Source organism: Bacillus sp. 220_BSPC, assembly GCF_001054655.1.
GTDB lineage: Bacteria > Bacillota > Bacilli > Bacillales > DSM-1321 > Peribacillus > Peribacillus frigoritolerans.
This window is the reverse complement of record NZ_JVPL01000300.1, coordinates 1-57,671: the sequence shown is the minus strand read 5'-3', so window position 1 is coordinate 57,671 and position 57,671 is coordinate 1. Positions and strand designations below refer to the sequence as shown.

The following is a 57,671-nucleotide window of genomic DNA, read 5'->3' as shown; positions in this document are numbered from 1 at the left end:
GGTGCAAGTCTTGTAATGAACCGGTCAGCAAGGACTTCCACATCAACAATGCGCTGATACATGGTAGCTATATCTGCAACACGGGTCTGAATCCAGTTCTGTTCACTGATCTTTTCAGTGAAATCTTTTTCTTTTTGATTATAGATTTCAAGCGATTCCGCCATATCATTGAACGATTTCGCTATTTCCCCAATTTCATCAGTGGTCCGCACCGGGATTCTTGGTATGACCGACAAATTTTTATAATCGATATTTTCGATGACCTTCGTAATTGATTGCAGATCTTTCGATGTACTGCGGATCATCCAAACAACCGTTACGGAGATGACCAAAATGCTGAGAATAACCGCAAAAATTACAAATCCGATCATATCTTCATAGGTTTGTTTCGAATTACTTAAAGTATCTTTCATGACACCTTCTTGGTAATCCTTAAATTCATCCATCGTACTGATGACTTTCGTTCGCTTTTCCCTTTGGTCATCCATCAGGCTTGAAAGATTATCCGAAGAGTTTTCCGATTTTATCTTTTGGATGATTTCAGCCTCCGTTATGGAGTAAGAAGCATATTGGGTCTCGAACTCTTTCAATAATTGCTTCGCTTTCGCCTGATTTAACGAACCTGATAACCCGGCAATTTTTGATTCAATCAAATTATGATTCTCATTGATGATTTCGAGGCTCTCTGCTCTTTCTTCTTTATTTGCATCATTAGCTGCAAACAAAATCTCACGGTCCGACCTAGAAAAAAGCTGACGGATTTCCATCGAAGCTTGAACTTTTTCATAGCGATTTTCAACTATTTCAGTCATGCTGCTCTTTAAATTGTTTAGCGTAAACATCATGAATGAAAGTAAAATAGCCAAGAAAAGCAAGATCAAACCAAATCCCAACATTTGCTTTTTCTTAAAACCCATTTTTTTCCGCCCACCTTCAATACTTATTTATACCAGCCCGAAATAACGGCTTGCAAAATACTAGAACTCACCTTATATTCTTTGAAATGATATATAGATAGTTTCATTGCTCAAAATCAATTTTAACATTTTCCAGGCTAAAATGGTTACCCACACTATCATTTTACATGAATTCCTTTTCCAATTAAGCAACAGTCTGCCTTACCATTGTCATAAACACCCAAATATATGGTTCGTACATAATAAAAGCCGAAAGTTTTCACTTTCGGCTTTTGGTTTGATCCTGTTTATTTAATCTTCTTCACTTCAACATATAAAACATGGTGGCCGTCCATTTCCTTTACAGTAAATTCATATCCGGCGTATTCAATTCTATCCCCGACAGCAATTTCAAATCTGCCTGTCAGGAACCATCCTCCCAATGTATCGATATCTTCCTCCGGCAAATCGATCGCAAGGGTATCATTAACATCTTCAACCAATGTTTTAGCATCGAATACATAATGCCCTTCATCAATTTTTTGAATGAGCGGACGTTCATCCTGGTCAAATTCATCACGGATTTCCCCGACGATTTCTTCAAGGATGTCTTCAACCGTTACAAGACCAGCTGTTCCGCCATATTCATCGGTCAAAACTGCCATATGGATCCTTTCCTTCTGCATTTTAAGCAGCAGATCATGAATGGCGATCGTTTCAAGAACACGGATGATGGGTGTTACAAAGGAATCCACCGTCAAAGCCGTTACATTATCTTCTGTAATCGTCGCTGTATAAAGTCGCTTGATATTGACCATTCCCACGACATTATCTTTATCACCGTCTATGACCGGATACCTTGTGTATTGTTCTTCTTGAATCAGTTCAACAACTTCCAATAATGGCATGCCTTTTTCGATAACGGTCATTTCCGTACGCGGAACCATGATTTCATTGGCAATACGCTCATCAAATTCAAATATCTGATTGACATATTTGTATTCCGATTGGTTGATCTCACCGCTTTTATAGCTTTCCGATAAAATGATGCGCAGCTCTTCTTCAGAATGGGCCATTTCGGACTCGGACGCAGGCTTTAATCCGAACATGCCCGTCAGCAGACGTGCAGAACCATTCAGTAACCAAATGAATGGGTACAAAATGCGGTAAAAGAGAATTAACGGCTTTGCAAATAGCAACGTTACCTCTTCTGCCTTTTGAATCGCAACCGTTTTCGGTGCGAGTTCGCCGACTACAACATGAAGGAATGTCACGGAACCGAACGCGATCAGGAACGAGATGATGTGACTTACAGATGCCTCTAATCCCCATTTAGTGAACAATGGTTTTAAGATCGCCTCGACAGTCGGTTCACCCAACACCCCTAAACCTAAGGCGGTTACTGTAATCCCCAATTGACAGGCAGATAAGTACTCATCGATATGCGATGTCACTTTCTTGGCTGCGAGGGCATTTCTATGCCCTTCTTCAATTAATTGATTGATCCGGGAACTTCTGACTTTCACGATTGCAAATTCCGATGCAACGAAAAATGCGGTTAATGCTATTAATGCAGCTACTGCCAATAATTTTATAAAAATCTCCAATATGTGCGGGTTCGCCATATAGTTCCAATCCCACTGACCTTCGGATTAGACATGTACGGCTTAATCCCAAGCACCTCCTGTATAAATGGTTATTTTCGTTTAATAAGCGATTTTTTCCTTATAACATGAACCAAAACCATTTAGCCTTAATATGCACCTTTGTGCATAAAACTATAGAGCTAAATTTTAATCATACGAGCAACACTAGTAATGATTGGATCAAGGCCATGCTTTCACGGGATATCTGTTTTTTTAGAAGAAGCTCACTTTTTCCGTCCTTTTCAATCAAGCTGATGAATTCCTGAAGTTCTTCGTTCAGGCCATCCATTTTATTCTTGAGCTGAAGACCTTTTTCCTCAATTGCTGATGCGGCTTCCTTATCCTTTTTAAGTATTTCTTTAATATCTTCCAATGTAAGGTTTTCTCTTTTGTATCCTTCGATACGGCGGAGCCTTTCAAGTTCACCGACTGAATAATAACGGTAATTAGAGGCGGAACGTTCTGCTTTAAGCAAGCCAAGATTCGTATAATAATCTACGGTTCGTTTCGTAACATTCGCCATTTCCGCCAACTCGCCAATTTTTAAAGTCTCGTTCCCAACATAGCCCCTCCTAACCGTCACGTTATGGTTTAGACACATCTAAGATATGTCTATTCTTCCTGACGTTTTATTCTATTCCATAATCGTACATTATTTTAATTGAAATGAAAAATATTTATTATCCTCTTTACCCTTCATTGGAAAAATAAAAACCGATTAATTGAATAATCGGTTCAGACTGTAGACAAACGATTGCCTGCATTTTTTGAGAGTGTATAAAATATGAAGGCTGATTGGAACGTAAGGCACTCGCTTTCCGCGGGCGGTCCGCCTCTGCTTGCGCCTGCGGGGTCTCCCTTGGACACGCTTTTCCCTCAGGGATCTCGAACATCCGCACCAATCAACTTTATCTAAAAATTAAGATGGAACCATTTTTGTCCATAAACTCAAACCGATTAATGGTTTAATTTATCATTTACTCCACGGGGTTTTATTTTTTTGTTTTAACTGAGAATTGATTGCTCAGTATCTTAGGACCGCATTGGCATAGGGAAGAATGCTTCAGCTTTTTTATTGGTGTTCCGCATGTTTCACAAACTTTTGCTACCATTTATACTGTCCTCCTCACTTTAATTTCATGATAAATATATTATACTACTTTTATAATAATAATCAATACTAAATTAAAATTATTATAAATAAGGATAACTTTTGTTTTATTGACCTTTCTCTTCACAAGGGATTAAAATAAGGATAAAATATAACAAAACACATCAGGAAGGTTGGTTTTCTATGACGAGTGAAATTCGCTCCATTCCCCGTCCCTTAGTACGTACGAATCAATGGGTCATTTTCTTAAGCGTAGCCACCGCCTTATTAACGGGTCAATTATGGATATTAGCCATTCCTTTAACAGCGGGACTTTTGGGTCTTCTCTTTAATTTCAATCCAGTGATGCGTCTTGCAAAGCTCTTTCTTAAAAAGAAACCGTCCGATTATATTCCTGAAGATCATTCACAGCAGCAATTCAACCAGGCCATAGCAGTCGTTTGCTTAGGACTTGGATTCACTTCTTTTTTGCTTGGATGGAATGTTACCGGATATATATTCACCTTGATGGTCGGAATGGCTTCACTCATAGCCATTCTTGGATTCTGCATCGGCTGCTTCATCCTTTATCAATGGAAGCAATATTCCTATCGCCGATCTCAACGCCAATAGCACACATAAATGGGACTGACATACGTCAGTCCCATTTATTATTCGGCTGTACGTAAGGAATTACTCTTTTTGACCCAGATGGCTGCCAATGCAATCAGCAAAATCAATAGTGCTTGCGGCACCAGCGTTTCCATTGTTGGATAAAGACCTATCGTTTCTATAAACGGGAAGGCGCTGATCGTATTTGTCTGTATCACTTGCGATACCTGAAGTGAATGGATGGATACTCCAAGAATCTTGAAAGCCAAGGCATATATGAGTATCGTTGCCACTTTAAAAAATAGGGTCATCGGTAATTTCACACTGTACCGCAGCATGACGAAGCCAACTGCCGTTAATAAAAGGATTGCAAGGAAAATCCCGCTCAGCAGCTGCTTTAATTCCATATAAGGAGCCATTCCCGCATAAAAGATAATCGTCTCGGCACCTTCACGGAATATGGATAGAAAACTGATTAAAGCGAAAGAGATGATGCTTCCCGTCGCTATGGCTTTGTTCATTTGCTTGTCGATATACCGGTTCCATGCATGTACATTCGATTTACTATGAAGCCAAAGACCAATTGTCAACATCATTGATACGGCTATTATCCCAGTGATTCCCTCAATATATTCCCGGCTTGACGCAGCCGTGATCTGTGAGAAGACAATATTGATTATGACCGCCAATATGGAACTGGCAGCTAAACCCGCACCAACCCCTGTCCAAATCCATTTTTGTTTGTCCGCTTGCCCGATTTTCTTTAGGAAAGACAATAATGTAGCTACAATCAAGAGTGCTTCCAACCCTTCCCGTAAAAGGATCAAAGCGGCATCCCATGTTGTATAACCTGTATCATCAATTAAAGGGAGTAATCTAGTGTTTAAATCGGATACGATTCCCTTCGCTTCCTCCGACTTTACCTTTTTCGATTGCAATAGGCTGATTGCGGTCGGGACTTTCGTTTCCATATCGCCGTAAAGCTTGCTGTCCCTTGTGGAGACCTCCCCTTCGACATTAGGCCAAATTGTTAAGATTTCATTTAGCTTATCAATGGCGGAATCGATGTCATCCTTTTCAATATCCGTTGCACTTCCTTGTAAAAGTTGCGTTACATCCCCAAGTGAATAGATATTCTTCTGGCTTCCTTCTTCCACTTTACCAGCTAGGAAATCCTCGATTAGTCCCTTTAATTCAGTTAGGTTATTTTGGGCCTTTTCCGAATCAGGGGGGTCTTGAGTAATCGCTATCCGAACAAATGCCATTTTTGTTTCAAATTCGCCATATGCAGCAACACTTTTCTCCCTGACAATGACCTCTGCACCGGTCCATTGATTCAGGAGGTCGGTATATAGAACTTTAGCTTGATCAAAGTCACCTTCAGTTATCAAAGCGTTCAACTCATCTATTAAAGGAAGTATCGCTTCTAACCGTTCCTTATAGTCCGTTTTATCAACAGGGTTTTCAGCGGTATCATAAATAACAAGAGTACTTGATAATGCCGATAATCGCTTCTTGATTTCATCTGTGGAGACCTGGTCCCTCACAGCACTTTTTACCGCGGATAGCTTGTCGTCGACTTTCCTTGCACCCTCGCTGTCCGTTTTTATCGTTTTCCAATCTTTCTCGAATAGATCGATATTTTTCGATACTTCCTCAAGGTCTCCGGATTTCACCTTCATTAGACTATCGCCAATATAAACAAAAAGCTGATCATGGTTTTCACCCGCCGAAACCATCCTTATATTAGTCGAAAGAAATAAAAGGCTGACTATTATAACCCATATCCCAGTCTTCCATCTAGAAACGGCCATACTGGTCCCTCCTTATTCATGAACTAAAATCGCCAACCGGATAATATCCATGCTGGCGATTTTCACGTCATCATTTGAAATTTACATTTTATCCAAAAAGGGAATCCCCAATATAGCCACCCTTTTTCGCACCTGGTAAACAAGCGAACATGGCACTTCCCCTGTGAACGATATATTCGTTGAGTTTATCATTTTTCGCTAGTCTCTCTTGTATGGGTATGAATTGTTTACTTGGGTTTCGCTGAAAACAAATGAATAGCAAGCCGGCATTGAAGCTCCCTGTTTTCGGATCCATTCCATCTGCATATGAATAGGAGCGCCGCAATATCTTTGCTTTTCCGTCCCCCCTGGAGAGACTCATATGCGAATCTTCTGGAATGATCCGATTTCCACTTGGATCTTTAGCTTCAAGATCCACGGTATCGAACTCATTCTTCATTCCTAGTGGAGCTCCACTGTCACGATGACGGCCAAATGTATTTTCTTGCTCTTTCAAGATTGTCCGGTCCCAAACTTCAATGTACATCTGGATTCGGCGCACCACCATATAACTGCCTCCAACAAGCCAGTCAGGACCATCCCCCGCCCTCACCCAAACATGCTCATTCATTTCATTATTATCATTCGTATCCGGATTGACCGTCCCATCCTTAAACCCGAAAAGGTTCCGCGGTGTCGTTTTTTGTGAATCGGCTTGCTTAGTACGTTGAAAACCTGTTTGTGCCCAATGAATGATCGTTTTCCCTCTTCCGATCCTCACCAAGTTCCGAACGGCATGAAAAGCCACTTGAAGATCATCTGCACATGCTTGGATACAAATATCCCCACCGCACCATTCATCATCTAACGCATCTAAAGGGAATTTGGGCAGGTCCTTTAATTCAGGAGGCCTTTTCGATTTCAAACCAAATCGATCTTTACCCTCTTTTGAAAACAGGCTCGGTCCCACTCCAAAAGTGATCGTTAAATTGGAAGGTGATAATTCTTTCGCTTCACCCGTATCCTTTGGGGGCATATTCGTATTAAGTGACGCTTCACCAATCAATTTCCCCGCTGTCATCTGAGCCGCAGCTTCTGTCCAATCCTTGAATAACTGGATTAAGTCGGACCTTTTATCCGTGGTTACTTGCAATGATGCGAAGTAAAGGTTATCTTGCGCTTCGGTGGTGATACCGGCTTGGTACGCTCCATAAAAAGGAACAATATCCTTGGTTTGACCCTTCGCCCTTTGTTCAGAAAGTGTCAGCAGCCCGCCAAATCCAGATGCTCCTATCACGACTCCGATTCCACCGACTCCTGCCGTTTTCAACATGTTTCGTCGACTTACCTTTTTTGTAAAAAGTCCGGTTTCATCTTTCGGCGTATGTTCCTTCAATTAAGATTCCTCCGTTACAATCCCTATTTGCGAAAGTGGTTCGGCCAATGCATCAATTGCTTGACTTAACTCTTTGACTTCAGCTTCCTTTAAATCCGTATATGAAATATAGCCATTCCCTTCCTTATGCTTTTCAAGCAAGCCGTATACATCGTCAAAACGTTGTTGGATTTCCGCAGCTAGCTTCGCATCCTTTTCTTTCAGCGCTGGAGTAAGCAGATCATAGATTTTTTCTGCACCTTCAACATTTGCCACGAAATCATACAGGTCGGTATGGGAGTATCGGTCCTCTTCTCCTGTCACTTTACTCGTGGAAACTTCATTCAATAAATCCACGGCACCCGTGATCAACAAATCGGGCGTTACCTCAACCGTTTCAACTTTGGCTCGAAGCAAATTGACATCATTCATTAATTGATCTGCATACTTTTCGTATCCGTTCGTTGTATTTTCTTGCCATAACCCCATTTCAATCCTATGGTAACCGCCCCACTCTTCATCTTTGACATCCCCTTCACGAGCATCGATTTTGGGGTCAAGATCACCAAATACTTCAGCGATGGGTTCCGCTCTCTCATAATGCATGCGGGCTGGTGCGTATAATTCCTTCGCCTTTTCTATATCACCGGCAGATACGGCCGTAGTGAATTTTTCCGTTGCGTTTACGAACTCTTCTATTTCACCAATGGCATATTCCCGGTACTCACTAGATACATCATCAAGCTTACTCGCACTCACTTCTTTGGCATTATCACCTGCCTGTTCAGTTCCTTCCTTTTCCTGCGCACAGCCAAATAATAGGCTGGTTGATAGTAAGACCGCTAATGACGCATGTGCTTTCTTCATTTTGTATTCTCCCTTTGATATGATTTGTAGATTTATATTAGCAGATAATGAGAATCATTATCAATATATATTTTTAATGGAAATGTGACATTATTCATTCTCTTTGAAAAGAATCCACGCTATCCCTTTTGCTTTCGCAGGATAAGTAGCTCCCAGCTGGCTAAAAATAAAAAAAGCAGCCTACATTTCAGCTACCTTTCACGCTCACTCATTAACTTGTTATTTTCTTTATCCATGATTTTTGTGATTTCCTCAACAAATTGATTGATCAATATTAGCTCTTGCTCATTATAAGCTGAGCATAATTCTTTTGTGGCCATAGAAAGCGATTGATAGTGCGATTTAATCTGTTCCTGCCTTTCCGGTATCGGCATAATCATGACCTTTCTTCCGTCCAATTGATCTCGTTCCCTTTTAACATAACCCGACTTCTCAAGGCGATTGATCAGTGCCGTAACCGAACCCGTGCTCAATCCTGTAATTTTGGATAATTCACCGGCGGTAATCGGTCCTGTTTCATTCAATATTTCAGCACTCTTTAAGTCCGTATGGGACACCCCTATTTTCTGGGCCATATTTTGTTGAAATAACACGGATCTCATTCCATACCGCTGCAATCTGTGTGTTAAACTCTCTAACAGAGCTGAATTCACCCTATTATCGCTTGACATAAAATGCCACCCCTTTTACACTTGAATTTATCTTGATTATCAAGATAAATGTTTTGTTTCATCTTAACGTTACCCTTCAACCATGTAAAGGAAATTCATGAGCTGGTTGATATGAAGGAGGAAAATAAATGAACGTTCAAAAAAAACAAAAATTCATTGTTGCCGGTTTATTGCTGGGTATCTTGATGTCAGCAATGGATAATACGATTGTTGCGACTGCTATGGGAACGATCGTTTCTGATTTAGGTGGATTTGATAAGTTTGTATGGGTGACATCTGCCTATATGGTCGCCACGATGGCAAGTATGCCGATTTTCGGGAAGCTTTCGGACATGTATGGAAGAAAGAGGTTTTTTATTTTCGGACTTATAGTCTTTTTGATTGGTTCCGCATTATGCGGCATGGCTCAGAGCATCGTGCAGTTAAGTATCTTCCGTGCAATCCAAGGGATCGGCGGAGGCGCCCTGATGCCTATAGCCTTTACGATCATTTTTGATATTTTCCCACCTGAAAAACGGGGAAAATTAACTGGCCTTTTCGGTGCTGTATTTGGGGCATCAAGCGTATTGGGACCACTTTTAGGTGCCTATATTACCGAATACTCCAGCTGGCACTGGATTTTCTACGTCAATGTTCCGATTGGGATCATTTCTTTATTTTTCATCTGGAATTATTACAAGGAGTCACCCAACACCCGAGAGCAAAAAATTGATTGGGGTGGCGCAGCAACTCTCGTCATTTCCGTTATCAGCTTAATGTTCGCTCTCGAACTGGGCGGAGAGTATGGCTGGAGTTCCTCTCCCATCATAGGCCTGTTTGCCAGTTTTGTGGTTTTCTTCGTTTCATTTTTCTTTTTCGAAAAAAGAGCAAAAGATCCAATCATTTCATTATGGCTGTTTAAAAGGCGATTATTTGCCACTTCTCAGATTTTAGCCATTCTTTATGGCGGTACATTCATTATATTAACCGTCTATATCCCGATTTTCGTGCAGGCAGTTTACGGTGGTTCCGCAACAAATGCAGGACTGATCCTAACTCCCATGATGCTTGGTTCTGTATTCGGCAGTGCAATTGGCGGGATATTCAATACAAAGACAAGCTTTCGTAACTTAATGACGGTTTCCGTCATCTGTTATTTTGCAGGAATGCTTTTATTAGGGACCATCACCCCTGATACCAGCAGGACTTTATTAACTTTGTACATGATTTTGACTGGATTTGGCATGGGCTTTTCCTTCTCCCTCTTGCCTATAGCATCCATCCACAACTTGGAACCTAGATACCGGGGGTCGGCCAACTCAACAAACTCCTTCCTTCGTTCTTTTGGGATGACACTCGGTGTAACGATTTATGGAGCGATTCAGAACAATGTATTCACAAGTAAAATGACGGATGCGTTTAAAGGAATGCAAGGAAGTCCGGATACAGCCGGATTGATGGAGGATCCACGCCAGCTCTTCCAATCGGATGCACGTGCCGAGATTCCGGATTTTATCCTGGATAAAATCGTTCATGCGATGTCCGATTCGATATCATTGATATTCACCTTGGCTCTCATTCCGATCGGTCTTGCAGCCATCACTGTGTTCTTTATGGGAAAAACAAGGGTGGAAACACCTTCGAAAAAGGAATCCTTTCAATAAACAAGAAGCGCTGCACTTCCAGCGCTTCTTGTATTTTCATCTCCCTTCTATAAAGGAGGTGATGATTGCCGAAAAATCATTCGACTACTAAAATATAAGTAACACATTCACATACCGAGGTGAGAAGTTTGAAAATCGTATGTTTTGGAGACAGTTTAACCAGAGGCATTTCTTATGTTAGAGGGCGCCTTCGCATCATTAAAGAAAATTATCCAAACTCTTTAGCTAAGCTAACAGAATCTTTGCCATTCGTCGAAGTATTGAATAAAGGGGTTTTCAATGATAACTCCGACCTGTTGGTTAGCCGGATCGAGAAAGACGTCATGTCGGAAAATCCCGATATCGTATTAATAGAAGTCGGTGGAAACGACTGTAACTTCCATTGGGACGAAGTGGCCAAGAATCCAGATGGTGACCATGAGCCCATCGTTCCAATCGAACGCTACCTGGAAAATATCACACAACTTGTCAAGCAGGTTCAGGACAAGCATATTACCCCTTTCCTTTTAACTCTTCCGCCACTGGATCCTGCCAGGTATTACAGATCCATCGCCGATAAGTTCGGTCATTCAATCGGGCATTTCGTTTCCCATGTCGGCGGTATTGAACATTGGCATGGGATGTATAATCGCCAATTGAAAAGCCTTGCAGAGGAACTAAAGGTGCCTTTGATCGACGTCCGTTCCTATATTAAATCCTCCGGTGACTTGGGTCCCTTGATTAGCGATGATGGCATCCACCTCACTTCAGAAGGATACCAGCAAATGAGCCTGGCCATTTTCAGTGATTTGCGGAAGCATATGGAAGTTGATAGGTTTACTCAGCCATAAAACGGTAAAAAGGCAAAGCATGGCGCTTTGCCTTTTTGGGTTTTACAGACTTTTCACTTCCACGTTTTCCGGAAGCTTGAAAGGGTTTTCGGTATTGATCCGGTCATAAAACATCATCCCGTTCAAATGATCTAGCTCATGTTGAAACACGATTGCAGCAAAGCCCTTCAGCCGCATTTCTATTTCCTCACCATTACCGTCCAAAGCTTTGATTTTAACCCGTTCATAACGCGGTACATATCCTTTAATATCACGGTCGACAGAAAGGCAGCCTTCACTTTGCGGTAAATAGATCATTGTGGCGGAATGGCTGATGATTTTCGGATTCACAAGGGCATATTCAAACAGCTTCCCCTTTTCGTCGGGAAAATACATGACGAACATGCGTTTATTCAAGCCTATCTGATTGGCAGATAACCCAACTCCTTCACGCAAGTTGAACTTCTTTTGGAGTTTTGGATCCTGACTGTTTTTCAGGTATTGCATCATGCATTCCAGCGTTTCACGATCTTCATCCGAAATCGGCAGGCTAACTTCATCCGTTACCTGACGCAGAATGGGATCCCCTTCTCTAACGATATCCTTCATCGTAATCATATAGTCTTTTATAAATTTACTCATAGAACTTCACACTCTTCTACCATTTTATTTTTTCATGACTTAGACCATTTCACTTTAGCATTTCGCATTTAAAAAGTCTAATATGCCGGTTAGATTAAATATTTCTAAATTCCGGACTCTTTAAACTCTCATATATAAGTGTTATTTCTTACCTTTAACATTATTTACCTTTAATTTAAGGTACAAAGACCTATAGATTACATGTTTAAAAATTTTATACTGAATATATATTCTTAAAGGAGATGAAAAATTGAACTCGAACTCTAAATTAGTTTCGAAATTGCTGCCGTTCCTTACGGCTCTCATTGTGATAATTGCTGGAATCAGTTGGTATGCTGTTACTCAGTCAAAGGATATGGTCATTCCTTTTTCATCCGTGGAAAAAACGATTAAAGCCCAAAATGGAGCTCTTGTCACCATTGAAGAAAAAAGAAATGGCACTCTTCACATCTCCACACCAGATGGAGAATACGTTTCCAGTATTCCTCCCAACAGTCAAATGATCAATAAACTTGTCGAAACTTATAACGTTCAATATTCTTTTTCATCAACTAATAAATCAGCATTATGGATTTTAGGCGGGTTAATGGCGGCTCTCGTCACAACCGGTGTCATTATACAGAAAAAATCAAAGGGCGGATTGCGGATCGGCAGCAAAAAACAAAGCCTTTCCACCCCAAAACCCCTGCCAGAGATAACTTTGGATGATGTAGGCGGTTTGCAATCCGAAATCAAACAGGAAATCCTTCAGACACTTACTACACTAAAGGAACCTGAACGTTCAGCTAAAATTGGAATTAAGCCGCCTCAAGGCATTTTATTATACGGCCCTCCTGGAACGGGGAAAACGCTGCTTGCACAGGCAATTGCAAAAGAGCTTGGTGCAAACTTCTTCTCAACGAGCGGTTCAGCCTTCAACGAAATGTTTGTTGGAGTCGGTGCAGCCCGAGTCCGCAGCCTTTTCCAAAATGCACGTAAGCAATCGCCAGCTGTCATTTTCATCGATGAAGTGGACGCATTGGCTGGTAAAAGGAAACCTCATGGCGGGGAAGAAGGCGAAAAAACGTTAACCGAACTGCTTGTCCAATTGGATGGAGGCCATCCAAATGAAGGCATTTTATTCATTGCAGCGACCAACCGGAAAGATATGCTCGATGAGGCATTTCTACGTCCTGGCAGGATTGATTTCTCTTTCCAAGTCCCACTTCCGGATACACAAGGAAGAAAGGAAATCATCGATATCCATACGAAGGGAAAGCGTCTAGCGACAGATGTCCTGGCTTCCCTGGATGAGTTGGCTGAAAGTACATCCGGTTTCTCCGGCGCTGACTTAAGCTCCCTTTTCGATACTGCCTCACGTCATGCCCTGAGGAATGAACAGGATATGATTCGTAAACAGGATCTTGATTACGCCATTGACCGTACGATTCTTGGAGCGACATCACGTACCTTGAATGACGCGGATACGAAGCGGCGTGTGGCCATCCATGAAAGTGGACATGCCCTTATTGCTGCTTTGACAAAGCCTGGTTCCGTTAGAAAGGCGACCATCATTCCGCGTGGGGAAGCCCTTGGATATGTAGCGCCAATACCAAAAGAACTTCATCTGGCAACAGCCAGTGAATTGCTTGATCAAGTCAAAATGATCTTGGCAGGCGGCGTGGCGGAAAGAATGTATTTAGGGGAACATAGCATCGGTGTAGGCGGAGATGTACAGCAGGCAAAACATCTGCTGGAACAAATGGTCGATACCGGAATGCTTCAAGATGGATTCACCCTCACCTTCAATAAAGGTGAGAAGGAGCAAAAGATGCAGGAATTATTCACGAAAGCGATTCAGGAAACGGAAATGTTGATTGACTCGAATCGCCTACAGTATGAAGAGCTCGTTGAAGAGTTATTGAAAAAAGAGACACTTGAGGGAACTGAAGTTCAGCGTATCGTTGACGCTTCGGAAATAACCGGCATATGCTCGAATGCATAATACTCTTCCCACTAAGTCTTAAGAACTGATTTCCAGAGCCTGTTTGCAATAAAACAGGCTCTTTTTTTTTGACCATATATGGAAGCAGAAATGATGAAGGGAAATTAACCAGATGGAATTTCCTCATCCAAATCAACACGACATGTTCCTTTACGGTTTTTCCTGCCCTTGTTGCTGCAATCCAAAGAACAATATTTACTATCTGCTTTTCTTGGTTTGTACTTCTTCCCGCATTGTTCACATTTCTTTAATTCATATTTTATATAGGCTGTCCCTTTACAGCTCTGGGAACAGTATTTAGCATTTTCGTTATAACTTTTAAATCCACGACCACATATCTGGCAAACGAAATTGGCCATTATAAATCCTCCAAATCATGCTAACTGACATTAGCCTTCTATCAATCTATCTTTTCGTACCGTTGCTGGAACTCCCCAATAGAGTTAAAGTTGCCCATTTATATGAATTTCATCAGTTTTGCACTTCCAGCCGAGTGATATTCAGATTCTCACATATTTGTTGAAAAGTGACTGATCTGTGGTGATCCTTAAAACTTTCGGCACTTACCTGATATGCACAAACGGCAAGCCGATACTCACTGTCTACCTTATACTGCCTACAGGTGAAGTCCGTTATTGATAGATTGCTATGTACATCAGTTAACTGAATGTCTTCCATGCCATGCCTTCTTACATTAAAGCTGTGCAAAGGTATGGATAAGCCCTTACCTATTGCTTTGATATAGCTTTCCTTCAAAGTCCATATATCATAAAAGGAAGAAAGTCCGTCTTCTGCTTCCAATACTTGCTTATACTCTTCTTCGGTAAAAAAAACCTTGGCCAGCTGTAACTCAAACGGCCCTATTTTCTCTATATCCACTCCCACCTCTGCATCATGCACGGCACAAACCACATACTCGCCAGAATGGGAAATATTATAATGGAACGATGGATAATCGGGCAGAAAGGGCTTCCCAAATGAATTTGTCCTCCATCGCAGTTCTTCCTTAACCGAACCGTATCGTTCTTTAAGAACAAACCGCACCATCAAATCCCCTATAAGGGAGCGGTAGGCATCATCCAACTTGACGAACCTTTTCACCCGCCGTTGCCTTTCGATTGAAACATGGACAAGCAGTTTATTTAAGTCGGACTCCTCTTTCTTTATGGGCAATTTACATATATATAGTTCAACCAATTCTCCTGCCCCTTCCCCTACTGCCAGCAAAATGAAGGGGAGGTCACTGGTAAAAATCCAGTGACCTCCCTCAAAAATTAACCGAATGAGTAACTTACCCGCTTTTGACCGGTTTTACATCAAGGGAATTAGCCCTGTCCTGTTTCGGTATGGTGGCCTTAAAATCATCCTTCTTTAAACGCATCGCAAATATTAGGGCTATGACGAGCAAAATGGCAGAACCGAAGAGAGCGAATTGATAGGATGATAAGTTAACATGCCCATTCGTTCCCATCGTGTCAGCGCCCACTGCCCCCAGGATGCTGGCTAGGATGGCGACACCCATCGCAGAGCCAATCCGGTTTTGAACATTGAACAATGTGGCGGCCATCCCCATCGAAGCCGAGTTGATATTAGTGAAAGTGGAGTACTGTATGGCCACAACTGTATGTCCCAAACATACGCCGACGCTAAATAACAGGGCCCGAAGGAACCACGGGTTGGCGGTCGGTCCCACGAGGCTAATCAAGGTATAAATGATGATTGTGCTAAGCAGCCCCATCTGGATCACCTGATGTATGCCCAGTTTCTTTGTAGTCAAAGGCATCATCCGGGATGCTACCATCAAACCTATGGCTTCCGGGAATGTCGTCAGCCCGCTTTCCAAAGCTGAAGCATGAAGCGCACTTTGATACATTAACGGAAACACAAAGAGCATCCCCAATAAGCCGGCCATTGAAAATAATGAGATGATGCCCAATGTCCGAAACAAACGATCGGATAATAAACGCAAATCAAGCATTGGTTGGTCCACACGCAGTTCCAATAGAATAAATGAGAGAATAAGAACTGCACCGATAATTCCTGTATACATGATAACGGGGGAGTCCCATCCTTTGGATGGTCCTATGTTCATTGCATACATCATCATGGAAAAGCCTGAAGCTGACAGCAGGAATCCTGGAAGGTCCAACCTGCCAGCCGTAGGCTCTTTATGTTCTTTTAAAAACAGTACACCGATTAACAGGACCATAATCCCGAAAGGAACATTAATATAAAATGCCCAACGCCAAGACATCTGCTCCGTGAAGAACCCGCCAACGATCGGACCAATGGCTGGTGCGAATGCAATGGGCAGCACAAGGGAACGGGAAACCTTTGGCCTTTCCTCCGGAGAGAACGTTCTGAATAAAATCGCCATTCCCACCGGTGTCAGGATCCCGCCTCCAGCCCCCTGCAAAACCCTGAACAAGTTCAAGGTTTGCAGATTATTGGCAAAGCCGCATAAAAAGGAAGCAGCCGTAAAGACACCCAATGCAATCAAGAAGATCTTCTTGGTCCCAAATCGATCCCCTAGCCAACCCGCTACTGGAAGGAAGACAGCCAGGCTAACTAAATATCCAATATTAATGCCGCTGGTTGAAGAAGGATCTAGGTTAAATTCATTACTGATTGTCGGGAGGATCACATTGACAATCGTCCCGTCCATCGAAACCATGAACATCGCTATGACATAAACGATGCACACTACTATTTTAGGGTCTAGCTGTATCCGGGATTTCACTTTGTTCCATCACTGCTGGCAACTAGTTTTAAACTATTGGGCAGCAAATCCGGCCAGTTTTTGTTGATGTATTCCAGGCAATCCTGCCGGCTTTCTTCCCGATATATGACGGACCAGCCTTCCGGAATAACCAAAAAGGCGGGCCAAAGGGAATGTTGACCTTCTTCATTTATCAATACATGGTAGATGCCATTTTCATTTTCGAAAGGGTTGGTCATCAGATATGTCCTCCTTCATTATTTTTTGCCAACTTCTTCATGGTGGATAGTTTGTTAGCGATAACCTGGCCAATTTCAGCAAGCGGTTCCGGCTGGCACATATCCTTATGGCGGCATTCAATATTATGCTGTTCAATCATTCCATGGATATATGGGTTCCATGTATCAGGATAAATGGGATCAAACCAGTCCGGAATGATCGTCGACCTGAAGAACAGCACATTCCCCTTAAAGGTTTTAGGTTTATACTCACCCATGATCCGAACAGAATTTACATATGTCTCTTTAAGGTTCAGGATCGTTTCTTCTTCTAAACTAGCCAATGCACTGCCATCTCGGCGAAGAATTTCTATGGCACTGGCATTATCCAATGGCTGGTCTCCTAAACTATCAGGATCATAACCTCCCAATGCCAGCAATGCGATTAAAGCCTCCTCATCATCCGGAGCCTCTTTTATTGGCAAGAAATGACTTGGATAAGCATCAAGGATTGCAACCAAACGGACGGCCTCTCCCTCATTTTGCAATTGAGTGGCCATTGCATGGACGACATTGCCTCCGAGAGACCATCCCAATAGATGATAAGGTCCTTCTGGCTGGATTGTCCGTAACTGATCGATATAGTCTGCCGCCATTTCAGTCAGTGTTTTCGGAAGTTGCTCCCGCTCTGATATTCCTCGTGCCTGTAACCCATAGATTGGATAGTCAGGGCCCAGTGCAGTCATCAATCCAGCGTAGCACCAGCTAAGCCCTCCCGCCGGATGTACACAAAACAGCGGAAGTTCCGACCCATTTTTCCTAAGCGGCAGCAGGACGTCCAAAGCACTTTTGCTCGTGCCCATTTCAAGTCGTTCAGCGAGCCCCGCAACAGTCGGAGCCTCGAATAGGTTACCAATACTCAACTCAACGCCAAGTGCTTCACGTATTTTGCTCATCAAATGGACGGCAAGCAGCGAGTGGCCACCTAGATCAAAGAAACCGTCATCTATTCCGACATGGGGCAAATCGAGAACCTCCATAAAAAGGTCGCACAGAATCTCTTCCTGCGGAGTCCTCGGTCCGCGCCCTGATTGATCAGTACCGAATTCCGGCGCCGGCAATGCCTTGCGATCCAGCTTACCATTCGGTGTCAAAGGCAATTCGCCCATTTCAACGAAAGCTGATGGCACCATGTAATCCGGAAGGCTGTTTGCAACAAATTGACGTACATTCGCCGGATCGAAGGTGACGTTTGACGCAGATACGACATATGCGACCATACGCTTATCACCCGGATTGTCTTCACGAACCACTACCGCAACTTGTTCAACATGGGAATGCTGAGCAACCAATGCCTCGATTTCCCCCAATTCAATACGGAATCCACGGATTTTAATCTGATGATCGGCCCGACCTATATAATCCAAAGATCCATCTACAAGCCAGCGGGCCAAGTCGCCTGTGCGGTACATCCTGCTGCCTGTTGAACTGAATGGGTTGGCGACAAAACGGTCAGCCGTCAAACCTGGCCGGCCTAAATAACCACGGGCGAGACCAGGTCCGGAAACATAAAGTTCCCCAACTACCCCTGGCGGAACTGGCTGTAAGCTTGCATCTAGCACATACACGCCCAGATCGGGTATGGCACAGCCAATCAGGCTATTTGCTTTTATGGATGTTATATCCCGATTAAGCTCAAGATAGCTGACATGTACGGTAGTTTCCGTTATTCCATACATGTTGATGAGATATGGCGCATTTTCCGGATGGCGGCTGTACCAGTTCTCCAAACGGCTCAGTTCAAGTGCCTCCCCGCCATAAATCACGAAACGTAATTTAATGTCCTGCCCTAGTTCCGGCATTTTCCGATCAGCCTGCATCAATTGATAAAATGCTGATGGGGTCTGGTTCAGTACCGTTACTCCTTCTTTAACAAGCAGTTGTAAAAATTCTTCCGGTGACCGGCTGATGGAATGAGGGACGACCACAAGCTTGCCTCCGTGAAGTAAAGCTCCCCAAATCTCCCAAACCGAAAAGTCAAAGGCATAAGAGTGGAACATCGTCCACACATCTTCGGAATTGAAATGGTACCAATGTTCCGTCGATCCAAAAAGTCTGATTACATTTTGGTGCGGGACCACGACTCCTTTTGGTAAACCGGTGGATCCTGAAGTATATATGATATATGCCGAATTTAAAGGTGATAACGGGTGAATTCGATCACGATCGGTTGGATTGAGAATTGAATGATGACCCAATTCTTTTATGGTACTGGCTTCATCCAATATGATTTGCCTGATATCATGCATCTCAGGAAGCTTGGAAGCTACACCCGAACTCGTTAGAACACAAGCAGGCTGAGCATCAGACAGCATGAACGTTAACCGATCATTTGGATATTCAGGATCTAAAGGCAAATATGCCGCCCCTGCCTTGAGTACAGCCAGCAATCCTACAACCATTTCCAATGATCTAGGCATGGCCAATGCAACGAATTGCTCTGGTCCTACACCTTTAGCAATCAAGAGATGGGCTAGCTGATTCGCTTTTTTGTTTAACTCCTCATAAGTCAAGGAAGTGTCCTCATATACCAATGCAATATTGTGAGAACACTGGCTTACCCGTTCTTCCAGTAATGCCGGTAAGCACTTATGCGGTATTTCTTCGGAACTTCCATTCCAATCCACAAGGATTTCCTTGCGCTCTTCAGTTGACATTATTTCCAATAGTCCAATTGGCCGGTCCGGTTGCGATATGGCGCCGTTCAACAATCTTATTAATCGATTTATTAACATCTCGGCGGTCTCACGCTTAAATAGATCTGTACTATATTCAAGGAAGCCATTTATCCCATCCGGACTCCCATTTTCAGCATGCTCTTCACGTAATTCGATCGTCATATCGAACTTTGAAGCGCCTACGCCATATAACTTCAGGTTGGATTGAATCCCCGGAAGCTCCAATTTCGGATCAGGCGTATTCTGCAGCGCCAGCATGATCTGGAATAATGGATGCCTAGATCGAGAGCGGACTGGGTTCATCACTTCCACTAAACGCTCAAAAGGCAAATCTTGATGCTCATAGGCATTTAAATTAACCCTTCGCACCCTGTCAAGGAGTTCACGGAAAGTGGGGTCGCCGGAAGTATCCGTCCGCAACACCAATGTGTTGATGAACATCCCTACAAGATCGCTTAAGGCATCGTCGCTTCGACCTGCTATCGGACTTCCGATAGGGATATCGTTACCTGCCCCAAGGCGAGTGAGGAGCGCCGACAGTCCAGATTGCAAGACCATGAATAAGCTGACGCCATTATCACGGGCCAAATTCAGTAAACGACGATGCATTTCAGGATTGATAGAAAAGTCTACGGTTTCACCTCTATAACTAGCCTCAAGGGGACGCGGATAATCAGTGGGCAATTCCAATTGATCTGGCAGATTGGCCAATGTTTCTTTCCAGTATTCCATTTGTTCAATGGCTAAACTGGATTCATCACCCTCACTCCCTAAAAGGCTTTCCTGCCAAAGCGCATAATCGGCATACTGTACTGGTAAAGGGGGCAGGTTAGGTTCTTCGCCTTTACTTCGCGCCACATAAGCTGCCGTTAAATCGCGGGTAAGCGGTGTCAGGGACCATCCATCTCCTGCAATATGATGTAATAATAAAACCAATACATGCTTGTCCGAGGCCATTGTGAAAAGCTGGGCACATATGGCCGGTTCTTTTGCAAGATTGAAACTATATCGCGCAGCTGTAGCAATTTCAGCTTCAAGTTCGGACTCTTTGATGTACGATACCAACAATTCCACTTGTGCTTCTGATGAATCCAGAACATATTGATGAGCTGTACCCGAGGTAACAGGGAAAAGCGTACGCAAGGTTTCATGACGCTCGACTACATCATTGATCGCAGCCTCTAGTGACCTAGTATCTACTTCACCGGACAATTCAACAACCAGTGGAATATTGTACGTTGGACTTGGTCCTTCAAGACGGTGAAGGAACCATAATCGCCTCTGTGCAAAGGAAAGGGGCACTGTTTCCGGCCTATCGGCTTTCTTTACAGGCAACCTTGCACTCTTTCCATTGGAAAGCTGTTTTACAAGTCCCGAAACTGTTGGTGTCTCAAAGAGTTTACCAATGCCTATTTCGACTCCGAATGTATCTCTGATTCGAGCCATCAGTGTTGAAGCAAGAAGGGAGTGACCGCCTAAATTAAAGAAGCTATCATCGATACCGACCCGGGAAAGACCAAGAACCTCGGCAAAAAGATCGCACAATATTTCCTCCTGCGGTGTTCCAGGAGCCCGATCTGATACAAGTGCAGTGAGGTCAGGCACAGGCAATTCTTTCCGGTTAAGCTTTCCATTCGGGGTCAATGGCAACTCGTCCATGGTTATGATTGCGGACGGCACCATGTATTCCGGTAGACCGCTGCCTACAAATTCCCGAAGTTCAACCGATTCCGGTGTCGCTTCCAAAGAAGGGACGATATAGGAAACGATACGTTTATCTCCAGGCTGATCTTCACGAACAATGACTGCAGCCTGGTTAACGCCAGGATGCTGGGTAAGTTTCGCTTCAATTTCCCCCAATTCGATACGATAACCCCGAATTTTGATTTGATGATCGGCCCGGCTGATATAATCCAATGAGCCATCCTCTCTCCAACGAACTAGATCGCCCGTTCGATACATACGGCTACCTTTTAATCCATAAGGATTGGCGACAAACCGCTCAGCGGTTAAATCCGGCCGCCCTAAATAACCACGGGCCAACCCTGTACCGGCAATATATAATTCCCCTACTGTTCCTTTGGGAACGGGCTTTAAAGCTGCATCAAGCACATATAGCTGTGTATTCCATATGGGTTTTCCTATGGAGGGCATACCACTTTGATGCGGATCTAGCGTAATGGATGATGACCATATTGTCGTTTCCGTAGGTCCGTATAGATTAGTCACTTCACACCCTAGTTCATGTAAGGCATTGATCAGACTAATCGGAAGGGCTTCCCCTCCTACAAGCACTCTAAGATTCTTTATCACATCCGGATAGTTCGTTACCAGCGAATGCCAAAGCGTCGGTGTTGCCTGCATGATGCTTATATCATGGTGAACGATCATATCAGACAGAGTCTTAGGGTCTTGAACCGTTTCCTTGGCAGCTATGACACAACTTGCCCCATTCAATAACGGCAGGAAGATTTCTAATCCGGATATATCAAAAGCTATTGTCGTTACCGCCAAGAGCCGATCCTGATGTTTCAAAGAAAATTGGCTTTGCATGGAAGAAAGGAAGTTAATAAGGCTAGCCGATTGAATCAAAACACCTTTCGGTTTTCCGGTAGAACCTGAAGTGTAAATCATATAAGCAGGATTAAGTGGCGAGACTGACCCCATACGTTTTTCATCATCCACATTTATATCCGGATAACTCCCAATTCCAAGTATGGTTTCTTCCTCATCCAAAACGATGCGCTCCGCTACATGGACACCCGATAATTTTGAAGATAATTCTTTACTTGTTATGATGGAAGAGGGCCGTGCATCATTAAGCATGAAATCGATTCGATCCGTTGGATAATCCGGGTCTACAGGTAGATAGGCCGCTCCCGTCTTTAACACGGCCAACATGGAAATGACCATATCCACCGAACGGTTCAGTGCTATAGCCACGAATTTCTCAGGTCCTATACCCTTCTCCAACAGAAGGTGGGAAAGGCGATTGGCCCGCTTGTTTAAATCCATATAACTAAGGACAGTATGCTCATCCATCACCGCTGTCAAATCAGGGGTTTTGGAAACTTGATTTTCAAATAATTTTGGTAAAAGCAAAGAAGGGAGTTCCTCTTCCGTTCTATTCCATCGTTGCAGGACTTGCTCCCGTTCCTCAGGTAGAAGCAGTTCAATTTCCCCGATTGATTGAGTCTCTGCTGCCGCAACCTTTTCAAGGAAATTCAGGAATCGCTTATGGTGAGCACTCAAATCTTCAATAGCATATACCTCTGGGTTTGCATCCAAATCAACCCTTAGCCCGTTACCATCGGACTTGTCATAAATGTTAATCGACAAGTCATCGACAGGTCCTGTTGCCAGCTTATGTGTGATCGCTTTACTTCCCGAAAAATCCAGTCCATAATCAAACGGCATAATATTAATTTGAGGTCCGAATAATCGCTGGTTGTCACCCAGCAGTTTAAGGTCCCGACGCAATTCTTCATGTCGGTAATTTTGATGTCGGCGGATGGTACGGACTTCCTTCGACACTTGCTTCACTAACTCTTTAAAACTCATCTCAGGTTTTACAGACAACCGGAGCGGCAACAGATTCATGACCATACTGGGGATATTCAATGAGGAAGATCCCAACCGGCCCATCATCGGTAAACTCAGGATGACATCTTCCGAGCCTGTCAATCGATTTACGTAAACGGCCGTTACTGCAATCACGACTTCATGCCAGCTTCCTGAATATGTATGTGCATTCGCTTTTAAGGATTGTGTAGCGGCAGATGATAGATAACCCGTTTGACTAATGAATCCTTTAGAAGTCCGGGGGGCTCGATCAGCTAGGCTCATAACCTCTGGCTGATCAGCAAAACGGTCTTGCCAATACTGGCGATCCAGTTCGAACTTCTCGGATTTCCTGTACGCCTCATCTTCCTCTAGAAGTAAGTGTAAAGGAGCGAAGGCACCTTCCTCCAGATTTTGTCCCTTTTGAAGAGCTGTATATAGTTTAGCTACCCGTTGCGAGATAAGTGAAAATCCAAAAGCATCCATTACAATATGGTGAATCCGCTGATACCAGAAAAAGCGATCTGAATCCACTTTGATCAAGGCTTGATTGAAAAGTGGATCATTTTTCAAGTCAATAGGTTGAGCCAGGTCTTTTTTCATCCATTGCATAGCTTTATCCCGTGGGTTTTCCTCTCCACTGATATCAATGAATTCAAAAGGAAATTCACTCGATTCCCCGCTGACCTGAAACGGTCCATTATGATCCTCACCAAAGCGGACGTGTAAAAACTCCGCCTCCATGACTGCCTGTTTCAGCGCCTGTTCAAATTGTTCTATATCAATCCGGCTATCTATTTCTATGTATTCCCCTGTGTTATAAATTGGATTATCCGGCTCCAGTTGCTGAGCAAACCAGATACCGGATTGTGCGCCGGACAATTGCCAGCGCACATCTTGGTCCTGAATATTAATCACTCCGTTTTACCTCCTTCTCTTTGGATTCAGTCATGCTAACGCCTTTTGGGAAGACATTAGTTCCCACCAAGCTGCGATTGTCGGTTTTTCAGCCATCTGCATGAAATTAATTTCAGCCCCTTTTCCCCTTAGGATCTCAACAAGGGTCATCATTCTGATCGAATCCATTCCAAGATCCACTAGATCCTCGTCATCATCAATATCTGATGGGGATTCACCCAGAAGATCTGCGATTTGATGCCTTAGGCCCTGCAATGTCAAACCGTGTTCATCATTTTCTTCAATGGGTTCAGCGAATGATTGCTCTTCGCTTTTCAATTGTTCAAGCAATAGAGATGTTGAGGTTGTTACAGCACACCGTTCAGCTGCATATTTAATCGCCATTTTATGTTCTTCCAATGAAAAGTCCGCTACTGCATCAGATACCAAAAATGGTTCTATATCCTGCATAAAGGCTTCACTTGCTGTCAACAAACATCCAATATGGGCATATACCCCGCAAATGATCAGTTGATCACGCCCTTGTTCTTCCATCATCTCTAAAAGGTTCGTCCTTTTAAATGCGCTATAACGCCATTTAGTCAGGACGATGTCATCCTCACTTGGAGCGACCTCATCCACCACTTTCGTTTGATTGATATCATCATCAAGTCCCGGGCCCCAAAAATCTGTAAGCAGTGCCCGATCTTCCGGGTTTTGATTACCTGGTTGTGCTGTATAAACAACAGGGATCCCCAGTTCCACACAGCGACTTTTGATGCTCTGAATATGTGCTATCAGTTCAGTTATCGGTGACTCGCTTGCTGTATAGTAATTAAGGAAATATTGCTGCATATCATGAATGAGAAGCACTGAACGCTTTGGATCCGCTTTCCAGGCAACCTTATTTTTTGGTAATTCCGATTCAACAGGCATTGCATATGGGGTGATAGCAGGAATAGCCATCAAATCACTCCTTCTATGGTTTTTTATTTATTTCATCGTAATTCGACTGTTAAGTTTATCTGATATAGTTTGTCGCAATGCTTTCTTACTCACTTTACCTAGCGGCGTTTTTGGGAAGGAATCAATGAACTCAACCCGGTCAGGAATTTTAAAGACGGCAAGCCCCCGCTCCTTCAAGAATTGTTTAAGTTCCTTTGCCGTCGGCGCATGATCGCGGGGTATCACAAATGCACATGATCTCTCCCCTAGATAATCGTCCGTCATGGAAACGATGGCTGCATCATGTACTGCATCATGGGCCAGGAGATGATTTTCAACTTCCTCAGCGGCAATTTTTTCACCGCCACGATTGATTTGGTCCTTATCGCGGCCTTCCACGACTATATAGCCCGAATCGGTCATGCTTACCAAATCACCAGTTCGATAGAATCCATCCATGGTGAATGCCTTCGCATTATGCTCTTCGGCTTTATAATAACCGCAAATGGTATAGGGTCCTCGCGTTAACAAATGTCCCACTTGCCCCTGTTGGACATCCCGGTCTTCCTCATCGACAATTCGGATTTCATCATATTCCGACATCGGCCTGCCTTGTGTGTTGATGATGATTTCGTCAGGATCGTTTAGTCTTGTATAGTTAACTAGACCTTCTGCCATGCCAAAAACTTGCTGTAACTTGCAGCCGAAGGCGGGAGTTACCCTACGGGCAGCTTCTGCACTGAACTTAGCTCCCCCAACCTGAATCACTTGAAGGCTGGATAAATCATGGTCACGGGTAGATACTGCATCAAGCCATCTTAAAGCAAGAGGCGGTACAAGAGCTGTGATCGTCACACCTTCTTTTTCAATAAGCGGAAATGCCTCATCAGGACTTGGACCTGGTGAAAGGACTACCCTGCCGCCTGCATAAAGGGTACCAAGAATACCTGGCGAGCTAAGTGGATAGTTATGGGCAATAGGAAGAACTGCGAGATAAACACTATTCATATTCACCTGGCAAATTTCCGCGCTAAGCCTCAAACTGTATATATAATCATCATGTGTTCTTGGGATCAATTTTGATAATCCAGTACTTCCCCCTGATAATTGAAGAAAGGCAATGTCACATGAATCCACTTTTGTTTCATTCTTAGTTGGGTCGATATATAAATCCGCCAAATTCACGAATTCTTCTTCTTCCCCCAGGACAATCACGTTTAACAACGTATCGTTCTTGCTTTTTGCACCTCTTGCAAGATCGCGATAGTCAAATCCGGCATGCTTGTCCGGGATGATGTAGGCAACTGCCTCAGCAAACTCGCAAAAATAGTTAATTTCACTGCTTCGGTGCGACGGCAGAGCAAATACAGGCAATGCCCCTAATCTAAATAGTGCAAAACAAACCTCAAAGAATTCGATTACATTGGGCAACTGGACCACCACTCGATCACTTTTCTTTATTCCCAGTTCCTGAAATCCAGCCGCTAACCGATCGGCCCCATTATCCAATTCCGCATAGCTCATGTTTCTTTCTCCGCTTGTGATGGCGATGCGCTCCCCATGTACCTTGGCACGCTCACGCAACATTTCCCCGAAGGTTTCCCCTTTCCAGCACCCTTCCTTTCGATATAAATCCGCAAATTCCTTAGGCCACGAAGTACACCCTGTTAACATCCTTTATCCCTCCACACACACTTTAATTTAGTGATTTTGCATCTATTCCCATTGCACGCAGCATAGTCTGAAATTTAGCTGATGTTTCCGCAAGCTCTTCTTCCGGTTTGGATTCTGCAACTACTCCAGCACCAGCGAATAAGCGAAGAACTTGTCGCTCTACTTCCGCGCAACGGATGGTAACGACCCATTCCCCATCTCCTTCTGCATCGCACCAACCAACCATTCCTGTAAAGAATCCACGATCAAATCGTTCGATTTCCTGGATGGCTCCTCGTGCCAGGTCCGTCGGTGATCCACATACAGCAGGAGTCGGATGAAGTGCAATCGCTAGCTCCAATGATGAAGTTGCGGGATCATTAAGCTCACCTTTTACTTCCGTCGATAGATGCCACATGGTTTCGGTATGTATCACTGTTGGTTTTTCCGGCACATCCATCGTTTTGAAAAATTTTCTCAGCGCCTCAGCTACGGCATGGACAACAACAGCATGTTCATGTAAATCCTTGGAGGAAGAAAGTAACTCGTCCGCTCTCCGCTTATCCTCGATAGGGTCATCACTCCTTGGTCTGGACCCTGCCAATGGATTTGCCAGAACCTGTAACCCCGACCTTGAAACAAGCAATTCTGGGCTAGCCCCAATCAGCGTTTTCGAGAATGGGGTATCACCTTCTCCCTCGATACTTTGAGGTAAATCCACGGCAAAGGTATAACCGTTCTTGTTATGTTGAGCTAGATTATGAAGTAACGGATTGATATTCACTGTTTCTGATGAAGTAAGATGCAACGTTCTTGATAGGACAATTTTGTCAAGATGCCCGCTTTTTATATACGTAAGGCCGCGTTCCACCCCCTCCTTATAAAGGGAAGGTTCGGGTACCGACTTCATTTCATAAGTCGGCTTTTGGGTTTCCATTGAAAAGCTGGCGTCATTATCTTGCAAAGGGACTGATGAACGTATGTTTTCAGGTACAATAAGTTGGGCGTCCTTTTGATGATCGAATGGTACAGCACCCGTTACCACTGGATTGGCATGTCCTTCCACGTTCGCCTGTTTTAAAGCAGCAGCCACTCTTGCGGCGAGACTTTCCATTTGATTCGCATTTTCTTCATCTCTTGGAACCGTAATGAAGGAACCTTTTCCCAATAGTGTTCGGTTTGGCGATGCAAGGAAAAAGTCACCAACCTCATACTCGTCCAACAGCTGTTTTTCCAAGATGGCAGAATCGCCTTTAAACTTCGACATATTAAAACCCCTCCGATTTCACTTAATATTCAGACTCATGCATGAATGGTCGTCTTAAGCACCTAAAGTGGCCCCACCATCCACACATAAATTACTCATTGTAATGTGATTTGATTTATTCGATATGAAAAATAGGATTGCGTCCACTATATCAGTAGGCATGGCTATTTTTTTCAGTGGGATTCCTACCTTGAATGCATCAGGCATACCATTTATGACAGCCTCGGCACCATTCTCTTCATTCCACAGGGACCATTGCATCTCCGTGTCCGTAGATCCGGGGGAAACGATATTGCAGCGGATATTATATTGGGCCAATTCCAACCCTAAACACTTCGTAAACATGACGGCAGCTGCCTTCGATGCCGCATAGGCAGCCAAGGAAATTCTCGGTACACTTGCGGCATTGGATCCGACCGTGACAATCGACCCTCTTTTTCTGGTCATCATGTATTTGCTCACTGAACGAGACAAATTAAAAACACCAGTGGAATTGACGGAAAATATTTTAGCCCAGTCTTTGTCACTGAATGACTCGATCATCCCTGTACGTAACACTCCGGCAACATTGACCAGTGTCTCTATGGGACCAATATCATTCTCAATTTGATCAACAATGCGATCGATTGCATGACTGTCGCTCACATCTGCTGGAAAGGCATATACCTCCAAACCTTGAGACTTCAATTCACTCACGTATTTATTAAGCTTTTCAGCATTATAATCAATGGCCGCGACAATCAGGCCAAGCTTGGCTAATGCCTGAACCACGGCACCTCCAATACCTTGAGCACCTCCCGTTACAAGCGCAACTTTCCCTTTACATTCCAAAAAGTCCACTTTGACACTCCCTTTCCTAATCAAATAATTCGATGTATAGCAGCTCAAATACAATCCCCTTGGCAACCCGGGGCGATACATGGCTTTAGCAATTGCTGAAAAAAGCAAAATACCAATTGATAACGATAATCATTATCAATTGGAATCTACAGGTAATGATATATATTTATAACTTACTGGTCAAGTGCCTTCCGTGGATTTACTGAGAAAGTCCTATTTCTTACCAGTCACATTTCTCTTTAAAGCAAAACGCAACGCCCTGTTAATCAAAGGCGGCAAAACTGAAAGATGCCCTTCCCCTTCAAACTCGTTGAATTGAACATTCACTCTGCTATCCTTCAAGGATAATCGTTTTGATAATTCCAAGGCATTTCCATTCATGCCGCTTTTATGGGTGCCTTCCAGCTCCCCCACGCCAAGCAATAAGGAAATATCACCATTTCCTTGATTCAATCGGGAAAGAAACTTCTCCTCCTCCTCACGGAACCACTTTTTGTTCCAATGGAGAGATGGGCTTCCAGCTATATATGTTTGGAAGGCATACGGTTTTTCAAAAAGAACATATAAAGCGAAAAGGCCGCCAAGGGAATGCCCGAAAAGCGTTTGGCTATCGTGATCCACTTTATACCTTTTATCGATTTCCGGTTTTAAATCTTCTTCTATGAATTTCAGAAAGTCTTCCGCTCCTCCATGCGAAGGCCATGGACTTCCATCCGGTCTTACAGGTAACTCGCTAACTGCAACAGGCAGAGTGTAATCATAATAACGTTCAGAAGAAAATGGTCCATTGGTGGCATAACCAATGCCTACAATGATGGCGGGAACCACTCCTGACTTTTCCGGCCGGCGAGATTGCAACCGTACCGCCTCGACCATCGTTCCAAATACCGAATTGGCATCAAGCAAATAAATGACTGGATATCCCCAGGATGGCGGCTCTTCCAATGGTTTTGATACAAAGATTTGGTATTCACGTTTCCCGGCACTCGACTGCATGGGAATCTGTTGAGTTCCTTTGATCGTAACCTCTGTGCTTGCAGCAGTTTTGTCCATTACGTTTTTGTCCATTTTTTTATGCATCATCTAAATGAATTCCCCCAACCTCTAATACTAGTAATTTTATTCAGGTGATTTTTAAAAGAAAATAATTGAGAAAGATTACCACAACATCGATAATGATAATCTTTCTCAATGGATATATCAACCATACACCGATAATTTTTTCCTATCATTTTACAAAAAGGGGCTTTCCCATTCCTTTATAACCCTGATTTTCAAAGCCTTTTGGACATACCCAAAACATTACTATGGAAAATTATTCTTGAAATAATAGAAAATTAATATTATATTAAATAACATGTGAAAGTGATAATGATAATCGTTATCAATATCATGCATCATTATGTGAAGCTATTGTTAATTTCAACGGGCAAAGGAAGTGAAAATAGATTGTCAACCAATAAGGATTTGTTTTTAAATCCTATTAAGCAGGGATAAATGACATTTAATCTATTCAAAAAGGGGAATCGGCTAATGAAAAAGCAATTATTCGTACTTGGAATGGCAACAGTATTCAGTTTGGGACTATGCGCTTGCGGCAATGCCGAAAAGACTTCAAGCGATGCTTCAGAAAAAAGCAAAGTGACGGATTCGTCTAAAAAAGAAACAAAGACCCAAACCGTCACATATCTGGATAAGGAGTATACAATCCCAGCCAAAGTTACCAGTATCGCCACTGCTAGTTTGGAATCAATGGAGGATGCAGCCATATTGGGGATTAAGCCTTCGGGTGTTGTTACTGTAGGTGGGGAAATACCTGAATATTTAGCTAAAGACCTCGAAGGTGCTAAGTCGATCGGTGAAAAAATGCAGCCGAACTATGAAACTCTTCTTGGGATGAAACCTGATGTCATCATGTGGTCTTCTAAATCTCCAGCTAATGTGACGGAAAAGCTGGAAAAAGTGGCGCCAACATTCCCTTATTCACATATTTCGACCAATTGGGAAGACAATCTGCGGTTAATGGCCAGCCTTACAGATAAAAAAGATGAAGCGGAAAAAATCATCACAACCTATAATGATGACGCCGAAAAAGCAAAACTGGAACTCGGTGAAAAGCTGAAGGATAAAAAGGTATTAGTCGTGAGAATCCGGAACGGCAGCCTATTCCTATATCCTGAGGATGTGTATTTCAACCCAGTAATCTATAAAGATCTTGGCTTGACCGTCCCTGAAGAAATCAAGCCAATTAAAGCACAAGAAATGATTTCATTAGAAAAATTTGCAGAACTTGACCCAGATTATGTTTTCTTGCAATTCTCGGAAAGTGAAAATGCACAAAAACCGGAAGCATTAAAAGATTTGGAAAACAACTCGATTTGGAAGAGCATCACGGCAGTAAAAGACAATAAAGTGTTTGTAAACTCGGTTGATCCTCTTGCTCAAGGTGGAACGGCTTGGAGTAAAACAGCTTTCCTGAAGGCTGCAACGGAAGAATTAGCTAAATAAACAGTAAGGTGCGTTGATTGATATGGCAAAAACAAATTCGTTACCAATAATAATTCTTTGTATGGCACCTCTATTGATTTGTTTCTCCATCGTATTATCGATTTTATATGGTGCCAAAAATATTGATTCCATAACGGTATGGAATGCCATTTTCCACTATGACTCTAGTAACGTTGACCATACGATCATTATGGCTTCTCGCTTGCCTAGAGTTTTGGGTGCCCTTCTCGTCGGGGCATTTTTAGCCATATCAGGAGCACTCATGCAGGGGATGACAAGAAATTATCTTGCATCCCCTTCAATTATGGGAGTGACGGATGGCTCTGCGTTCGTGATTACACTTTGTATGGTATTTGCTCCAGGTATGTCTTCATTCCAAATGATCCTCTTTTCCATGCTAGGTTCTGCATTGGGGGCCGGAATTGTCTTTGGTTTTGGGTCGCTGCTTCCAAATGGGTTATCACCCGTTCGATTAGCCATAATCGGAACTGTGATCGGGACATTTTTAAGCAGTATTTCTGCAGCCATAGCATCCTATTTCCAAATTTCCCAGAATGTGAGTTTTTGGTACAACTCGAGGTTGCACCAGATCGATCCCAATGTACTGAAATTGGCGATACCGTGTGGAATGGTGGGAATCATCCTCGCCCTATTCATCTCAAAATCCATTACGATATTATCTTTAGGCGAAGAAATTTCCATCAATTTAGGTCAGCGCACAAAAGTAATAAAAGCTGTGGCCCTCCTTTCCGTCATCTTCTTAACGGGAATCGCAGTGGCGCTTGTAGGGAAAATCGGTTTTGTTGGACTTATCATCCCCCACATCACCCGGTTTTTAATTGGGATTGATTATAAGTGGATCGTTCCATGTGCAGGGGTAATTGGTGCAGTTTTTCTAGCTTTGTGCGATGTCTTGAGCCGGTTTGTTAATTATCCATTCGAAACCCCAATAGGGGTCGTCACTTCCTTGATCGGCATTCCTTTCTTCCTGTACTTAATAAGAACGAGAGGGGGAGAAAAGAATGGATAAGAATGCACGGTGGCGCTTCACCATCACGATGACCATCATTTTATGTTTAATCGTCGTTACAAGTTATTTTAGCTTGATATCCGGAACATTCGACATGACCGTCAAAGCTGTCCTCCAAACCTTATTCCGGGTGAATCCAGTGTCCGATTTTGATTTGGTCATCTTTGAATTCAGGCTCCCCCGCATTGTGATTTCCGGTTTGGTGGGAGTGAGCTTAGGAATTGCGGGAACTGTCATTCAAGGGGTTACGAAAAATGGCTTGGCCGATTCCGGTATTCTCGGTATTAATGCCGGTGCTGGGACAGCCATTGTCATTTTCATGTTTTTCTATCAAGGTCAAAACAGCGGCTCGGACTGGATCTCCATTATGAGTTTTCCGCTATTCGGTTTGGTGGGCGGGCTTTTGGCAGCCCTATTGATTTTCCTTTTCTCTTGGAAGAATGGCACCCTGGACATGAGTCGCCTGTTACTGACCGGAATCGCCATAGGCTCGGCGTTTGGTGCCCTTTCCTTATATTTATCATTAAAAATGAACTCAACCGATTTTGAAATGGCAACGGTTTGGCTCTCAGGAACGATATACGATGCCAACTGGAAGTACATCGCATCCATGTTACCCTGGATGATAGTCCTGATTCCTATTATTAAGAAAAAGGCTTATTTACTTGATTTGTATCAGTTGGAAGAATCAAGTGTTAAAAGTTTGGGGATTTCAGTAGAAAAGGAAACGATCATCCTTTTACTTTGCAGCATCGGATTGGTGGGCGCCTCCGTTTCCGTATCGGGAAATATCGGTTTCGTAGGTTTAATGGCTCCCCACATTGCGAAGCACCTTGTAGGTATCCATCATAATCGGGTCATCCCGGTATCGGGAGCAATTGGCGCATTGCTGGTGATCGTATCCGACTTTATCGCAAAAACCGTTTTTGCACCGGCTGAATTGCCAGTCGGGATCGTCATCTCAATCATTGGTGTTCCTTATTTTCTTTATTTACTAATTAAAGCTAAAGCGTAGAAGGAGAGATGATCAGTGAGTATTCTCCGTACGGAAAATCTAGAAACGAATTACGAGAAATTCACGGTATTCAAGGACTTGAACTTGGAAATAAAAGAAGGCCTGGTCACTACCATCATTGGTCCTAATGGCTGTGGTAAATCCACCTTACTGAAGACGATAGGCCGTATTCTAAAACAAAAGAGCGGAAGCGTATTTTTACAAGGACAGGATTTACATAAGATCCATACGAAGCAGATTGCCAAGCAGCTGGCGTTACTCCCCCAAAACCCGGTTGCACCAGCCCAATTGAAGGTAGAGGAACTCATTTCATATGGAAGGTATCCGCACCGCAATAATGTAAATAAATTAACGAAAGAAGATAAAGAAACGATTGAATGGGCCATGGATATCACAAAAACCCTTTCATTTCGGAACCGGCAGATCGCCAATCTATCCGGTGGTCAAAGACAAAAGGTTTGGCTGGCAATGGCTTTAGCACAGAAAACGGAGATTTTATTATTGGATGAGCCAACCACCTACCTTGATATGGCACATCAACTAGAGGTTTTGCAAATAGTTGAAAAGCTTAATAAAGAACAAAAAATAACGACTGTCATGGTATTGCATGACATTAACCATGCGTCACGGTTCTCACATGAAATCATAACGATGAAGGAAGGGGAAATCGTTAAAATCGGTACCCCGGGGGAAATCATCACACCTGCCGTTTTAGAGGAAGTCTTTCGTATTCATGCAAGGGTGATGATAGATCCGGCCAATGGAGCACCCGTTTGTTTTGGTTATGACAATTTATCACAGCAAGAAGTATATAAAGAAGCCGTTTTATCCAATTGAAAGATGTGGTTCGGAAAACGTATAATTCATCAAATGATATTCCCGAATCAACTGACCCATACCAACACCTCCAACTCCTCAGGTATGGTTTCCATCTGAATTTTATAACATAGTTGATTGGAGAGGAAGGTACGGGACTCCTGCTTAGAAAAGCGCGTCTAGGGAGACCCCGCAGGCGCAAGCCGAGGAGGCTCCCCAACCGCCCGCGGAAAGCGAGTGCTTGGATTGGAAATCAACATCCAAACTGTACAAGCCATAAAAAAACTGCAGGCAAACTCACTTTAGTTTGTCTACAGTCTAAAGTCAAAAGGGATGTCGACAAGTCGACACCCCTTTTTTAACCGTTTTATAGTTTTTCCAACTGGATGATATCTGGTGTATTTTGTTTCTGGATCCCTGACTTTTGCAACTTCACTGCCGTTCCTTCAGGTAAGTTAGTGAATATAATAGGAGTGACCGTTGATGGTGCATTCCGTTTAATGAAATCTAAATCAATTTCCAAAAGAGGTGTTCCCTTTGTTATTCTTTGGCCTTCTTGAACAAGAGCTGTGAACCCTTCTCCATTTAATTTAACTGTATCCAAACCAACATGGATCAGAATTTCCAGACCATTATCCATTTTCAAGCCCAGTGCATGATTTGTCGGGAAGATACTTAGAACTTCCCCATCGATTGGGGATACTAGTTTTCCGTTGACTGGCTCGATAGCAAAGCCATCCCCCATCATTTTCATGGCAAACACTTGATCGGGAACTTGTTCTATCGGTAAAATGGTTCCTTCAATTGGAAGGACAAAGTCATTTGCACCCAAAGCTTGGTTTTCCTCTACTATATCCTCTGCCACTTGTGCAGATGGACTTGTTTTCACTTGGCTTGGGTCGACTCCATCCTTGACAAGCTGTTTCATTGCATTTGCAACGAATTCAACATTCGTTCCAACAATGACCTGCACACTCGATTTATTCAACTTCATGACACCGCGCGCACCATGCCGTTTTAAGGCTGCTTCATTCACATTTCCTGAATCGGCCACTTGTAAACGCAAGCGTGTTGCACAGTTATCAATTAGCTTTATATTCTCTTTACCGCCAAGATCTTGAATGAAAAGCGATCCCATATCGGTATATTTATCCCCTGTTTTCACAATAGTTTCTTCTTCCACTTCTTCCTCATCGTCTTCACGGCCAGGTGTTTTTAAATCCATGATCTTGATGACAAAATAGAAAATCACGAAGTAAACTGCCGCGTATACCAATCCAATCGGAATTAACCATAGCGGTTTTTGCGCAATACCAAAGTTCAAGAAATAATCAATGGCTCCTGCGGAGAATCCAAACCCATGATGGATATCCAATATAACAGCAAGTGCCAGAGAGACCCCGGTTAAAAGGGCATGTATTACATATAACACCGGTGCGATGAACATGAACAGAAATTCAATCGGTTCAGTGATTCCTGTAAGGAAAGAAGTGAAAGCCAACCCAACAAGCATCCCTGTCACCAATTTACGTTTCTCTTTCTTAGCAGCTGCAATCATCGCTAATGCTGCAGCTGGAAGACCGAACATCATGATCGGGAAAAAGCCGGTCATGAAGGGCCCAGCAGTCGGGTCCCCTGCGAAGAAACGATTTATATCACCCGTCGCTCCATTGTACTCACCAAAGACGAACCAAACCATACTATTCAAGACATGATGCAATCCTACTGGAAGCAATAAGCGATTCAATACGCCGAATACGCCGGCACCCAATGCCCCTGCACCTGTAATCCAGTCACCGACACTATTGATTACATCTTGAATCGGAGGCCACACAAAACCGAATATTCCCGCAAGTATGATCATCGCAAGCGAAGTGATGATCGGGACGAATCGTTTCCCTGAAAAGAATCCAAGCCATTCAGGGAGCCTTATGTCGGAGTATCTATTATATAGAAGAGCTGCAACTATACCCGATATAATACCGCCTAAAACAGCCATGTTGATTTCTTTATCAATCGCTTGTGTACCATTCGTTAATACAAAGTATCCAACAAGGCCTGATAATGCCGCAGCGCCACTTCCATCTTTGGATAATCCTATCGCTATTCCCAAGGCGAACAATATCGCAAGGTTATCGAATATCGCCTTTCCAGCTGCGGCAATAAAGGCAATATCAAGTAAATCCGGTTGCCCTAAACGAAGCAATAACGCGGCTGCTGGTAAAACGGCAATCGGTAACATTAAAGCTTTCCCAATCTTTTGTAAAAAATTTAACATCGAACTCATCTCCCTTGTACCTAACTTCTTTGATCAACAACAAGATGTATTAAGCGTTTTCATTTTATCAATATAATAACTTTTCTTTGGGATTATACTAGCACAGAAAATATATAGATGTCTATACCAATTTACTTGTAAATATACTATATTCTTCGAAAACAAAGTAAAAATATCATTTTTGTTCTTGATACTCCTTAACTGGTCTAGACAACTTTTAATAAAAACGATAAAATGAGGGCAAAATATATGAGACCATTTCATGACTCATTCATTAAGTTTTACTTTCATAAAGGAGATTATGTATGAAAACATTCATTATTAATAATCTAATGGTTTACAGCGAAAAGGAAACATACAAAAATGGATTCATTAAAGTCGTGGATGGAAAAATTGCCGAAGTTGGTCCAGTCAGCCAATACAAACAGGACGATGATGCCAAGGTAATTACTCTTTCACCGGATTATCAGGTAATTCCCGGTGCCATCGACATTCATATTCACGGAGCATCCAATTCCGATGCAATGGATGCCACACATGACGCATTATCCACAATGGCAAAGACCCTTCCTAAAGAAGGAACCACCAGCTTTCTGGCCACTACAATGACCCAATCCACCCAAGCCATTGAATCAGCACTTCTTAACGCTGGTAAATATATCGAGAATCAAACTCAAGAACACGCTGAAATAGTTGGAATTCATTTAGAAGGTCCTTTCATTTCACCGGCCCGTAAAGGAGCACAGCCTGTGGATTATATCGTTGATCCCGATGTCACTCTATTTAAAAAATGGCAGGAAATGGCCGGAAATCAAATCAAACTTGTAACGCTTGCTCCTGAACAACCGAACGGATTAGATCTTGCCGCCCACTTAAGGGGGACTGGCGTCGTCGCCTCCATCGGCCATTCAGATGCAACATATGACCAAATAGATGAAGCAATCCAGGCAGGGACTACCCACGTTACACATCTTTATAATGGGATGCGTGGACTCCATCACCGCGAACCAGGTGTTTTGGGAGCTGCTTATCTTCGAGACGAGCTATATGTTGAACTTATTGCTGACGGCATTCACTGCAGGCCGGAAATGATCAAGCTGGCATATAACCAAATTACCAGCGAACGAATGATACTGATAACGGACTCGCTTCGTGCCAAATGGCTTGAAAAGGGAACCTATGATTTAGGTGGTCAGCCTGTTAATGTTGACGAAACTAAAGCAACGCTTTCAGACGGCACACTAGCCGGCAGTATATTGAAAATGAACGATGCCATCAAGAACACAATGAAATATACCGATTGTTCCATGACTGACATTATAAAAATGACGGCGGAAAACCCTGCCAAACAACTTCGGATTTTTGACAGAAAAGGAAGCATCCAGGTCGGCAAAGACGCAGATCTTGTAATATTGAATGACCGCTTGGACGTCGAAATGACGTTCTGCAGAGGAAATTTAGCTTTTAAAAAGGAGAATGTATAATGAATATCATACAAGTGCAGGACTACACGGAAATGAGCCGGACAGCCGCAGAAATATTGATCGGAAAAGTCAAAGGAAATCCAAATATCAAATTGGGCCTTGCAACAGGCGGTACCCCTAAAGGAATGTACGATGATTTGATTGAAGATCACGTGCGCAACCATACTTCATATGAACATGTAACGTCTTTTAATCTTGACGAGTATATCGGCTTAAAACCAAATGATCCAAACAGTTACCATTTTTATATGGATGACTCCTTATTCACTCACATCAATATAAATAAAGAGCGTACTCACCTGCCTAATGGCACAGCCGATGACACGAACGGAGAATGTCAACGGTATGACGAAATGATTGATTCCGTGGGTGGGATCGATCTTCAGATACTTGGCATTGGCCAAAATGGCCATATTGGTTTTAATGAACCTGGAACTTCCTTCACATCCGGTACACATGTCGTGACACTTGAAGATTCAACGCGCCAAGCGAATGCACGTTATTTCGACTCCATAGACGAAGTACCGACACATGCCGTTACGATGGGCATTTCAACAATCATGAAAAGCAAAGAAATTCTGCTGCTGATTTCTGGTGAAGAAAAAGCAGAAACACTGAAGAAATTGATTCACGGTGACATTTCCGAGGAATTTCCTGCATCTATCCTAAAAAAACATAATAGTGTTACAATTATCGCAGACCAAAAAGCGTTATCCGGAGTGATAATACCCTAAAGGAGCGAAAGTCGATGATTGATAAAAACTCACCTCTTCCGATTTATTTTCAAATCGAAGAACAAATAAAAAGAAAAATAGAAAACGGTGAGTTCCAAGCGCACGATGCCCTTCCATCTGAACGTGAATATGCCGAGCAATTCGAAATTAGCCGGATGACCGTCCGCCAAGCCATTAATAATTTGGTGAATGACGGATACTTATACCGTCAGAAAGGAAGGGGAACCTTTGTCGCCGATAAGAAATTGGAGCAGCAGCTCAATGGGCTGACCAGTTTTACCGAGGACATGAAGGCAAGGGGATTAAATCCAAGCAGCAAGCTGCTGAGCTTTGAAATCATTCCGGCTGATAAGAAGATTGCCAGTGAATTGCACATTTCCCTTTATGCTCCCGTTTATGAAATAAAACGCATTCGGTTGGCTGATGATGTTCCAATGGCGCTCGAGACCGTGTACATGTCTGCCAATTTAATTAAAGGATTAACGGAAGAAATCATTAACCTTTCCCTTTACCAGTATGTGGAGAACTACGTTAAACTAAAAATAGACTATGCTTCACAAACGTTGGAATCATCGATTGCTTCTGAATTGGAAGTGACCCATTTAGCAATTCCGAAGCACTCACCCATATTATTCATTCAAAGGAATACGTTCTTAATAGACGGAACTCCCCTTGAATATGTTAAATCGGCTTATCGTGCGGACAGGTATAAGTTCACTATCAACATAAGCAGATAAAATTGAATATTTTCATCACTATAGTCTTTTAATTGCCAAAGGTAATCGGAGGGTGTCACATATATGAACTCATACTTTGAAGAAGTGCAGGCATTACTCACAATTGTGGGAGAACAGGAAAAGCAATCAATTAAGGAATCTGTGGAACATATCTCAAAAGCAGTCATGTCGGATGGGATCATCCATCTATTCGGGAGCGGGCACTCCCACATTTTGACCGAAGAGGTATTCTACCGGGCAGGTGGGTTAGCCGCAATTCGTCCAATTTTCGTTGAAGATCTAATGCTTTTTAAAGGAGCTTCAAGGGCATCCCAACTTGAACGCCAAAATGACCTATCAGAGAAATTCATGCATGATGAAGATATCCGTCCTGGTGATGTCTGTATTGTCATTTCGTCATCCGGCGTAAATCCCGTTCCGATAGATGTCGCCACTATCGCAAAAGAAAAAGGGGCATTCGTCATTGGACTAACATCACCGGAGTATGCAAAAAGTTGTTCTTCACGGCATAAACAGAAGCATTATCTCCACGATGTCGTTGATTTGGTCATAGACAATCATATTGCCAAAGGTGACACATTACTGAAATCAAATAATATACCTTTTGGTTCCGGATCGACCGTGGTCGGGGCCGTTCTCCTCAATATGGTTTTCACGCAAGTCATCCAAACGATTATTGAATCAGGGGAAACCCCTCCCGTATTCCTAAGCAGTAATATCGAAGGGGCAGATGAACACAATCAAAAGATCATCGCGAAATATAAAACAAGAATTCCCCAATTATGAAATGGAATACATAGTTTTTTTGTTTCGGTTGTTTATTTCTTACTGTAGGCAAACTCCATCGAGTTGGTCTACAGTTTTTTTGAGAGTTTGGAAGTTGACCGTTGAATTCCACCGCAGGCACCCGCTTTTGAGCTGGCGGTCCGTGTGCCTCATCGGCGCCATTCGCGCCCGGTATGTCTCTCTTGGACTCGCTTTTCCGCAAGAGTCCTGTACCTCATCAACAGAGTTTTAGTAATTAGGCAGAACTCCATGTGCCAACAGTCTTTCTGCAACTTTTATTGAAACGCTTTCCATCCTATCTTAAGTAAAAGTTTCATTTAACGAATGAGTGCAGGGCATGTATTTGTTGATTCCATACATTCGTTTCATGCATCAGCAGACCGTAACAGATTTGTGTTGTAGACGATAGTAACACCGATTGAGAAAGTTGTTAATCTTGAAGCTGTTGTAGATGCAGCTTACAAAACCAGTACGCCTGATTATGTGTATGATGGAACTTATGATTGTTATTTCTTCCCCCACCGGGTGAGCTTTTAAATCCATTTCCCATCTTATAATCATTCAAAAAGGGTTTCGGAATAAGAGCATTCCGAAACCCTTTTTGTCTACAGTCTGGAGGCATCCGAATGGAGGCCTTCTTTATTTTATAGTCCCTTTTATTCCTTATTTTTTAAAAACGGCCACCAATTCGCGTTTCCAAACGATGCAACCATCACCGGAATAAACAATGGCAAGATGACAAACGCATATAAAGCAAGCCCCACCAATATTAAAGTGGCTATTTCCAAGAGCGATAAAACTCCTGCTGGCATCATGGCAGCAAAGGTTCCGCCCAGTATGACAGCCGCCGAGATGATCACCGTTCCCATTTTTCTCATGGACAGTAACATCGCTTCCTTGACCGGCTTATCTTTCCACTCGTTAAAGCGATCCATCAAGAAAATGCTATAGTCAATGCCCAGAGCAATCAAGATGACGAAGGCAAAGAAAGGAACTGCCCAGCCGATGCCGGCATACCCGAGAATATTAACAAAAATCAATTCTGTAATGGCTGCCGCTGTATAATAAGTCAAAACGAGCGACACTATCAAATAGACAGGCATGATCAAGGATCGCAGCATGAAAAAGAGAATGATTGCAATACCCGACAGCATCAAAACGACCGTCCTTGAGAAATCCTCACCAGACATCATGCCCAAGTCATGATGTGTACTTGTGATTCCCCCTATCGCCACCTGCGCGTTTTCAAGCTTTGTATCTTTCGTTACTCTTTCAACGGTTTCCTCAATCGAATCGATTTGCTCGATTGCTTCATTGGAATAAGGATTCGCCTTGAATACCACATCCATGGTCATGATTTTACCGTCTTCAGATAAATACGCGTTCAAAGCTTCCCCGAATTCTTCGCTTTCCACTACTTCTTTGGGAATGTACATGCCTGTTACCGTTTTATCCGTTTTTGCCAGCCCTGATAAATAACCCTGTGCGGACGATAGTCCATCATGGACTTCATTCAGACCATCAGCACTTTCATTTAAGCCATCAGTCAAATCAGTAAGCTGCCCGCCGAGGCTTGAAAAACCATTTAGGAGTTCTTGCTGCCCATTACTTAAGCTAGTAAGGCCTCCTTTAAATCCTGACAGATTATTTATGACTTCCCCCTGACCATTAGCCATGGTGCTTAGACCCTTTTGTAAAGTGTCAACGCCTGAAACCAATTGGTTCAGGCCCTCCCCAAGAGAATTTTGACCCTTTACGATTTCTTCCATATTTTCATTCGCCGTATTCAAACCGCCGGACACTGAACCAAGATTCCTATTGAGCTCTGAAAGGCCTGCTGCCATGGGCTCCAAGCCACCCTGTGCCCCTTGCACTGTTTGCTTGATCGTTTGATAGGACTGATCAGCCTGTAATTCTGGATGAGTGGATTCCATTTGCTCAAAGGAAGGATTTAAACCGGCAAGGCTTTGTGATACACCCGTAAGGTTAGTTTGAATTTCTTTATATCGACCTGTGAGCTCACTTAACCCATTAGCTGATTGTTTATAGCCTTCGAGAAGCTGTCCGCTTCCGGCGGCGAGCTTATCCAAGTTTGCCTTGACCTCATTCAATCCGTTTTTTATGTCCCCGGTCCCTGAAGACCCATCACGGATGCCTGCTTCAATGCTTGTTAATGCCTTCTCCACCTGACCTACGCCGCTCTTTAATTCATTGGTCCCGGATATGAGCCCCCCTATTCCGTCCGTCGCTTGCTTCAATCGCGGTCCTGAATCGGAAAGCTCACTGCCTGCCGTTTTCAATCCATCGCTTATTTGTTTAATGCCTTCATTTCCTTCCCCGATTCCCTTTTCCAAGGTTTCGGCCTGGTTCGCTACAAATAAATCCTTAATCGGTTCACCTGTCGGGCGGGTCATGGATCGAACTACATCGACTTCATCCACCTTTACTACTTCCTGGCTGATTTTTTCAGCAAGTGCGACGTACTCTTCCGAATCCATGCGTTCGTCATTCTTTATGACAATCTGTGTTGGCATCGATTGTCCCGGTCCGAATTCATCGGAAATGATATTAAATGCCATGATGGAAGGGACATCATCACCCGCTTCTTCAAGGGAGTTATATGAAATCTTCCCATCATATATAAACAAAAAGGGAACACAGACGACTGCAACAATCATCAGCGCCAACAATGGACGGTTCAAGGAGAAGTTACCGAGAATTCCCCATAGTTTACTTTCACTATGCTCAAGTTTCCCTTTTGCCGGCCAGAATAGCTTTTTGCCAAGAACCGCCATGAAAAATGGAACGATCGTATAAAGGGCGATCATTAAAATGAAAACCCCTATGGCAACGGCCGCCGCAGATTGATAGAGCTTAAAAGTGGAAAAGCCAATTGCCGCAAAACCAATCATTACGGTCAGCCCGCTGAAGAAAACAGTCTTACCGGAGGTTCGGTACGTCTCAACGATCGCTTCATGCAAGGACTCCTGTGACGATAGCTCTTCCTTGAAACGACTAAGCAGCAGGATGCAATAATCAGTCCCGATTCCAAATAAAATACCTACCAGGAATATTTGGGTGTAAGATGAAATCGGAAAGTCCCATTTATCCACCAGGAATGAGACGATGGATTGTGAGCATAAATAAGTGAAACCTACCGTTACCAACGGAATGATCGGTGCCACCACTGAACGGAAGACTATCAGCAATACAGCCAGAATGAAGACCACCGTGATGCCTTCAATTTTCTTCAGCCCTTCTTGGGAATTGGCATTAAGATCTTCATCGATCATCCAGCTGCTTGTGTAATAATGCTCGACATCCACTTGCTCCAGCTCTTTATAAAGGGCATCGATCACTTCCTTAGCTTCCCGGTCCCCCTTGACCATCGTGATGGATGTCAAAACCGTTGTTTCGTTCTCCGAGACCAACTGACCTTTTAGCGAGGGCTCTTTAAAATGGGTCATGACCTCTTTGATGCCAAGCTCTGCTTTATTCTTTTCAAGCTTTTGGATCGCTATCTCAATCTCTTTCAATTCCGGGGAAGACAGCTTCTTATCACCATGAAATACGAGAGCCACTTGTGACTCATCCTTATCCTGAATCTCTTTCATTAGCTCATTGGCCATCCCAGAGGAATACTCTGCCGGTACATCCAGCTGGCCCTTATTCCGGACAAGCTCCGCCATATCCGGTGCCGCAAGCAATAAACCTGCCGTAATGGCAACCCACGCGATAATGACCAGCCATCTTCCCTTTATGATCCCCCTCATTTATATTCCTCCCATTCCTCATTCTTCATTTGAATGAAAATTTGTGAAAGCTTCTCATATGTATCAAGGAATTTAACAATCTCTTCATAATCGAATTTCGTCATGATGCTCTCTACCAATTTATGAATCTTATTTTCCGTTTCCTGTAACAACGCTTCCCCCTCTTTGGAAAGCTTCAAATGAAAGACCCTTCGGTCAACCTGGTCCTGTTCCCGTTCTATCAATCCTTTGCCTTCCAGCCTGTTGATGTTGGACGTGACGGCACTCTTATTAATATAAAAGGCATCACTGATTTCCGTCGATGTACACAACCGCTGTTGTTGAATGAACCGTAAAGTATAGTATTGTTCGTTCGTCAGCACATCACAAATCTGATCTTTTATTAAAAGCTCCCCCATCTTATTTACATAGAAAGAAACCTTCATATATCGATCAATCAATCCAGAAACTTTTTCATTAGACATCGTTGCACCTCCCAAAAAGTAGTTCAGTCATTTAACTATATGTAGAGTACTATTGTTTTATTTATCATGTCAATCCCATGATAGTTTATTATTTCCAGTTTAACTTATGGTAAATAAGGGAAAACCCAAAGTAAGCAAACAATCTACTATTCTAAAGGAGGAAATATAAATGACTCAAACAACTATCGAAACTCAAACGAATAGCAAACTTTTAAAAGGGATTTTAATCGGAGGGCTTGTCGGCGGTGCATTGACCTTGCTCGACTCCAACACGAGAAATAAAGTAAAGCGATCTGCCATCCTTTTAAAAGACAACTCCATGAATATGATTGAACAGGTCAAGGAAAATCCCGGCGAAATGAAGGAACAGATGGTATCAGGAGTCAAAGGGGCAACGGAGACGATTAAAGAGGCAATCAATGACGTTGAAACACTATATGAAACCGTCAATGAAGACGTGGTGGGTAAAGTATCCGAAGTAAAGGATATCTCCACTGATGCCCTTGGTACAGCGAAGGACGCAACAAGTGAATTAAAAGACATCAGTTCAAAAGTGGTCGTTGCCGGTAAACAGCTGAAGGAAACGCCAGCATTGAAATCCGATAATGTTAAAGATGAAAAAGAGAGTGATGAAATCGTTAAAAAATCAGGATTATCCAATCAAAAGTCCATCTCATCCAACTTCTAATATATAAAAAAGCTGAGGCATTATGCCTCAGCTTTTATTATGGCTTGTACAATTTGGATGTTGATTTCCACTCCAGGCACTCGCTTTCCGCGGGCGGTCGTGGAGCCTCCTCGGCTTGGGCCTGCGGAGTCTCCCCTAGACGCGCTTTCCCCGCAGGAGTCTCGTACCTTCCGCTCCAATCAACTCTGTATAAAATTTAGACAGAACCATACCTATGGAGTTGAAGGTGTTGCTTTGGGCCAATTGGATTGGGGACATCATTCGATGAAAGGTACACCATTACCCTTTTGTTTTTTCATATATCCTTCACTTGATACCTTAGTTAGAGTCTTCCAATTTATTCGTTATATCATGGTCTTTTTTCACTTCGGCTAACCAAACTGGATATTCCTCTTGTAATCTTTCAGAAAGAAGCGTTTCTTTAATTACTTCTTTACTGTCTTCTAAATTAGCTTTTTTTGCTTCCTTCTTACCGGTTACTTTTATGATATGGTACCCATATTCGGTTTTGACTGGATCACTGACTTTATTTTTATCAAGATTAAAGGCAACATCTTCAAACTCTTCCACCATATCGCCTTCCCCAAAATACCCTAGGCTTCCACCGTTATCCGCCGTTTCAGTATCAGTGGAATATTCAGCTGCCAACTTAGCGAAATCACCGCCTGCTGCAAGTTCTTTCGCAACCTTTTTAGCCGTTTTTTCGTCTTCGACTAAAATATGACTAGCTTCCACTTGTTCCGCTTGAGCAAATGTATCTTTATTATCTTCAAAATACGTACTGATTTCATCGTCCGTCACGGTAATTCTCGGTTCGACCAGTTTTTTCGTTTGCAGGTAAACCACGATGTCCTTTTTTAAGGCATCCATTGAAGAACCACTTGCTTCCAATTGTTCTTTTAACGACTTTTCATCACCATAGGACTCAACCATAACATCGATTTCTTTCTGGATTTCTTCATCCTTAATTTTGATTCCTGCTTTTTCCGCTTCCAATTCCACCAATTTATTCGTAATTAACAGGTCTAAAGTATCTGCTCCGTATCCCGCAACAAGCGCGTCATACAGCTCATCCTCATTGATTTTCTCGCCATCGATACTCGCAATTGTCTTATCCATGGACGAAATCATCGCAAATGCCATGATCCCGGCAATGATTAAAATGCTCCCTGCCCAAATATATGCCTTCGTGCTTTTTAATAGTTTCATGAATAATCTCCCTTAAGTTTTCTATTATGATAGCTTGGAAATATTAATTAATCCTTAAGATTTTAACTCAACCTTCAGTATGCACTAACTCAATCATTATACTAACATACTTATATCCCAACAGATATTTTAGAGTATCTCATTCTGCTACAGATTTTACATTTAAATTTTGGTTGATCATTATAAAAAACGGTATTATACCGTTATATCAACTTTTGATATATAGGTAACAGAGTGTAATTCGGCCTTTACTCGTGAGTTTCGAGCAAACGAAAAAGCATGGTGTACGGAGGGAATTCCTACACCATGCTTTATTTATTTTGTTATTTACGATGCATCTTGAATTCAAGGAAGAGTTCATTGTAACGGGCCAAGTTTTTCTTCCCAAGGTTTTCGTACACTTCCAGTTTCTTCGTGAGTTCAGGTGATGGATAGAACCGTTCATCTTTCACCACTTCTTCAGGCATATATTTAAGTGCTTCTTTATTAGGTGTCGAGTAACTTACATATTCAGCATTTTGAGCTGCAACTTTCGGGTCCAGCATGAAGTTGATGAACTGGTGGGCCGCATCTACATTTTTCGTTGTTTTCGGGATGACCATATTATCAAACCATAAATTGGACCCCTCTTTTGGAACAACGTATTCGAGATCTTCATTTTCAGCCATGATTTCAGAAGCAACTCCCGACCAAACAAGGCCAATCGCCGCCTCCTGGGCTTCCAATAGCATGCGGCTTTCATCTCCCACTATCGCTTTAATATTCGGGGTGAGGTCATCAAGTTTGGTTTTTGCCTCTTGAAGGTGTTCTTCATCTGTATCATTCAATGAATAATTCAAAGAGTTCAGACCCATGCCCATCACTTCTCTAGCGCCATCCGTCAAAAGGATTTCATTTTTTAAATCTTTATCCCATAAATCCGCCCAGGCCGTTATTTCTTTGCCACCGAGCATCTCGGAATTGTAAACAATTCCAACCGTTCCCCAGAAGTACGGGACGGAATATTTATTCTCCGGATCGAATGGCAGATCGATGAATCGCTCATCGATATTTTTCAAATTCGGAAGCTTGGAATGATCCAAGGGAACCAGCAAGTCTTCTTGCCTCATCTTATCGATCATATACTCAGACGGAATGGCAATATCATAAGTGGTACCGCCCTGTTCAATTTTAGTCATCATGGCCTCATTCGAATCGAACGTCTCATAAATGACCTTTATACCTGTTTCTTCTTCAAAACGATCGATTAGATCCGTATCGATGTAATCGCCCCAATTATAGATGGTAAGCGTATTGCTGCTCGTAAATCCCTGCGCTGAATTCAATCTTGAAATCGCATAAAGCAGCAAAGCGGATACGAGGGAAATGAGCAAAAACATTTGGAGAAGCCTTTTCATCGTTTCCCCCCCATTCCCGTTTGCCTAACACGTTGAGTTATAAAGTAATAGACGACAACCAACAGCAGTGTCACGACGAACAGCAGTGTCGATAGTGCATTGATATTCAATGATATTCCACGGCGGGCCAATGAATAGATTTCCACGGAAAGAGTGGAGAAACCATTACCGGTCACAAAGAACGTTACCGCAAAATCATCAAGTGAATAAGTCAATGCCATAAAAAAACCAGCAAAGATACCTGGCAAGATGTATGGAAGGATGACCTTCGTCAATACATCCCACCGGCTTGCCCCTAAATCCCGGGCCGCATCAATTAAAGTAGGGCTCATTTCCTGAAGTTTCGGAAGGACCAGCAGCACAACGATCGGGATACTGAAGGCGATATGTGACAACAGTACCGAGTAGAATCCAAGCTTGATCCCGGCCATTGTGAATAATATCAGGAAGGAAGCACCGATGATCACATCGGGACTGACAATCAATACATTATTCAATGACAATACCGTATTCTTAGCTTTACTGCTCGTAAAGGAGCGAATTCCAATTGCCCCTATCACCCCGATGATCGTTGCGATCAGTGCAGATAATAAAGCTATCACAAGTGTATTCAATACAATGATCAACAGCCTCGTATCTTGGAACAGCTCCTTGTACCACTCCATCGTGAACCCTTTAAAGTCATACATCGTTCCACCGCTGTTAAAAGAGTAAAAGACTAAAAAGAAAATCGGTGCATAGAGAATGAGAAAAATCAAAACGAGAAACGCTTTTGATATTGGTGATAATTTATTGCCCAATTTACACACCCTGCTTTCGGTTACCCGTTACAAACATAATCAGGAACATTATAATAATCAAAAATACCGCGATCGTGGAACCCATTCCCCAATCCTGTGTTACAAGGAAGTGCTGCTCGATAGCCGTACCAAGCGTAATGACTCGGTTACCGGCAATCAATCTTGTAAGCATGAACAATGAAAGTGCCGGGATGAAGACTACTTGGCATCCCGTCTTTACCCCATCTAACGTCAACGGAAAAATGACACGGCGGAATGTCATCCATCGGGACGCTCCCAAGTCATTGGCCGCATCCAAAAGGGTTGGATTCATTTCATCAAGCGCATTGAATATCGGTAAAATCATAAACGGTATGAAAATATAAACCGAGACGAATATGAAGCTGAAATCCGTAAAGAGAATCTGCTGCTTTCCGATTCCTACTGCCTCCAGAAAACCATTCGCCACACCATACGTGCCAAAAATTCCAATGAAGGCATAAGCCTTCAAAAGTAAATTGATCCAGGAAGGCACGATAATCAGCAAAAGCCACAACTGCTTATGCTTGGTTTTCGTTAACAAATAGGCTGTCGGGTAAGCGACTAAAAGGGATATTACCGTAATCAGGAATGCATACCAAAATGAGCTTAATGTCATTTTTAAATATACTGGCGTAAAGAACTTTTGATAGTTAATCAATGATAAATTGCCTTCAATGTCAAAGAAGGAATAGTAAAGGATTAACAAAATGGGTGCGATCACGAATAAAGCAATCCATAAGACATAGGGTATGAAGTAAATATTACGGGATATTTTATTCTTCATGACTTTCCCCGTCATGATACGCTTCCAGTCGCTTATCGAATTCTTCTTCAGTTTCACCCAATCGCATGACATGGATCGATTCCGGTTCGAAATAAAGACCTATTTCATCTCCGACTGCCACTTTTTTCGTTGATTGGACAAGCCATTCATTTCCATCATGGTCATAACAGCTGATTTCATAATGAACACCGCGAAATAGCTGGGAGTCCACCCGAACTTGCAGTTTTCCGCGATCGACGGAAGTAATCTCCAAATCTTCCGGGCGGATGACAATATCGACAGCTTCATTACTGTTCAATCCTTGGTCAACACACTCGAACTGTCTGCCGACGAATTCCACGAGGTAATCTTCAATCATTTTTCCTTTTACAATATTGGACTCACCGATGAAATCGGCAACGAATCGATTCAGCGGTTCATCATAAATATCCGTAGGGGTCCCGCTTTGCTGGATTTTCCCTTTGTTAAGGACAAAAATCTCATCTGACATCGCTAATGCTTCCTCTTGGTCATGAGTGACGAAGATAAACGTGATTCCCAGCCTCTGTTGCAGCTCCCGCAATTCATATTGCATTTCTGTACGCAATTTCAAATCGAGGGCAGATAGCGGTTCATCCAGGAGGATGACTTCTGGTTCATTAACAATAGCCCTCGCAATCGCTACCCGTTGCCGCTGACCGCCTGACATTTCCCTGATCTCCCGTTTTTCATACCCCTCCAAATTAACAAAGCTGAGGGCTTCCTTCACCTTGATTTCCACTTCCGAATTCTTCATTTTTTTGATCCGAAGACCAAATGCTACATTTTCAAACACATTTAAATGCGGAAACAGTGCATAATCTTGAAATACCGTATTCACTTGCCTTTTATTGGCTGGCACATCATTGATCTTTTTCCCTTCAAAGTAAATATCACCTTTGGAAGCTTCCGTAAATCCGGCAATCAAACGAAGGATCGTGGTCTTTCCACACCCGGAAGGACCCAATAGCGTATAGAACTTCCCTCTCTCGATTTCAAAACTAACATTATCGAGAACCACCGTTTCATCATCAAATTGCTTCGTAACCTGATCGAAGCGTATTATATTCCCATTTGCCATAGCTTCTTCCCTCTCTCCATTCCCTTACTCATCAATCTTCAACGATTGCATTTTTTTGAATTCTATAAGTATGATTCCGTCACCACGAGTAATAACTCGGACGGACCTTCAAAATCATTGATGATTTGATGTTCATCTGAAGCATGAAAATAAATCGATTCCCCTGCCTTGACGAAATACGTATGTGTACCCAGCTTTACAATGACTCTTCCGCTTAATACATAACCAAATGTTTCCGACAAGGATGGTTCAAATTGTTTGAACTCCCCTTTTTCCTGGAGAGTCAGGCGAATAGGTTCCATTTCCTTTTCATTCGATTCAGGCACGAGCCACTGAATTTGGTATCCCCGTTCTTCATCGATGAAAAATGTTTGTGCTTCTTCTTTATACACTACTTTTTGGACTTGATCCTCATCATCGAAGAACTGTTTCGGCTTGCAGCCGAGTACTTCTAAAATATTGAAAAGAGTTTCAATCGAAGGGGAACTAAGATCCCTTTCCAACTGTGAAATATATCCTTTGCTTAAATCCGTTCTTTCGCCCAATTCTTCCTGGGTCAATCCTTTTTTCAAGCGAAGGTTCTTTATTTTTTTTCCAATTTGCATTCCATAACCCTCAATCGGTTTACTTATAGTAAACACACAGTAGATAAAGTTTTATATAAGTAAACTTTCAGTTTAATTTTACGAATATCATTATACAGGAAATGCCGGAAACTTCAAACGGAATTTCCGGCATTCATTAAAAAAGGACTGCCGCCTGGCAGTCCCCTTTTTACAACTTCAGACATATCTCTTGCGCTTTCTTTTCCCCATCAGCAATACAATCCGGGATTCCGACTCCATTGTATGAACAGCCCGCAAGTAAAACATTCGGATAATTCTCGGAGATTTTCGCCTCCAGTGATTGAACGATTTGAGGATGTTTAATATGGTAGTTCGGCATATTTTCATGCCATTTCGTCACTTCACTTGTAATTGGATTCCCAGAAATGCTTAGACTGTTCATAATGTCGTGTAAAGCCACAGAGATCAATTCCTGTTTTGCAAGGGACTGTAATCGTTCATAGTCCGGACTAGAGCTTTTATAAAAAAGCCTTACCAAAAGCTGACTGTTTTCAGAAGTATGCTCCCATTTCCGGCTTGTCCAGGTGCATGCATTACAGATCAAATCACTATTATCGCCTGCAATGAAACCTGTCCCGTCTTTAGGAAGCATGCTGTCCGGGATATCGAATCCAAGATAAACGCTAATCATCGAACTATTGATCAAGCCGTCGAAATCTTCATCCAACTCCCGATCCCCCAATAATTTCTGGGCAATTGTATGCGGTGTACTCAATACGATAAAGTCCGTTTCCAGCGTTTCACCGTTTGCCAATGTAATGATGTACGCCTCATCATTTCTTCCGATTTCATCTACACTGACCCCTTTTAATATCTCGACCATATCGAGGCTTTCCTCTATTCTTTCCACCAATGTTGATAAGCCATTTTTAAACGAAAGGAACTTCTTATTCCCCTTGCTTTTATATTTCTGCTTATTTTCCGATAGGCCTCGTATTATACTGCCATATTCGTTTTTATAATCCAGCATCTCCGGCAGTGTTTTGGCAATGGTCAATTCATTTAATTTTCCTGAGTAAACACCTGATAGGACTGGCGATATCTGCTTTTGCACCAATTCCTTGCCTAAGAAACTTTCAAGAAATAAACCGATGGAGTCATTCTTCGTAAATGTCTCATTTTTTGTGTAGAAATCCTTTAAGGCGTCGACCTTACCTTGGGCGGAAACCAGATCACTTTTGGCCAGTGACTCCAGGCTCATTGGTATTCCGAATAGGGCATCTTCGGGGATTCCCTTCAGCATCCCATCAGTATGGATGAATGATTTTCCCGTCGCATTATAGACGACTTGATCCTCCAGGTTCAATTCTTTAAGAAATGGCTGTATATTCTGTTTCCTGGCAACGATCGAATCGGCACCCGCTTCAATTTTAAAAGGACCATCGTGCACAGTCCTTATTTTACCGCCTAGTTCCTCATTTCCTTCTATTAATATTAATCGTACGGAGAGACTCCTCGCTTTAACTGCCTTTTGTAAATAAAACATGGTTGATAAACCGGTAATGCCTCCACCTACGACTACGACTGTTTTCATTAGGACTACACCTCGATTAAGATTTTGCAATAAGTAAAGTGTACCATAAGGCAGCAGCTTTATTAAAAGCAGCCCTTCTAAAATCATCGGATACATAACGAAACCTGTAACAAATTGGACAAAAAAGACCTCCCCTTTTGGAAAAGTCCATTAGCCAATTTTATTTGTTATTCCTCCCCTTATTCGATATCCTTGTTCACCATATCCAATCTATATTCCATTATCTCCATCAACCCGCTTCTGCCTTCCTTCTGAATGCCTGTATCCTGAAACCCCGATTTCGCATAAAGCGTTTTTGCGTTCACGTTCATGACGTCCACTGCCAGAATGATCGAATCCTTGTTTGGAAAAATCCCTTTTGCGAATTCCGGAAGGCTTTGCAAGGCTTTCTTTCCAATCCCTTTTCCCTGATGTTTTTGATCAACAAGGAATCCCCGGAGTAATATCGCTTTTTTATCGCTGGTGAAAGGGGGGATGTTTTCGCCAATGTGTAAAACGAAAAAGCCAACTGGGATACCCTTAGCCAATATTACGACTGGGTGCCTGTCGCAATCTTCCCGGCAATATTTCAGTGACTCATCCGGCAGAGCTGAAAAAGGGGTTTGTGTATTCGGTAAATAAAACTGGGAAAGCTGGTTAAGGTGTTCCGGTAAATAAGGCATTAAAGTTATGGTCTCGATTTCCTTTTCCATTAAGCACACTCTCTTTCATCAATTATTGGATACAATAATGATTCGATGCCCCGTCGGATATTCCCTTTCCAAACCGGAAGGAGCACTGTCGAATATATCGACAGTGCTCCTTCTGTATAATCAATGGGTATTTTCATTGATAGTCAGTGCTTCTCGTAAATTTATTTGCTGGCGGAGTATGTTGGCAACATCACGGGAGATTTGTCGTTTTTCAAACATATCCTGCACTTCGTCCCTTTCTGCCTGGATCGCTTTATAGAACAGCTCTCTTTCATACTCGGCCATTTTACTCGGGGTACGGCCTCTGTTCTCACGCTTGCATTTTAAAATTAACACTTTATACTCGTCTATGATCATCGAGGATGTCTTATGATTATCGGCTGTAATTCCGGCCTGTATCTCTTGGATGGCGGCTTTATACATCCTGATTTTAAGATCCCTGACCTTTTCCAATCTCTTAAGATTGATTTTTCTTATTTCACTTTTATTAGGGAAAAATAATTTTAAAACCCTCAGCATACTTCTCCTGAACAGCGTTACAGACCTAAAAAAACGGAACTTCAGTCGATTTGTTACGGCACCTTCCATACGCTGGATGTATTCCTTGCATATATACGCCGTCTCCCGGTCCACTTTTTCATCCTTAATGAGTTTATCCAGGAATCTTTGCTCTGCTTCAAGGGCCTTGAAGCGAAGATCCTTCTCTTCTTCCCTTAATGCAGCCGGTTCTTTCTCCTGTTCTACATAGGACAGTTCATTGATCTTGGTACAATACCTGGAAATGATCGACAAAGCCGCTTCCCGGTTTTCATCTGTCATTTGGGACTCAATCACCCGAATAGCGGCTTGATGTGATTGGATGGCAGCAGCTTTCGTTTTGTCAGCCTGCTTATCCACCACTTCCTCTTCTTCCGATCGTGCCACGATTGGCAGAAATACACTCGCAACAATCAGTGTCAGCAATATGACACCTGCTGCAATGAAAATGATTAACGAACGCTCAGGAAAAGGACTTCCATCTGCCAACACATATGGAATCGAGAACGAACCCGCTAACGTTACAGCTCCGCGAACACCGGAAATGGTAATGATCCCGGCCGCTTTGAAGTCCGGTTTTTGGGCTCCAGCTTTTTTCGTCATCCAGCCAATCGACCAGGCAGCCGTAAGCCAAATGAATCGTAAAGCGAAAAGGAAAAGTGTAATGATCACGATATAAAGGATCACTTTTCCATTATTGAAGGCTGGATCTTGAAAGATCGTTTTCGCAACGCTTGGGATTTGCAAGCCAAGCAAAACGAATACAAGACCATTCAATACATATAAAATGACGGACCAGGTACTCTTTGAAACGACTTGAAGTTCCACTGTTGGTGAAATTTCCCGATCTCGTTCAATGGCATGGACAATTCCCCCAGCCACGACTGCCAAAATCCCAGAAAGGTGGAAATGTTCCACAGCGAGGAAAATAATAAAAGGAGTCAGGATTTGGATAAGCATATGCATCGTGACATCTTCCATCCCTAAACGGCGAAGAAATACGCGAAGCCTGATAATGATGAAAGCTAGTACCGCTCCACCTACAAACCCACCAATTGCAATCCATATGAAACTGAAGGTTGCGTCGACTAAGGAGAAAACACCTGTGACTGTAGCTGCAACGGCAAACTTAAAGGCAACTAAACCTGAGGCATCATTCATCAGCCCTTCGCCTTCGAGAAGGTGCATGATGCTCTTCGGCAATTTGACCCGACTCGCCAAAGCGCTTACTGCCACTACATCCGTAGGTGACAAAATGGCCGCCAAAGCGAACGCTGCCGGCAATGGGATCGAAGGGATCATCCAATTAATTAAATATCCGCCTGCCCAAACCGTTATGAATACGAGGCCCAGTGCAAGCATCAGAATGGGCGCTCTCAACTTCCACAGTGCTGTTCGGGGTACATTTTTGCCATCATTGAACAATAGGGGTGCGATGAATAATAGCAAAAATAATTCCGTCTCCATCTCAACATGCATACCCAGGGGTAAAAGTGCCAATATGACACCGAGTGCTATTTGTATTAATGGTACAGGTATAAAGGGTATAAAATGGTTAATTACATTAGACACTCCAATCAATATAAGAAGCGCTAATATAACAAGAAAAAACTCCATACAAACATCTAACTTCCTCTCTCATCTATAATCATAACTATAAGCGTAACATATTTATACCCAGTCAATCATGCATTAACTATTCTAACCTGGAATCACTCTGAATAATGATACCTTTTATCAAAAGCGAAGGAGCTTACGATGAACACCCGCAAAGAAAAAAGCTGATTGGCTAAACCATGATCAGCTTTTCCACATGATGAATGAAATGGGGACTAAGCGACTCATTTAGTTCCCGGGACGAATAGACGAAGATGTTTATGCAGTACATTTGCCTGGAAAGGAAGAAGAATGCCTTCATCGCCATCGATATTGACTGCAAGTTCCTCTGACGTGCTTAAATGGAGCTTGGATGTTTTAATATATTCAACTTCGTCATTCCCCATGATCTCCCCCCTGATCAAACTGGGAATGATCTTGACGATGAGAGGAAGAGATAAATCCTTAATGATGAATGTGTGCAGCTTTCCATCATTCACTTCCGCCTCTGGTGCAAGTTGTTCAAAACCGCCGACAGAGTTAGTCATGGTTGCAATTAGTAAATGAGCCTCCCCCATCCACTTCCCGTGATCATGTTCAACCGTTAAAGGAAACGGAGTCTTTTTAATGATCGCTTTTGCTCCTTCAATGAAATAGGCAAAAGACCCAAGACGGGTTTTTTGTTCAACGGTAACATTATAGGTGGCCTCCGCGATTGCCCCTACCGCCAGCACATTCATGAAGTAACGGTCATTGATCTTCCCTATGTCCGATTCCTTAATATGCATATCCTTCAATATCTCGATGGCTGCATTGGGATTCAGTGGTATTCCCAAAGACCTGGCGAAATCATTGATGGTTCCTAGTGGAATGATCCCGAAGATAGGCCGATGCTGCTGCTCGCCCAAGCCATTCACTATCTCGTTCACCGTTCCATCACCACCCATGGAAATGACAGCATCGAATCTATCTGCACAGGCCTCCTTTGCAAAACCCGTCGCATCCCCCTCTCCTCCCGTTTTACGAACGCATACCTCATCAAAAAGTTCCCCTAGTGCCTTTTCCGCTTTCGGCAAAATCTTCCCTGCCTTTTCCTTGCCTGAAGATGGATTGACGATAATCATCGCTTTCGACATATGCTACCTCCCATTATTGTACTTCTACTAGCAAGTTACCTCTTTACTGAAGTATTAAAACCATACTGACAGGAACTTACATATAATCGCTGCCGTTTGGATTTGGCTGACACTTTAGAACAAGCTCTTTTATATTACATCGACTGTGAAACAGGCATTCAATAATCACTCAACTTCCTGTTTCCCATCTGTTATATTAATGCCCCACTCAACACATTGAAAATTGTTTGTCCGTTTCACTCCCTGATTGTTTTTTCGTTTTATAAAAAGCATTATTTCTTTCATTTCCTACTTGCCGCGGAGAAAAATAAAAATATATATAGATGATAAATCCCTTTCCAATAGGTTTTTCACACTACGGGTGAAAAAAATTTCAAATTTTCTGTAAAATACCTATACATTTTCCAGATTCGGGTATATACTGTATTATAACAACAAGCAAACAATAAAAACTGTACTATAAAGAGGGGGAGCGAGACATGCAAGCAAATCAATCAGATTTACTCATAATCGATTCATTTAAACATTGCCCGGAATGTGGTGAAACACAGGTGGACCATTCAAATTCCTATCTGATGGAATGCGATCGCTGCCTTTCCAAACGTGAAGAATAAAGCGACCGGAAAATATATCTAACATTAAAAGGAGGAAATCATCATGCAAATGAAAAAATCCATTGAGTTTTTTAACAATATCCCTGCTAAACATTGCCCTGAGTGCGGTGACCATATTATCGAGCATGCTGAATCCTACTTAATGGAATGTGACCGCTGCCTTTCCAGACGCGAAGACTGATTAAACCAAAATCAAAAAGGAGGAACCATCATGCAAACTATAAATCCACTGGAATTCTTCAGGACACTGCCGCCTAAACAATGTACGGAGTGCGGAACCCATATCGCTGAACAAGCTGAATCTTACTTGATGGAATGTGACCACTGCCTTTCCAAACGCGAAGACTGATTAAAACCAAATCATAAGGAGGAATCATCATGCAAACCAAAAATCCACTGGAATTCTTCAGGACACTGCCGCCTAAACAATGTACGGAATGCGGGACC

At 42.8% G+C, this 57,671-nt stretch carries 48 protein-coding genes (1 of these 48 running past the window's edge); 17 read left to right on the top strand and 31 right to left on the bottom strand.

What is annotated here, in order from left to right:
• From ADA55_RS25145 to ADA55_RS25135, 3 genes are all read right to left on the bottom strand, one after another.
• Nucleotides 1-917, bottom strand: the start of a protein-coding gene (locus ADA55_RS25145) for a response regulator (RefSeq protein WP_048688805.1). The gene continues 1,885 nt to the left of window position 1, outside the view; only the first 917 of its 2,802 coding nucleotides appear in the window; it begins with the start codon at nucleotides 915-917; its stop codon lies off the left edge, out of view.
• A 287-nt stretch (nucleotides 918-1,204) separates the two neighbouring features.
• Nucleotides 1,205-2,521: a hemolysin family protein gene (locus ADA55_RS25140; RefSeq protein WP_414629835.1), complete on the bottom strand. Its 1,317-nt coding sequence runs from the start codon at nucleotides 2,519-2,521 to the stop codon at nucleotides 1,205-1,207.
• 172 nt (nucleotides 2,522-2,693) lie between these two features.
• Nucleotides 2,694-3,143, bottom strand: coding sequence for a MerR family transcriptional regulator (locus ADA55_RS25135; protein ID WP_048688802.1), 450 nt, complete (start codon nucleotides 3,141-3,143; stop codon nucleotides 2,694-2,696).
• Nucleotides 3,144-3,836: 693 nt separating this feature from the next.
• Here ADA55_RS25135 and ADA55_RS25130 point away from each other — a divergent pair.
• A complete protein-coding gene (locus ADA55_RS25130; RefSeq protein ID WP_048688799.1) occupies nucleotides 3,837-4,265 on the top strand; it encodes a DUF4395 domain-containing protein in 429 nt (142 codons plus the stop codon).
• 38 nt (nucleotides 4,266-4,303) lie between these two features.
• Here the strand turns inward: ADA55_RS25130 and ADA55_RS25125 are convergent, their stop codons facing one another.
• From ADA55_RS25125 to ADA55_RS25110, 4 genes are all read right to left on the bottom strand, one after another.
• Nucleotides 4,304-6,058, bottom strand: coding sequence for an FTR1 family iron permease (locus tag ADA55_RS25125; RefSeq protein WP_053087467.1), 1,755 nt, complete (start codon nucleotides 6,056-6,058; stop codon nucleotides 4,304-4,306).
• 88 nt (nucleotides 6,059-6,146) lie between these two features.
• Nucleotides 6,147-7,433 carry an iron uptake transporter deferrochelatase/peroxidase subunit gene (gene efeB / locus ADA55_RS25120; RefSeq protein ID WP_048688794.1) on the bottom strand — a complete coding sequence of 429 codons (1,287 nt, stop codon included), beginning with the start codon at nucleotides 7,431-7,433 and terminating at the stop codon, nucleotides 6,147-6,149.
• Nucleotides 7,434-8,279, bottom strand: coding sequence for an iron uptake system protein EfeO (efeO, locus tag ADA55_RS25115; protein WP_048688791.1), 846 nt, complete (start codon nucleotides 8,277-8,279; stop codon nucleotides 7,434-7,436).
• Between the two features lie 191 nt (nucleotides 8,280-8,470).
• A complete protein-coding gene (locus ADA55_RS25110) occupies nucleotides 8,471-8,950 on the bottom strand; it encodes a MarR family winged helix-turn-helix transcriptional regulator (RefSeq protein WP_048688788.1) in 480 nt (159 codons plus the stop codon).
• A 128-nt stretch (nucleotides 8,951-9,078) separates the two neighbouring features.
• Between ADA55_RS25110 and ADA55_RS25105 the strand changes: the two genes are divergently transcribed.
• Both ADA55_RS25105 and ADA55_RS25100 read left to right on the top strand, forming a co-directional pair.
• On the top strand, nucleotides 9,079-10,593 hold the full coding sequence (locus tag ADA55_RS25105; protein ID WP_048688785.1) for an MDR family MFS transporter: 1,515 nt from the start codon (nucleotides 9,079-9,081) through the stop codon (nucleotides 10,591-10,593).
• A 128-nt stretch (nucleotides 10,594-10,721) separates the two neighbouring features.
• Nucleotides 10,722-11,423, top strand: coding sequence for an SGNH/GDSL hydrolase family protein (locus ADA55_RS25100; protein ID WP_048688782.1), 702 nt, complete (start codon nucleotides 10,722-10,724; stop codon nucleotides 11,421-11,423).
• A gap of 42 nt (nucleotides 11,424-11,465) precedes the next feature.
• On the opposite strand, the gene def is transcribed toward ADA55_RS25100, so the two are convergent.
• Nucleotides 11,466-12,044 (bottom strand): peptide deformylase, encoded by a 579-nt coding sequence (gene def, locus ADA55_RS25095; protein WP_048688779.1) that lies wholly within the window; start codon nucleotides 12,042-12,044, stop codon nucleotides 11,466-11,468.
• A 250-nt stretch (nucleotides 12,045-12,294) separates the two neighbouring features.
• Between def and ADA55_RS25090 the strand changes: the two genes are divergently transcribed.
• On the top strand, nucleotides 12,295-14,028 hold the full coding sequence (locus ADA55_RS25090) for an AAA family ATPase (RefSeq protein WP_048688776.1): 1,734 nt from the start codon (nucleotides 12,295-12,297) through the stop codon (nucleotides 14,026-14,028).
• A gap of 104 nt (nucleotides 14,029-14,132) precedes the next feature.
• Here ADA55_RS25090 and ADA55_RS25085 read toward each other — a convergent pair whose 3' ends face one another.
• The 10 genes from ADA55_RS25085 to ADA55_RS25040 all read right to left on the bottom strand — a co-directional run bounded on the left by ADA55_RS25085 (nucleotide 14,133) and on the right by ADA55_RS25040 (nucleotide 29,949).
• Nucleotides 14,133-14,387 carry a hypothetical protein gene (locus ADA55_RS25085; protein ID WP_048688773.1) on the bottom strand — a complete coding sequence of 85 codons (255 nt, stop codon included), beginning with the start codon at nucleotides 14,385-14,387 and terminating at the stop codon, nucleotides 14,133-14,135.
• Nucleotides 14,388-14,499: 112 nt separating this feature from the next.
• Nucleotides 14,500-15,225, bottom strand: a complete 726-nt coding sequence (locus ADA55_RS25080; protein WP_048688845.1) for a 4'-phosphopantetheinyl transferase family protein — start codon at nucleotides 15,223-15,225, stop codon at nucleotides 14,500-14,502.
• A 94-nt stretch (nucleotides 15,226-15,319) separates the two neighbouring features.
• On the bottom strand, nucleotides 15,320-16,768 hold the full coding sequence (locus ADA55_RS25075; protein ID WP_226990544.1) for a DHA2 family efflux MFS transporter permease subunit: 1,449 nt from the start codon (nucleotides 16,766-16,768) through the stop codon (nucleotides 15,320-15,322).
• Complete coding sequence (locus tag ADA55_RS25070) at nucleotides 16,765-16,986, bottom strand: MbtH family protein (protein WP_048688770.1); 222 nt, start codon at nucleotides 16,984-16,986, stop codon at nucleotides 16,765-16,767. Before ADA55_RS25070 ends, ADA55_RS25075 begins: the two co-directional genes overlap by 4 nt.
• Complete coding sequence (locus ADA55_RS25065) at nucleotides 16,986-24,182, bottom strand: amino acid adenylation domain-containing protein (protein WP_373689714.1); 7,197 nt, start codon at nucleotides 24,180-24,182, stop codon at nucleotides 16,986-16,988. Before ADA55_RS25065 ends, ADA55_RS25070 begins: the two co-directional genes overlap by 1 nt.
• Nucleotides 24,183-24,212: 30 nt before the next feature.
• Nucleotides 24,213-25,127, bottom strand: a complete 915-nt coding sequence (locus tag ADA55_RS25060; protein WP_048688767.1) for an isochorismatase — start codon at nucleotides 25,125-25,127, stop codon at nucleotides 24,213-24,215.
• Nucleotides 25,128-25,154: 27 nt separating this feature from the next.
• Nucleotides 25,155-26,780 (bottom strand): (2,3-dihydroxybenzoyl)adenylate synthase, encoded by a 1,626-nt coding sequence (locus tag ADA55_RS25055; RefSeq protein WP_048688764.1) that lies wholly within the window; start codon nucleotides 26,778-26,780, stop codon nucleotides 25,155-25,157.
• Between the two features lie 22 nt (nucleotides 26,781-26,802).
• The gene (gene dhbC / locus ADA55_RS25050) at nucleotides 26,803-28,026 is read right to left on the bottom strand and encodes an isochorismate synthase DhbC (protein ID WP_048688762.1); all 1,224 of its coding nucleotides are present in this window, start codon (nucleotides 28,024-28,026) and stop codon (nucleotides 26,803-26,805) included.
• A 54-nt stretch (nucleotides 28,027-28,080) separates the two neighbouring features.
• Nucleotides 28,081-28,866: a 2,3-dihydro-2,3-dihydroxybenzoate dehydrogenase gene (locus tag ADA55_RS25045; RefSeq protein ID WP_048688836.1), complete on the bottom strand. Its 786-nt coding sequence runs from the start codon at nucleotides 28,864-28,866 to the stop codon at nucleotides 28,081-28,083.
• 213 nt (nucleotides 28,867-29,079) lie between these two features.
• Complete coding sequence (locus ADA55_RS25040; protein ID WP_048688759.1) at nucleotides 29,080-29,949, bottom strand: alpha/beta hydrolase; 870 nt, start codon at nucleotides 29,947-29,949, stop codon at nucleotides 29,080-29,082.
• Between the two features lie 450 nt (nucleotides 29,950-30,399).
• Between ADA55_RS25040 and ADA55_RS25035 the strand changes: the two genes are divergently transcribed.
• The 4 genes from ADA55_RS25035 to ADA55_RS25020 are packed head-to-tail and all read left to right on the top strand — an operon-like array spanning nucleotide 30,400 to nucleotide 34,256.
• Entirely contained in the window at nucleotides 30,400-31,374 is a 975-nt protein-coding gene (locus tag ADA55_RS25035) for an iron-hydroxamate ABC transporter substrate-binding protein (RefSeq protein WP_048688755.1), read from the top strand.
• A gap of 22 nt (nucleotides 31,375-31,396) precedes the next feature.
• On the top strand, nucleotides 31,397-32,404 hold the full coding sequence (locus tag ADA55_RS25030) for a FecCD family ABC transporter permease (RefSeq protein ID WP_048688752.1): 1,008 nt from the start codon (nucleotides 31,397-31,399) through the stop codon (nucleotides 32,402-32,404).
• Nucleotides 32,397-33,419: a FecCD family ABC transporter permease gene (locus tag ADA55_RS25025; protein WP_048688750.1), complete on the top strand. Its 1,023-nt coding sequence runs from the start codon at nucleotides 32,397-32,399 to the stop codon at nucleotides 33,417-33,419. Before ADA55_RS25030 ends, ADA55_RS25025 begins: the two co-directional genes overlap by 8 nt.
• Before the next feature lie 15 nt (nucleotides 33,420-33,434).
• A complete protein-coding gene (locus ADA55_RS25020) occupies nucleotides 33,435-34,256 on the top strand; it encodes an ABC transporter ATP-binding protein (RefSeq protein WP_048688748.1) in 822 nt (273 codons plus the stop codon).
• Nucleotides 34,257-34,602: 346 nt separating this feature from the next.
• Here ADA55_RS25020 and nagE read toward each other — a convergent pair whose 3' ends face one another.
• Nucleotides 34,603-36,513, bottom strand: a complete 1,911-nt coding sequence (gene nagE / locus ADA55_RS25015; protein ID WP_048688745.1) for an N-acetylglucosamine-specific PTS transporter subunit IIBC — start codon at nucleotides 36,511-36,513, stop codon at nucleotides 34,603-34,605.
• Between the two features lie 305 nt (nucleotides 36,514-36,818).
• Between nagE and nagA the strand changes: the two genes are divergently transcribed.
• From nagA to ADA55_RS24995, 4 genes are all read left to right on the top strand, one after another.
• On the top strand, nucleotides 36,819-37,997 hold the full coding sequence (gene nagA / locus ADA55_RS25010; protein ID WP_048688743.1) for an N-acetylglucosamine-6-phosphate deacetylase: 1,179 nt from the start codon (nucleotides 36,819-36,821) through the stop codon (nucleotides 37,995-37,997).
• Nucleotides 37,997-38,731 carry a glucosamine-6-phosphate deaminase gene (gene nagB / locus ADA55_RS25005; protein WP_048688740.1) on the top strand — a complete coding sequence of 245 codons (735 nt, stop codon included), beginning with the start codon at nucleotides 37,997-37,999 and terminating at the stop codon, nucleotides 38,729-38,731. Before nagA ends, nagB begins: the two co-directional genes overlap by 1 nt.
• A 14-nt stretch (nucleotides 38,732-38,745) precedes the next feature.
• Entirely contained in the window at nucleotides 38,746-39,468 is a 723-nt protein-coding gene (locus tag ADA55_RS25000) for a GntR family transcriptional regulator (RefSeq protein WP_034304859.1), read from the top strand.
• A 63-nt stretch (nucleotides 39,469-39,531) separates the two neighbouring features.
• A complete protein-coding gene (locus tag ADA55_RS24995; RefSeq protein WP_048688739.1) occupies nucleotides 39,532-40,254 on the top strand; it encodes an SIS domain-containing protein in 723 nt (240 codons plus the stop codon).
• A gap of 656 nt (nucleotides 40,255-40,910) precedes the next feature.
• On the opposite strand, the gene ADA55_RS24985 is transcribed toward ADA55_RS24995, so the two are convergent.
• Both ADA55_RS24985 and ADA55_RS24980 read right to left on the bottom strand, forming a co-directional pair.
• Entirely contained in the window at nucleotides 40,911-44,027 is a 3,117-nt protein-coding gene (locus tag ADA55_RS24985) for an MMPL family transporter (RefSeq protein WP_048688732.1), read from the bottom strand.
• Complete coding sequence (locus tag ADA55_RS24980) at nucleotides 44,024-44,491, bottom strand: MarR family winged helix-turn-helix transcriptional regulator (RefSeq protein ID WP_048688729.1); 468 nt, start codon at nucleotides 44,489-44,491, stop codon at nucleotides 44,024-44,026. Before ADA55_RS24980 ends, ADA55_RS24985 begins: the two co-directional genes overlap by 4 nt.
• A gap of 169 nt (nucleotides 44,492-44,660) precedes the next feature.
• Between ADA55_RS24980 and ADA55_RS24975 the strand changes: the two genes are divergently transcribed.
• Nucleotides 44,661-45,179, top strand: a complete 519-nt coding sequence (locus ADA55_RS24975; protein WP_053087466.1) for a hypothetical protein — start codon at nucleotides 44,661-44,663, stop codon at nucleotides 45,177-45,179.
• 318 nt (nucleotides 45,180-45,497) lie between these two features.
• Here the strand turns inward: ADA55_RS24975 and ADA55_RS24970 are convergent, their stop codons facing one another.
• The 10 genes from ADA55_RS24970 to ADA55_RS24925 form a co-directional block, all read right to left on the bottom strand.
• On the bottom strand, nucleotides 45,498-46,388 hold the full coding sequence (locus ADA55_RS24970; protein WP_053087465.1) for a peptidylprolyl isomerase: 891 nt from the start codon (nucleotides 46,386-46,388) through the stop codon (nucleotides 45,498-45,500).
• A 323-nt stretch (nucleotides 46,389-46,711) separates the two neighbouring features.
• Nucleotides 46,712-47,785, bottom strand: a complete 1,074-nt coding sequence (locus ADA55_RS24965; RefSeq protein ID WP_048688726.1) for an ABC transporter substrate-binding protein — start codon at nucleotides 47,783-47,785, stop codon at nucleotides 46,712-46,714.
• Nucleotides 47,782-48,585, bottom strand: coding sequence for an ABC transporter permease (locus ADA55_RS24960; protein WP_034304873.1), 804 nt, complete (start codon nucleotides 48,583-48,585; stop codon nucleotides 47,782-47,784). The genes ADA55_RS24965 and ADA55_RS24960 overlap by 4 nt, the downstream gene beginning before the upstream one ends.
• Before the next feature lies 1 nt (nucleotide 48,586).
• Nucleotides 48,587-49,390, bottom strand: coding sequence for an ABC transporter permease (locus ADA55_RS24955; RefSeq protein WP_048688824.1), 804 nt, complete (start codon nucleotides 49,388-49,390; stop codon nucleotides 48,587-48,589).
• Nucleotides 49,380-50,489, bottom strand: a complete 1,110-nt coding sequence (locus ADA55_RS24950) for an ABC transporter ATP-binding protein (protein ID WP_034304875.1) — start codon at nucleotides 50,487-50,489, stop codon at nucleotides 49,380-49,382. The genes ADA55_RS24955 and ADA55_RS24950 overlap by 11 nt, the downstream gene beginning before the upstream one ends.
• Nucleotides 50,490-50,551: 62 nt before the next feature.
• Nucleotides 50,552-51,094, bottom strand: coding sequence for a helix-turn-helix domain-containing protein (locus ADA55_RS24945; RefSeq protein ID WP_048688723.1), 543 nt, complete (start codon nucleotides 51,092-51,094; stop codon nucleotides 50,552-50,554).
• Between the two features lie 169 nt (nucleotides 51,095-51,263).
• The gene (locus ADA55_RS24940; protein ID WP_048688820.1) at nucleotides 51,264-52,649 is read right to left on the bottom strand and encodes a protoporphyrinogen oxidase; all 1,386 of its coding nucleotides are present in this window, start codon (nucleotides 52,647-52,649) and stop codon (nucleotides 51,264-51,266) included.
• A 179-nt stretch (nucleotides 52,650-52,828) separates the two neighbouring features.
• Entirely contained in the window at nucleotides 52,829-53,341 is a 513-nt protein-coding gene (locus tag ADA55_RS24935) for a GNAT family N-acetyltransferase (RefSeq protein WP_053087464.1), read from the bottom strand.
• Between the two features lie 120 nt (nucleotides 53,342-53,461).
• Complete coding sequence (locus tag ADA55_RS24930) at nucleotides 53,462-55,495, bottom strand: Na+/H+ antiporter (protein WP_048688720.1); 2,034 nt, start codon at nucleotides 55,493-55,495, stop codon at nucleotides 53,462-53,464.
• 224 nt (nucleotides 55,496-55,719) lie between these two features.
• A complete protein-coding gene (locus ADA55_RS24925) occupies nucleotides 55,720-56,610 on the bottom strand; it encodes a diacylglycerol/lipid kinase family protein (protein WP_048688717.1) in 891 nt (296 codons plus the stop codon).
• Between the two features lie 479 nt (nucleotides 56,611-57,089).
• Between ADA55_RS24925 and ADA55_RS31115 the strand changes: the two genes are divergently transcribed.
• The 4 genes from ADA55_RS31115 to yhfH (ADA55_RS31565) form a co-directional block, all read left to right on the top strand.
• Nucleotides 57,090-57,224, top strand: a complete 135-nt coding sequence (locus tag ADA55_RS31115; protein ID WP_260088880.1) for a hypothetical protein — start codon at nucleotides 57,090-57,092, stop codon at nucleotides 57,222-57,224.
• 43 nt (nucleotides 57,225-57,267) lie between these two features.
• Complete coding sequence (gene yhfH / locus ADA55_RS28965; protein WP_082162914.1) at nucleotides 57,268-57,405, top strand: protein YhfH; 138 nt, start codon at nucleotides 57,268-57,270, stop codon at nucleotides 57,403-57,405.
• Between the two features lie 30 nt (nucleotides 57,406-57,435).
• Entirely contained in the window at nucleotides 57,436-57,573 is a 138-nt protein-coding gene (gene yhfH / locus ADA55_RS28960; protein ID WP_072274042.1) for a protein YhfH, read from the top strand.
• 29 nt (nucleotides 57,574-57,602) lie between these two features.
• Nucleotides 57,603-57,671: protein YhfH (yhfH, locus tag ADA55_RS31565; protein WP_153246174.1), on the top strand; the 69-nt coding region annotated here is incomplete at its 3' end.

Coding starts and splice junctions, on each gene's coding strand:
- ADA55_RS25140 (WP_414629835.1), bottom strand. CDS start 2,521: ATGGCGAACCCGCACATATTGGAGATTTTTATAAAATTATTGGCAGTA.
- ADA55_RS25135 (WP_048688802.1), bottom strand. CDS start 3,143: ATGTGTCTAAACCATAACGTGACGGTTAGGAGGGGCTATGTTGGGAAC.
- ADA55_RS25130 (WP_048688799.1), top strand. CDS start 3,837: ATGACGAGTGAAATTCGCTCCATTCCCCGTCCCTTAGTACGTACGAAT.
- ADA55_RS25125 (WP_053087467.1), bottom strand. CDS start 6,058: ATGGCCGTTTCTAGATGGAAGACTGGGATATGGGTTATAATAGTCAGC.
- efeO (WP_048688791.1), bottom strand. CDS start 8,279: ATGAAGAAAGCACATGCGTCATTAGCGGTCTTACTATCAACCAGCCTA.
- ADA55_RS25110 (WP_048688788.1), bottom strand. CDS start 8,950: ATGTCAAGCGATAATAGGGTGAATTCAGCTCTGTTAGAGAGTTTAACA.
- ADA55_RS25105 (WP_048688785.1), top strand. CDS start 9,079: ATGAACGTTCAAAAAAAACAAAAATTCATTGTTGCCGGTTTATTGCTG.
- def (WP_048688779.1), bottom strand. CDS start 12,044: ATGAGTAAATTTATAAAAGACTATATGATTACGATGAAGGATATCGTT.
- ADA55_RS25085 (WP_048688773.1), bottom strand. CDS start 14,387: ATGGCCAATTTCGTTTGCCAGATATGTGGTCGTGGATTTAAAAGTTAT.
- ADA55_RS25070 (WP_048688770.1), bottom strand. CDS start 16,986: ATGACCAACCCTTTCGAAAATGAAAATGGCATCTACCATGTATTGATA.
- ADA55_RS25060 (WP_048688767.1), bottom strand. CDS start 25,127: ATGGCTATTCCTGCTATCACCCCATATGCAATGCCTGTTGAATCGGAA.
- ADA55_RS25055 (WP_048688764.1), bottom strand. CDS start 26,780: ATGTTAACAGGGTGTACTTCGTGGCCTAAGGAATTTGCGGATTTATAT.
- dhbC (WP_048688762.1), bottom strand. CDS start 28,026: ATGTCGAAGTTTAAAGGCGATTCTGCCATCTTGGAAAAACAGCTGTTG.
- ADA55_RS25040 (WP_048688759.1), bottom strand. CDS start 29,949: ATGATGCATAAAAAAATGGACAAAAACGTAATGGACAAAACTGCTGCA.
- ADA55_RS25035 (WP_048688755.1), top strand. CDS start 30,400: ATGAAAAAGCAATTATTCGTACTTGGAATGGCAACAGTATTCAGTTTG.
- ADA55_RS25030 (WP_048688752.1), top strand. CDS start 31,397: ATGGCAAAAACAAATTCGTTACCAATAATAATTCTTTGTATGGCACCT.
- ADA55_RS25025 (WP_048688750.1), top strand. CDS start 32,397: ATGGATAAGAATGCACGGTGGCGCTTCACCATCACGATGACCATCATT.
- nagE (WP_048688745.1), bottom strand. CDS start 36,513: ATGTTAAATTTTTTACAAAAGATTGGGAAAGCTTTAATGTTACCGATT.
- nagA (WP_048688743.1), top strand. CDS start 36,819: ATGAAAACATTCATTATTAATAATCTAATGGTTTACAGCGAAAAGGAA.
- nagB (WP_048688740.1), top strand. CDS start 37,997: ATGAATATCATACAAGTGCAGGACTACACGGAAATGAGCCGGACAGCC.
- ADA55_RS25000 (WP_034304859.1), top strand. CDS start 38,746: ATGATTGATAAAAACTCACCTCTTCCGATTTATTTTCAAATCGAAGAA.
- ADA55_RS24995 (WP_048688739.1), top strand. CDS start 39,532: ATGAACTCATACTTTGAAGAAGTGCAGGCATTACTCACAATTGTGGGA.
- ADA55_RS24985 (WP_048688732.1), bottom strand. CDS start 44,027: ATGAGGGGGATCATAAAGGGAAGATGGCTGGTCATTATCGCGTGGGTT.
- ADA55_RS24980 (WP_048688729.1), bottom strand. CDS start 44,491: ATGTCTAATGAAAAAGTTTCTGGATTGATTGATCGATATATGAAGGTT.
- ADA55_RS24975 (WP_053087466.1), top strand. CDS start 44,661: ATGACTCAAACAACTATCGAAACTCAAACGAATAGCAAACTTTTAAAA.
- ADA55_RS24970 (WP_053087465.1), bottom strand. CDS start 46,388: ATGAAACTATTAAAAAGCACGAAGGCATATATTTGGGCAGGGAGCATT.
- ADA55_RS24965 (WP_048688726.1), bottom strand. CDS start 47,785: ATGAAAAGGCTTCTCCAAATGTTTTTGCTCATTTCCCTCGTATCCGCT.
- ADA55_RS24955 (WP_048688824.1), bottom strand. CDS start 49,390: ATGAAGAATAAAATATCCCGTAATATTTACTTCATACCCTATGTCTTA.
- ADA55_RS24950 (WP_034304875.1), bottom strand. CDS start 50,489: ATGGCAAATGGGAATATAATACGCTTCGATCAGGTTACGAAGCAATTT.
- ADA55_RS24945 (WP_048688723.1), bottom strand. CDS start 51,094: ATGCAAATTGGAAAAAAAATAAAGAACCTTCGCTTGAAAAAAGGATTG.
- ADA55_RS24940 (WP_048688820.1), bottom strand. CDS start 52,649: ATGAAAACAGTCGTAGTCGTAGGTGGAGGCATTACCGGTTTATCAACC.
- ADA55_RS24935 (WP_053087464.1), bottom strand. CDS start 53,341: ATGGAAAAGGAAATCGAGACCATAACTTTAATGCCTTATTTACCGGAA.
- ADA55_RS24930 (WP_048688720.1), bottom strand. CDS start 55,495: ATGGAGTTTTTTCTTGTTATATTAGCGCTTCTTATATTGATTGGAGTG.
- ADA55_RS24925 (WP_048688717.1), bottom strand. CDS start 56,610: ATGTCGAAAGCGATGATTATCGTCAATCCATCTTCAGGCAAGGAAAAG.
- ADA55_RS31115 (WP_260088880.1), top strand. CDS start 57,090: ATGCAAGCAAATCAATCAGATTTACTCATAATCGATTCATTTAAACAT.
- yhfH (WP_082162914.1), top strand. CDS start 57,268: ATGCAAATGAAAAAATCCATTGAGTTTTTTAACAATATCCCTGCTAAA.
- yhfH (WP_072274042.1), top strand. CDS start 57,436: ATGCAAACTATAAATCCACTGGAATTCTTCAGGACACTGCCGCCTAAA.